At 61.3% G+C, this 57333-nt stretch carries 54 protein-coding genes and 3 pseudogenes (2 of these 57 cut by a window edge); 23 read left to right on the top strand and 34 right to left on the bottom strand.

Annotated features, from left to right (window positions below; all coding sequences use genetic code 11):
- Positions 1-520, top strand: partial view of an AraC family transcriptional regulator gene (locus V1289_RS29350; RefSeq protein WP_334401082.1) — the 3' portion only. 488 nt of this gene lie to the left of the window's left edge; the window shows 520 of its 1008 coding nt (coding positions 489-1008); its start codon lies off the left edge, out of view; the stop codon is at positions 518-520.
- Positions 521-682: 162 nt separating this feature from the next.
- On the opposite strand, the gene V1289_RS29345 is transcribed toward V1289_RS29350, so the two are convergent.
- From V1289_RS29345 to V1289_RS29330, 4 genes are all read right to left on the bottom strand, one after another.
- Positions 683-1872 (bottom strand): IS3 family transposase gene (locus V1289_RS29345; RefSeq protein WP_442895964.1). Its coding sequence is split into 2 segments (ribosomal slippage): positions 683-1626 and positions 1626-1872, totalling 1191 coding nucleotides; the frame shifts between segments, so codons are not numbered across the junction.
- Positions 1873-2020: 148 nt separating this feature from the next.
- The gene (locus tag V1289_RS29340; RefSeq protein ID WP_334401080.1) at positions 2021-4852 is read right to left on the bottom strand and encodes an ATP-binding protein; all 2832 of its coding nucleotides are present in this window, start codon (positions 4850-4852) and stop codon (positions 2021-2023) included.
- Between the two features lie 473 nt (positions 4853-5325).
- The gene (locus tag V1289_RS29335; RefSeq protein WP_334401078.1) at positions 5326-6006 is read right to left on the bottom strand and encodes a winged helix-turn-helix domain-containing protein; all 681 of its coding nucleotides are present in this window, start codon (positions 6004-6006) and stop codon (positions 5326-5328) included.
- A 158-nt stretch (positions 6007-6164) separates the two neighbouring features.
- Positions 6165-6818 (bottom strand): response regulator transcription factor, encoded by a 654-nt coding sequence (locus V1289_RS29330; protein ID WP_334401076.1) that lies wholly within the window; start codon positions 6816-6818, stop codon positions 6165-6167.
- Between the two features lie 282 nt (positions 6819-7100).
- Here V1289_RS29330 and V1289_RS29325 point away from each other — a divergent pair, with 282 nt between their 5' ends.
- Complete coding sequence (locus V1289_RS29325) at positions 7101-7460, top strand: response regulator transcription factor (RefSeq protein ID WP_334401074.1); 360 nt, start codon at positions 7101-7103, stop codon at positions 7458-7460.
- Between the two features lie 15 nt (positions 7461-7475).
- On the opposite strand, the gene V1289_RS29320 is transcribed toward V1289_RS29325, so the two are convergent.
- The 3 genes from V1289_RS29320 to V1289_RS29310 all read right to left on the bottom strand — a co-directional run bounded on the left by V1289_RS29320 (position 7476) and on the right by V1289_RS29310 (position 11430).
- Positions 7476-9800, bottom strand: coding sequence for a PAS domain-containing protein (locus tag V1289_RS29320; protein ID WP_334401072.1), 2325 nt, complete (start codon positions 9798-9800; stop codon positions 7476-7478).
- Between the two features lie 299 nt (positions 9801-10099).
- Positions 10100-10426 (bottom strand): antibiotic biosynthesis monooxygenase family protein, encoded by a 327-nt coding sequence (locus tag V1289_RS29315; RefSeq protein ID WP_074278398.1) that lies wholly within the window; start codon positions 10424-10426, stop codon positions 10100-10102.
- 470 nt (positions 10427-10896) lie between these two features.
- Positions 10897-11430, bottom strand: coding sequence for a CAP domain-containing protein (locus tag V1289_RS29310; RefSeq protein WP_334401067.1), 534 nt, complete (start codon positions 11428-11430; stop codon positions 10897-10899).
- A 604-nt stretch (positions 11431-12034) separates the two neighbouring features.
- Between V1289_RS29310 and V1289_RS29305 the strand changes: the two genes are divergently transcribed.
- Together V1289_RS29305 and hflX are read left to right on the top strand one after the other, a co-directional pair.
- Positions 12035-12433, top strand: coding sequence for a hypothetical protein (locus V1289_RS29305; protein ID WP_334401065.1), 399 nt, complete (start codon positions 12035-12037; stop codon positions 12431-12433).
- Between the two features lie 167 nt (positions 12434-12600).
- Complete coding sequence (gene hflX / locus V1289_RS29300; RefSeq protein WP_334401063.1) at positions 12601-13971, top strand: GTPase HflX; 1371 nt, start codon at positions 12601-12603, stop codon at positions 13969-13971.
- 55 nt (positions 13972-14026) lie between these two features.
- Here the strand turns inward: hflX and V1289_RS29295 are convergent, their stop codons facing one another.
- Positions 14027-14950 (bottom strand): class I SAM-dependent methyltransferase, encoded by a 924-nt coding sequence (locus tag V1289_RS29295; RefSeq protein ID WP_334401061.1) that lies wholly within the window; start codon positions 14948-14950, stop codon positions 14027-14029.
- 368 nt (positions 14951-15318) lie between these two features.
- A complete protein-coding gene (locus tag V1289_RS29290; protein ID WP_334401059.1) occupies positions 15319-16038 on the bottom strand; it encodes a superoxide dismutase in 720 nt (239 codons plus the stop codon).
- Between the two features lie 515 nt (positions 16039-16553).
- Here V1289_RS29290 and V1289_RS29285 point away from each other — a divergent pair.
- A complete protein-coding gene (locus tag V1289_RS29285) occupies positions 16554-16889 on the top strand; it encodes a hypothetical protein (RefSeq protein WP_334401057.1) in 336 nt (111 codons plus the stop codon).
- A 310-nt stretch (positions 16890-17199) separates the two neighbouring features.
- On the opposite strand, the gene V1289_RS29280 is transcribed toward V1289_RS29285, so the two are convergent.
- Entirely contained in the window at positions 17200-18408 is a 1209-nt protein-coding gene (locus tag V1289_RS29280; protein WP_334401055.1) for an efflux RND transporter periplasmic adaptor subunit, read from the bottom strand.
- A gap of 70 nt (positions 18409-18478) precedes the next feature.
- Entirely contained in the window at positions 18479-21691 is a 3213-nt protein-coding gene (locus V1289_RS29275; protein WP_334401053.1) for an efflux RND transporter permease subunit, read from the bottom strand.
- Positions 21692-22171: 480 nt separating this feature from the next.
- Here V1289_RS29275 and V1289_RS29270 point away from each other — a divergent pair.
- A pseudogene (locus tag V1289_RS29270) lies at positions 22172-22270 on the top strand (LysR family transcriptional regulator); the annotation flags it as partial.
- A gap of 488 nt (positions 22271-22758) precedes the next feature.
- Here the strand turns inward: V1289_RS29270 and V1289_RS29265 are convergent.
- Positions 22759-23013, bottom strand: a complete 255-nt coding sequence (locus V1289_RS29265) for a hypothetical protein (protein WP_334401051.1) — start codon at positions 23011-23013, stop codon at positions 22759-22761.
- A gap of 452 nt (positions 23014-23465) precedes the next feature.
- Positions 23466-23621: a hypothetical protein gene (locus tag V1289_RS29260; RefSeq protein WP_309179802.1), complete on the bottom strand. Its 156-nt coding sequence runs from the start codon at positions 23619-23621 to the stop codon at positions 23466-23468.
- Positions 23622-24175: 554 nt separating this feature from the next.
- Between V1289_RS29260 and V1289_RS49870 the strand changes: the two genes are divergently transcribed.
- The 9 genes from V1289_RS49870 to V1289_RS29220 all read left to right on the top strand — a co-directional run bounded on the left by V1289_RS49870 (position 24176) and on the right by V1289_RS29220 (position 32292).
- Positions 24176-24388 (top strand): ABC transporter substrate binding protein, encoded by a 213-nt coding sequence (locus V1289_RS49870; RefSeq protein ID WP_442896085.1) that lies wholly within the window; start codon positions 24176-24178, stop codon positions 24386-24388.
- A gap of 302 nt (positions 24389-24690) precedes the next feature.
- A complete protein-coding gene (locus tag V1289_RS29255) occupies positions 24691-25038 on the top strand; it encodes an ArsR/SmtB family transcription factor (RefSeq protein ID WP_334401048.1) in 348 nt (115 codons plus the stop codon).
- A gap of 48 nt (positions 25039-25086) precedes the next feature.
- The gene (locus tag V1289_RS29250; protein ID WP_334401046.1) at positions 25087-25566 is read left to right on the top strand and encodes an SRPBCC domain-containing protein; all 480 of its coding nucleotides are present in this window, start codon (positions 25087-25089) and stop codon (positions 25564-25566) included.
- A gap of 58 nt (positions 25567-25624) precedes the next feature.
- The gene (locus V1289_RS29245; RefSeq protein WP_334401044.1) at positions 25625-26044 is read left to right on the top strand and encodes a DoxX family protein; all 420 of its coding nucleotides are present in this window, start codon (positions 25625-25627) and stop codon (positions 26042-26044) included.
- An 80-nt stretch (positions 26045-26124) separates the two neighbouring features.
- A complete protein-coding gene (locus tag V1289_RS29240) occupies positions 26125-26850 on the top strand; it encodes an alpha/beta fold hydrolase (protein ID WP_334401042.1) in 726 nt (241 codons plus the stop codon).
- Between the two features lie 1075 nt (positions 26851-27925).
- Entirely contained in the window at positions 27926-29311 is a 1386-nt protein-coding gene (locus tag V1289_RS29235; RefSeq protein ID WP_334401040.1) for an ABC transporter substrate-binding protein, read from the top strand.
- 198 nt (positions 29312-29509) lie between these two features.
- Complete coding sequence (locus tag V1289_RS29230; protein WP_334401038.1) at positions 29510-30379, top strand: carbohydrate ABC transporter permease; 870 nt, start codon at positions 29510-29512, stop codon at positions 30377-30379.
- Entirely contained in the window at positions 30376-31227 is an 852-nt protein-coding gene (locus tag V1289_RS29225) for a carbohydrate ABC transporter permease (RefSeq protein ID WP_334401036.1), read from the top strand. Before V1289_RS29230 ends, V1289_RS29225 begins: the two co-directional genes overlap by 4 nt.
- A gap of 78 nt (positions 31228-31305) precedes the next feature.
- Positions 31306-32292: a hypothetical protein gene (locus V1289_RS29220; protein ID WP_334401034.1), complete on the top strand. Its 987-nt coding sequence runs from the start codon at positions 31306-31308 to the stop codon at positions 32290-32292.
- Between the two features lie 87 nt (positions 32293-32379).
- Here V1289_RS29220 and V1289_RS29215 read toward each other — a convergent pair whose 3' ends face one another.
- The 6 genes and pseudogenes from V1289_RS29215 to V1289_RS29190 form a co-directional block, all read right to left on the bottom strand.
- Positions 32380-33195, bottom strand: a complete 816-nt coding sequence (locus tag V1289_RS29215) for an ABC transporter permease (RefSeq protein ID WP_334401032.1) — start codon at positions 33193-33195, stop codon at positions 32380-32382.
- The gene (locus V1289_RS29210) at positions 33195-34109 is read right to left on the bottom strand and encodes an ABC transporter permease (RefSeq protein ID WP_334401030.1); all 915 of its coding nucleotides are present in this window, start codon (positions 34107-34109) and stop codon (positions 33195-33197) included. The genes V1289_RS29215 and V1289_RS29210 overlap by 1 nt, the downstream gene beginning before the upstream one ends.
- The gene (locus tag V1289_RS29205; RefSeq protein ID WP_334401028.1) at positions 34106-35281 is read right to left on the bottom strand and encodes an ABC transporter ATP-binding protein; all 1176 of its coding nucleotides are present in this window, start codon (positions 35279-35281) and stop codon (positions 34106-34108) included. The genes V1289_RS29210 and V1289_RS29205 overlap by 4 nt, the downstream gene beginning before the upstream one ends.
- A gap of 51 nt (positions 35282-35332) precedes the next feature.
- On the bottom strand, positions 35333-36802 hold the full coding sequence (locus tag V1289_RS29200) for a glycerol-3-phosphate dehydrogenase (RefSeq protein WP_334401026.1): 1470 nt from the start codon (positions 36800-36802) through the stop codon (positions 35333-35335).
- Positions 36803-36869: 67 nt separating this feature from the next.
- Positions 36870-37802, bottom strand: a pseudogene (locus V1289_RS29195) (IS630 family transposase).
- Between the two features lie 98 nt (positions 37803-37900).
- On the bottom strand, positions 37901-40606 hold the full coding sequence (locus V1289_RS29190) for a sensor domain-containing protein (protein WP_334401024.1): 2706 nt from the start codon (positions 40604-40606) through the stop codon (positions 37901-37903).
- A gap of 272 nt (positions 40607-40878) precedes the next feature.
- Between V1289_RS29190 and V1289_RS29185 the strand changes: the two genes are divergently transcribed.
- Entirely contained in the window at positions 40879-41982 is a 1104-nt protein-coding gene (locus V1289_RS29185; RefSeq protein ID WP_334401022.1) for an NAD(P)/FAD-dependent oxidoreductase, read from the top strand.
- A gap of 81 nt (positions 41983-42063) precedes the next feature.
- On the opposite strand, the gene V1289_RS29180 is transcribed toward V1289_RS29185, so the two are convergent.
- Positions 42064-42249: a YdcH family protein gene (locus V1289_RS29180; RefSeq protein ID WP_309179813.1), complete on the bottom strand. Its 186-nt coding sequence runs from the start codon at positions 42247-42249 to the stop codon at positions 42064-42066.
- Between the two features lie 240 nt (positions 42250-42489).
- Between V1289_RS29180 and V1289_RS29175 the strand changes: the two genes are divergently transcribed.
- Positions 42490-42696 (top strand): YdcH family protein, encoded by a 207-nt coding sequence (locus V1289_RS29175; RefSeq protein ID WP_074273228.1) that lies wholly within the window; start codon positions 42490-42492, stop codon positions 42694-42696.
- A gap of 81 nt (positions 42697-42777) precedes the next feature.
- Here the strand turns inward: V1289_RS29175 and V1289_RS29170 are convergent, their stop codons facing one another.
- Positions 42778-43158 (bottom strand): response regulator, encoded by a 381-nt coding sequence (locus V1289_RS29170; RefSeq protein ID WP_309185196.1) that lies wholly within the window; start codon positions 43156-43158, stop codon positions 42778-42780.
- Positions 43159-43431: 273 nt separating this feature from the next.
- Between V1289_RS29170 and V1289_RS29165 the strand changes: the two are divergent.
- Together V1289_RS29165 and V1289_RS29160 are read left to right on the top strand one after the other, a co-directional pair.
- A pseudogene (locus V1289_RS29165) lies at positions 43432-43623 on the top strand (hypothetical protein); the annotation flags it as partial.
- Between the two features lie 108 nt (positions 43624-43731).
- Positions 43732-43983, top strand: a complete 252-nt coding sequence (locus tag V1289_RS29160; RefSeq protein ID WP_309179814.1) for a hypothetical protein — start codon at positions 43732-43734, stop codon at positions 43981-43983.
- 58 nt (positions 43984-44041) lie between these two features.
- On the opposite strand, the gene V1289_RS29155 is transcribed toward V1289_RS29160, so the two are convergent.
- Entirely contained in the window at positions 44042-44842 is an 801-nt protein-coding gene (locus V1289_RS29155) for a GGDEF domain-containing protein (RefSeq protein ID WP_334401014.1), read from the bottom strand.
- 152 nt (positions 44843-44994) lie between these two features.
- Here V1289_RS29155 and purE point away from each other — a divergent pair, with 152 nt between their 5' ends.
- Both purE and V1289_RS29145 read left to right on the top strand, forming a co-directional pair.
- On the top strand, positions 44995-45483 hold the full coding sequence (gene purE / locus V1289_RS29150; RefSeq protein ID WP_334401013.1) for a 5-(carboxyamino)imidazole ribonucleotide mutase: 489 nt from the start codon (positions 44995-44997) through the stop codon (positions 45481-45483).
- Positions 45480-46580, top strand: a complete 1101-nt coding sequence (locus tag V1289_RS29145) for a 5-(carboxyamino)imidazole ribonucleotide synthase (RefSeq protein WP_334401011.1) — start codon at positions 45480-45482, stop codon at positions 46578-46580. Before purE ends, V1289_RS29145 begins: the two co-directional genes overlap by 4 nt.
- A 12-nt stretch (positions 46581-46592) precedes the next feature.
- Here V1289_RS29145 and aqpZ read toward each other — a convergent pair whose 3' ends face one another.
- Positions 46593-47306: an aquaporin Z gene (gene aqpZ / locus V1289_RS29140; protein ID WP_334401009.1), complete on the bottom strand. Its 714-nt coding sequence runs from the start codon at positions 47304-47306 to the stop codon at positions 46593-46595.
- A 237-nt stretch (positions 47307-47543) separates the two neighbouring features.
- Here aqpZ and rpsU point away from each other — a divergent pair, with 237 nt between their 5' ends.
- Together rpsU and V1289_RS29130 are read left to right on the top strand one after the other, a co-directional pair.
- Positions 47544-47849, top strand: a complete 306-nt coding sequence (gene rpsU / locus V1289_RS29135; RefSeq protein ID WP_074273221.1) for a 30S ribosomal protein S21 — start codon at positions 47544-47546, stop codon at positions 47847-47849.
- A gap of 115 nt (positions 47850-47964) precedes the next feature.
- Complete coding sequence (locus V1289_RS29130; RefSeq protein ID WP_334401007.1) at positions 47965-48618, top strand: tetratricopeptide repeat protein; 654 nt, start codon at positions 47965-47967, stop codon at positions 48616-48618.
- Between the two features lie 100 nt (positions 48619-48718).
- Here V1289_RS29130 and V1289_RS29125 read toward each other — a convergent pair whose 3' ends face one another.
- The 11 genes from V1289_RS29125 to V1289_RS29075 form a co-directional block, all read right to left on the bottom strand.
- Positions 48719-49708: a hypothetical protein gene (locus tag V1289_RS29125; protein WP_334401005.1), complete on the bottom strand. Its 990-nt coding sequence runs from the start codon at positions 49706-49708 to the stop codon at positions 48719-48721.
- Between the two features lie 269 nt (positions 49709-49977).
- Positions 49978-50262 (bottom strand): cupin domain-containing protein, encoded by a 285-nt coding sequence (locus V1289_RS29120; protein WP_074273218.1) that lies wholly within the window; start codon positions 50260-50262, stop codon positions 49978-49980.
- A 47-nt stretch (positions 50263-50309) separates the two neighbouring features.
- A complete protein-coding gene (locus V1289_RS29115) occupies positions 50310-51407 on the bottom strand; it encodes a calcium:proton antiporter (protein ID WP_334401003.1) in 1098 nt (365 codons plus the stop codon).
- Between the two features lie 55 nt (positions 51408-51462).
- Positions 51463-52269, bottom strand: coding sequence for an alpha/beta hydrolase (locus V1289_RS29110; protein ID WP_334401001.1), 807 nt, complete (start codon positions 52267-52269; stop codon positions 51463-51465).
- 17 nt (positions 52270-52286) lie between these two features.
- Positions 52287-53684, bottom strand: a complete 1398-nt coding sequence (locus tag V1289_RS29105) for an NAD(P)(+) transhydrogenase (Re/Si-specific) subunit beta (RefSeq protein WP_334400999.1) — start codon at positions 53682-53684, stop codon at positions 52287-52289.
- A 43-nt stretch (positions 53685-53727) separates the two neighbouring features.
- Entirely contained in the window at positions 53728-54045 is a 318-nt protein-coding gene (locus V1289_RS29100; protein ID WP_309179824.1) for a proton-translocating transhydrogenase family protein, read from the bottom strand.
- Between the two features lie 11 nt (positions 54046-54056).
- Positions 54057-55184, bottom strand: coding sequence for a Re/Si-specific NAD(P)(+) transhydrogenase subunit alpha (locus V1289_RS29095; protein WP_334400997.1), 1128 nt, complete (start codon positions 55182-55184; stop codon positions 54057-54059).
- 137 nt (positions 55185-55321) lie between these two features.
- Positions 55322-55474: an aa3-type cytochrome c oxidase subunit IV gene (locus V1289_RS29090; RefSeq protein WP_074273212.1), complete on the bottom strand. Its 153-nt coding sequence runs from the start codon at positions 55472-55474 to the stop codon at positions 55322-55324.
- A gap of 96 nt (positions 55475-55570) precedes the next feature.
- Positions 55571-55957 (bottom strand): type II toxin-antitoxin system death-on-curing family toxin, encoded by a 387-nt coding sequence (locus V1289_RS29085; RefSeq protein WP_334400994.1) that lies wholly within the window; start codon positions 55955-55957, stop codon positions 55571-55573.
- Positions 55954-56226, bottom strand: a complete 273-nt coding sequence (locus V1289_RS29080; RefSeq protein ID WP_334400992.1) for an AbrB family transcriptional regulator — start codon at positions 56224-56226, stop codon at positions 55954-55956. The genes V1289_RS29085 and V1289_RS29080 overlap by 4 nt, the downstream gene beginning before the upstream one ends.
- Before the next feature lie 74 nt (positions 56227-56300).
- Positions 56301-57333 carry the 3' portion of a M3 family oligoendopeptidase gene (locus V1289_RS29075; protein ID WP_334400990.1) on the bottom strand. 857 nt of this gene lie beyond the right edge of the window, so only the last 1033 of its 1890 coding nucleotides appear in the window; its start codon lies off the right edge, out of view; its stop codon occupies positions 56301-56303.

Here is a 57333-nt window from a genome sequence, read left to right as displayed (position 1 = left end):
TCCGGATCAGATCAGCGTGGCCTATCCGGAAGCCCATGACTTTGGCCTGCCCGCGGACCAGATCGGATGTCGTCTAGGCTTCGCGAGCAGCACCAACCAGATCATTTTTCGGTCGGCATGGCTGGACCAAGCTGCAAATCTCGGCAACAAGACGACGTACCCAGCGATCGAGGCCCTCTGCGACGACCTGCTCAACGAGCTGAAATCGCGAATTGGAGTAGCCGGAGAGATTCGCGCACTCCTGCTCAGAGATATCACCAACCCTCCGACCGTCGCCGCCGTAGCGAAGCTCCTTGAAGTGAGCGATCGCTCGTTGCGACGTCAGCTACGGGAACAAGGGATTTCCTTCCGCGGCTTGCTGGATGAACTGCGAATGCAAATCGCGCTGAAATACCTGCGCACAACAAGGCTGGCGAACGAGGATATCGCGCTGGCGCTCGGATTCAGCGATGCCGCAAATTTCCGCCGCGCATTTCGCCGCTGGACGAACAAGTCACCTAGCGAGATCAGAGGCGAGTAACCACCCATTCTGCGAATTGGCGACAGTCGCCAACGGCCGCTCTGCGCCATGAGCGGTCCTTCATTGACAATCATCATCTACGTTCGAAATATTTTCGGACTTGCGACCAAGGAAGCGAGCCACCCCTCGATGATGGAAACGAGTTGACCTTGCCCCCAAGTTTTATCCAATCCCGAGTTCGCTCGTGGCGTTTGGGTTGCCCGGTTGGACGGTGGTAGCGACGGGAGCTGGCGCGGAGCCATCGGCATAGCGCAGCGCCAGATCCCGGCGCGGATTGCAGGTGAAGGCGTACTCGGAAGGTGTCTTCCATCCGAGCTGAGAATGGGGGCGTGAGCCGTTGTAGTCGGCGCGCCAGCATCCAAGGGCAACGCGAGCCTGCGCCAGCGAAGAGAACAGCGTTTCGTTTAACAATTCATCCCGTAGCCGGCCGTTAAAGCTCTCGATGAAGGCGTTCTGCATGGGTTTGCCCGGCGCGATGTAATGCCATTCGACGCGGGCTTGGTCCGCCCATGTGAGGACGGCGTTACTGGTAAGCTCGCTGCCATTGTCGCTGACGATCATCTTCGGCTTGCCGCGCTCGATCATCAGCTGATCCAGTTCCCGCGCCACGCGGACCCCGGAGAGCGAGGTGTCGGCCACCAGCGCCAGGCTTTCTCGGGTGCAGTCATCAACGATGGTCAGGATGCGGAAGCGGCGGCAGTCGGTGAGTTGATCCGACACGAAGTCGAGCGACCAGCGTTCGTTGGGCGCCATCGGAACCAGCATCGGCGCCCTGGTTCCGATGGCCCGCTTGCGGCCGCCACGGCGGCGCACCGCCAGCTTCTCCTCCCGATAGAGCCGGAACAGCCTCTTGTGGTTGATCACGTAGCCCTCCCGCTTGAGCAGAATATGCAGGCGTCGGTAGCCGAAACGGCGGCGTTCCTGGGCGATCGCCTTCATGCGCTGACGAATGCCGGCATCATCCGCCCGGGTCGTCTGATATCTCATGGTCATGCGGCAGCAGCCGATGGCTTTACACGCCCGCCGTTCGCTCATCCCGTGGGCTTCCACCAGATGAGCGACAGCTTTCCGCTTCCCCGCGGGCGTCACCATTTCTTTCCCAAGAGATCCTTCAGCGCCACATTATCCAGCATGGCGTCAGCCAGAAGCCGCTTCAGCTTCGCGTTCTCGTCCTCCAGCGACCGCAGCCGCTTGGCCTCAGAGACGTCCATCCCTCCGAATTTGGCCTTCCATTTGTAGATGCTGGCGTCGCTGACGCCATGCTTGCGGCAGAGATCGGCGACCGGGACCCCGGCCTCGTGCTCCTTCAAAATCCCGATGATCTGTTCTTCTGTAAATCGATTGCGCTTCATGCTCTGGTCCTCGTCTTGGGCCAGAGCGAACTTCAAACTGGATTAAGCCCGAGGGGCAAGGTCAGAGTCGAGCGACGACTTCCGCTGTATCCCCGACAGCGGACATCGTCCGCCATCGCGGCCATGTCCGAAAAGTGCCATTAGCGGACTAAGCAGACGATCTTAGATCGCCCAGGAGACGCTGAGCTTTCGACAAATTTGCCGTTTCGATCCCTTCAGTGAACTGGCCGCAAATGCCGGGCAGCAGAGTCAGCGCCTCTTTCCTCCGACCTCGGCTTGCCCAAAGTTCACTCAAAGCCAGCGTTGTCCTGAGCTCCCAGGCAAGAGCTCCCTGCTTCTGCGCGAGGGCCATCGATTGCAGAAATAGGCTTTCTGCTTTAGCAACATCTTTATCCACACCCAGCGCAAGTGCACCCCTCGCGCGAAGGATTTCAGGAGTCCACCAATGCTCGGGGCCCTGGTCTTCCGCATCGATCTTCGCCATCCAGGTTAAAGCGTCGTCGTATCGGTCCGCATCGATTGCGGCCAGGATGAGTTCGGTACGGAACACCGGATGGAAGATTCCATACTGGCCGCCCGCAAGCAGTTTGAGACCTTCGCTGACGAGCATCGGCGCGTCGTCATATTGCCCCCGTTGGGCCTGGCATAACCCCAATATGCAAAGACCAATCCCTTGATAGCCGCCGGCAGAATGGGATCTCCCATGCTCCGTAAGTTCAAGTGCGTCATTTTCGATTGCATCGATATCGATTCCCGATAGATATCTGTTAAGGCTGGTCCACGCCTTCGCCACGCTGATGGGAACCGGGAAACCCAGTGTCGTTGCGGTCTCCATCGCACGCGCACCCATTTTCTCTGCCTGCCTAGGCAGTCCCTGAAGCCAAAGCAGATTGGAAAGCGTAGCAAGGGTGTCGGTACGGCGGTCATAGCCGACTTGCCTGAGCTGCGCGTACCGGGATGTTTCGGTATCGGTATAGAGTGAACGTTGAAGATGCGGGCGGGCCTCCCTATGACGTCCCAGGCGATGCTCGGTTGTGCCGAGCATCCACTCCGCCATCGACCTCAGTCCAGGATCGGCAATATTCTTGGCCGTGTCGGTACACCTTTCTGCAAGGTCGAATGCCTCTCGATAGTAAGGCGTCCGCACCGCTTGTCCCCAAAGGACCAAATATGCGTATACTTCCCCCTTTACATCGTTGAGGCTGATAGCCAGCTCCAGGGCCTTGGCCCCGAACACTTTGACCTGATCCGATGCACCGTGCGTAAATAGCACGGTACTTGCGAGCGCCATCTGTATGGACAGTTGTTTTTGCGTTGAAGGAGTGCCCGTATCCGCCGCGGCCGCGGCGAGATTTGCCCAATGGCGATACTCGGTCAAAAGCGCTTTGCCATACCATAGAGATGCCGAATAGGCCGCCAGGTCGACGCCGATCGACGGATCGCCGCCTGGGCCGAACGCCCAATTCAGTGCGGCCCGGACGTTGTCGACGTCTGGGGCGGCTGTGCCGGCTTGGTCTTGATAGACCGTCTCCCGATCCGCCGCGTTCTCGAGAATGTCGCGATAGCAAAGGGCATGTCGCCGCCTCAACAGCTCGCTTTCGCCAGTATCCCTCAGTTTTGCGGAGGCATAGGTACGTGTGGTATCAAGCAGTCGATAGCGCGGGACCGGTCCGGACATATCTGTCGAGGCAAGCGATTTTGCGATCAATTCCGTGATCGCGTTATGAATGTTGGCCTCTTCGATGTCGGCTGTTCCAACAACGTTCTGTGCGACGTCGAGGGCGAAGCCGCCGACGAATACGGACAATCGTCGCAGCACCAGGCGCTCGAGATCGGAAAGCAGATTATAGCTCCAATTCAGCGTTGCGTTCAGGGTCTGTTGTCTGGGCGGCGCAGTCCGGCGTCCTGGCCAAAGCAGAGAAAATTGGCTGTCGAGCAGCTCCGCAGTGCGCCGTATGCCATATGCTTCAACCCGACCGGCCGTGAGCTCGATGGCCAGCGCCACGCCACCGAGTTTACGGCAAATGCTTCCGACAATCGGAGCATCTTCGTCGGTCAACTGTATCGGCATTCCGCTGGCCGCTACGCGTTCAAGGAATACTTGCACGGCCGGAAACGCGAGCGCTTCGTCTGCCGTAATGTCTTGCCGATCCGGCGGGCTATCGAGCGGCGACAGTCGATAAACGTGTTCCCCATGGGCGCGCAGCGTTTCACGGCTCGTTGCCAAAATGTGCAGGCCAGGAGTCCCCTCAAAAAGCCTCTGCGCCATTGCGGCGACCTCGGTGATGAGATGTTCGGAACTATCGAGTAGAAGAAGGGTCCGCTTTCCCCTCATATGAGCAACGAGAGCAGGGATGGGATCTTCCGATTGTACGGGAAGGCCAAACGCTGACGCCACGGTGCCCGCAAGCAGGCGCGGATCACTGATCGTCCCAAGGTCCACAAAACACACAGCACCGCTAAATTCGGTCAACAGCGCATGTGCAACGGACAGCGCGACGGTTGTCTTGCCCATGCCGCCGTGCCCAACGATGGTGACGAAACGCTCGGTCACGAGCTTTTCACTGATGACCCGGACGGTATCGTCGCGCCCTCGCATGTGTGTCAAACGTTGTGGAAGACAATAGATCGGTGTGTCGAGCGATGATTTGACATCCGGCGTGGAGCGTTCGTACGAAACAGGGGCGCTAAAACAATAACCGCGGCCAGTCACGTTGGTAATGTAATGCTCGCCGGATTGTCCTCCGTCGAGCGCCTTGCGCAGGAAAGCAATGTGCACGCGGAGACTGATTTCTTCCACAGTGACGTTCGGCCAAACCTTGGCAATGAGATCCTTGTGAGCGACCACTTCTCCGGCGCGTTCGACCAACGCCAATAGAATATCGAAAGCCCTGGCGCCCAGCTTGACGGGGTCGTCCCCTTTTTTGAGAAGACGTTGCGCTGAATACAGTCGGAATGGCCCAAAGGATACGGCGTCCATAGATGATAGCGTCCCTCAAGCAACGATCGCGTCGATGGCCTAGTCTTGGTCGAGCGCAGCGCCGGCCATCTTGATTAATTTTGATAACGCGATGCGAACTACCGCGGAGACATCCTCGGCAAGGAAAAGAACTTGGCGCACCGTAAGAGAAAGCGACATCGTGTTTCAACCCCCACAATGTATTGCAGGACGCTTAGCACGATTGTCATACAGAATCGCACGGTCCCGACCGTGCGGTCCTCACTTTGAGGAAGCATTGCGGCTCGTCTAATGTCCAGTTAGGGTCAAAAGCTGCCCTGACGACCCCGAAGTCCAACTTCCGGTTTATACCAGTCAAGGGACATCGTCGGAAGACCCGCTAGGTCCGTTTCGTGCCAAAAAACGGAAATGCCCTTTATTTCATCCAATCAATTCGTTGGCACGGGCAAGTAGTGTCGGGAGACGTCGAGTCCACGGGGATAGTGTCCGAGGGGTCAACACCGGGCCTTCAGAGCTTGAACCAAGGCTGCAATCAGTCTCACATCCGCGTCCTGCGCGGCAGCCACGTCGACCGTCGTCTTGTCGATGCCCCCTGGACCCAGCAGCGTGACGAACCGTCCCTGTCGAATCCAGTTGCGAACCTCGAACACCGCCGCCTCGTTACTAACCAGCATGACAGGTTGCGCAGCGAGCTTTCCTCCGAAATTGGGACTATTGCTCCCGCCGCCCTCGCCATCTTCAAGTCGGGCGACGGTGCCGACGAACGAATAGCCCCGTCCCTTGATGTTCGCGATGTATCGATTGCCAAATTGGCCGTCACCAAGCGCCTTGCGGATTGCGGCCACATGGACCCGGAGGTTCCCTTCCCCAACGGTTACGTCCGACCAGACGTGATCCATCAGCTCCTGCTTTGCGATGACCTCACCTGGGCGGTTGGCAAGATAGGTCAAAATATCAAACGCCCGATCCCCGAGGGAAAGCGCCCGACCGTCGCGCAGGAGCATCCTCTCGCCAATCGAAAGCTCGAAACGGCCGAACCTCAGCTTCTGCCCGTTCGCCAATACTCCCAGCCTGGAGCGGTTAGGGTCCGAGCGGCGTTTAATTTCCGACTGCAGAATGGATGACACCGTGACTGGTGACGCCTTTGCTGCCTCATGATCGCTGTCGAAACTCATGTTCCGCTCCGTCAGGCTGACACCATGGGCTCCCGCGTCAGACGGAGTGCGACCGACTTCGCCTCCGCGTTTCGCCGCCCAACGCCCATTCTGGCGGTGTCGCGTGCCGCAATAAATTGCTCGCAGGTAGTTCGGTCGTAGTTCTTTAGCTTCTTGTCCTAAGCCAAGGTTTGGGGACTCGAGCGTTGCGGCTTCTCAGGCATCAGGTTGAGCTTGGCCGCCATCTGACCAAACTCGGGAAGCGAACGAGCATTCATTTTCTGCATCGCCCTGCTGCGGTGGACCTTCACTGTAGCCTGAGCGATACCGATATCGCCGGCAATTTGCTTGCTAAGGCGCCCCTGCGCGACGTGAATCATGATTTCTCGCTCCCTGGGACTTAAGGTCGCGAAACGCTTTCTGAGATCGGCCCGCGCGCTTTCATTCTCTCGACGGATGCGATCACGCATCAGGCCCAACTGAATGGCGTCGAGAAATTCCTGATCGCGTACAGGCTTGGTGAGGAACTCGATCGCGCCGCCTTTCATGGCTTGCACCGACATCGGAATATCGCCGTGCCCGGTGATAAAGATGATGGGGAACTCTCGGCCTGCCGCTGCGAGCTCACGCTGGAATTCAAGGCCGCTTTGCCCCGGCAACCTCACGTCCAGTACCAGGCAGTTGGGTCCATCCGTCGGTTCGGATTTGAGAAAGTCGGAAACGGACGCAAAAAGTTTGCTGTTCAAGCCCACGGAACGCAACAGGCGCCCGATCGAGTGACGAAGCTCGACGTCGTCGTCGATGACGAGGATGGTGGCCGTGTCGTCGGGCATAGCTGCCGCTCAGCGTTAGATGACTGCAAAATCGAGCCCCAGTCTTCATTCGCAAGACTAGCCAAGCAAATACGACCTTAGTCCCAAACCGAGAACCTGAACAGGCCGATTCTGAACGGGACCCGCGGGGCCGCATAAGCCAAGGTTTACTGTGGTCGCGATTGCCCGGTGGCGTGCTTTGGCGCAAGATTCACGTCTAGGCTCAGCATGCGACCGCGCCGTCGGGAACGCTTGTATGACGTCTTCGAACGAACTGCGGGAGGCCGTATGCCAAAACGGTCATTGGTCTCGGTCGTTGAAGACGATCAGTTCTTTCGTGAGTCAATGAGAAGGTTCATGAGGTCGCTGGGCTATCGAGTTGAGGCGTTCGCATCGGCAGCCGATTTCCTCGCATCCCCCCATCTCGCCGAAACGGCCTGCCTGATCGCCGACGTCAATATGCCGGCGATGACCGGACTGGAACTCTGCCGGCATCTTAGCAATGCAGGGCGGACGATTCCGACAATCCTCGTGACTGCCTATCCCAATGATGTTGACCGAAACCGCGCCTTCACCGATGGAGTCGTTTGCTACCTTCGCAAGCCTGTCAACGAACAGCAGCTGAAGCGATGCCTTCACGCAGCTCTCACATTCGGTGAATGAACGCCTGAAGAAAACTCAAGGTCCCACCTGCACGGCGGGCAAGGTGAACTGAAATATGGCGCCGCGGGGCTCATTCGCCTCTGCCCATAACCGGCCCCCATGGGCGTCGATGATAGACCGGCAAATCGATAGCCCCATCCCCACACCGTGGGCCTTCGTGGTGTAAAACGCCTCAAAAGCGCGTTCCAGATGTGCCGGATCTATACCAGGCCCGGAATCGCGCACTGCCACGAGAACGCCCGCGTGGTGTTGCGCCGTGCTGATCAATAGCTCGCGTGGCTCTGCCTCAACCGAGCCCATGGCTTCAGCCGCGTTCAGGATCAGGTTCAGCACCACCTGCTGCAACTGAACGCGATCGCAGTGAACCGGAAGTAACCCTTCAGAAAGCCGGGTCTGGACCGAGACGGCGTTTTTGCTGATTGTGCTTCGCCCCAACACGATTACCTCGTTGATCGCATCATTAAGATCGAAGTGCTCCTTTCGCGGAGGCGTCTTGTTGATGTGATCACGGATGCGGTCGACGATGTCTCCGGCGCGATCGGTATCGCCCACAACGCAGCTGAGTGCCTCCCTGACCTCGCTCAACTCCGGTGGCTGCATGTCCAGAAAATTCTGTGCCGCGCGGGCGTTGTTGCGGGCGCTGGCGATCGGTTGTGTGATTTCGTGAGACAGCGAGGCGGCCAATTCCCCCATCATGCTCACGCGGTTCATGTGCGCGAAATCCGATTGCATCTGCTCCAGTTGCGCCAGCGCTCGTGTGCGATCCTCAATATCCGTCAGTAGATCGTACCACCGCACAATGCGCCCGGTGTCATCGCGAAACGGGACGCCGCGGGTTTCAAACCATCGATATTCACCGTCGAAGCGGCGCAGGCGTTGTTCGATGTTAAAGGGAATCCCGGAGGCTATCGCTCTCTTAAAAACTTCAACAACACGACGAAGATCTTCAGGATGCACCATATCGTTTGTTCCCCAGTTCTTTATCCATTCCGGCGGTTGGCCAAAATACTCCAAGAGCTGGCGATTGACGGTTTCGACTTCACCGTTCGGGGCCAAGACCCCAACGAGACCGGGTATCCCGTCAATTGCTAAACGTAAACTTCGTTCGCTTTCACGCAATGCCTCCTGCGCGTGCATGATCTCTGTCACATCTGTACAGGTGCCGCGATAGCCGTGAAATTCTCCATTGGGGTCAAACAAGGGCTTGCCGCTCGCCCTCACGTACATCGGAGAGCCGTCGTTGCTCATCCCGCGATATACAAAGTCCCGGAACGGTTTAAATGAAAAAACAGTTTCCTGGAGAAGCCGCCACTTCTCGGGTTCCGTTTCAAGGTCCAGAGCGTGATCCCAGTACGCCGTGCCGATTCGGTCGGCCGCGCTGAAACCAAAGGCATTCTCGCTCAGCATCGTGAATGTGTAATCCGGACCCATTTCGCAGAACCAGTCGGAGCCCGTCTCCGCGTAGTCGCGGAACTTCGCCTCGCTCTCCCGCAGCGCATCCTCGGCGCGCCGGCGCTCCGTCACGTCGACGAACGTCCCCACAACCTCGAGAAGCTCGCCGCCCGCGGAGAACAGGTGACGAGCATTTGATTCCAGGCACTTGATTGTTCCATCGGGCAACAAAATTCTGAACGCGGCCACGTAGTCTCTCTTCTCACGCAGTGCCGCGTCGGCTTCTTCGCGCAGCCGGCTCCGATCGTCCGGATGGATCTGTTGCCAAACCCAATCGCGGGTCGGCATACCTTGCAGCGGATCACGCCCAAAAATGCGGTAACTTTCCTCAGACCAATAGACGATCGTCCTTTCACCCTTCCGGTTCACCGCCCAGCCGCCGGTGTGGCTCAGCCTCTCAGCTTCCGCAAGATAGGCTTCGCTGCGACGTAGCTGATCTTCGACTTTCTTCCTTTCATCGATGTCAACACACAGGCCATACCACTGAATTATGCGTCCTTCCCGATCGCGCAAAGGCTCACACCGAGCATCGTGCCAACGAAACTCGCCGTCCGCCCGGCGTAAACGCATGACACCCTGGTACGAAGTTTCGGTCTGGATTGCGTGCCAGAAAGCCTCCGCAGTCTCTGGATAGTCGGCCGGGTGCACGAACGCCTCCCAACCGCGATGCCGGAATTCCTCAAACGGCATGCCGCTGTAGTCCAACATGCGCTGATTGATATGGGTCGGCTCGCCATCGGGCCCGTTCGACCAGACGAGGCCCGGTACTGTTTCGACAATTTGGCGGAGCTTATATTCGCTTTCCCGCAGCGCTCGCTCAGCGCACTTGAGCGCCGCGAATCCGGACTGTTCTCCGTTCTTCTTGCTTTCATCGTTGTCGGCCGTCATCTTCAGCCCGCAGGTTTTGTGCATCGAACAAGCGTCATAGCGGCCTCAATGGCTAACTCTTTCGCTCTGGATAAATTGCCTCAGGAAATGCTATCGCAAAAACTCCTTGAGAGCCACGGTCCGAGTACGCGCCGTTCGTCGAGCCGGAGGCAATGACAGCTACGGGCGCCCAACTAATGTCCGGGTTGGGTCAAACCCGGAAAAGCTCAATACGAGCATATGTTTTCCGCTGTTCAACTGAGAACGGACATTGACGGGTTCTCGCGCGCTTGCGATGGATAGCAAAATGTCCGTGCGTATTACGCGACCTTGCCGCGTCCTACTGTCTGGCGAACCTCAAAACCCTCGAATTGGGGGTGATCCAGATACAGCGGCTTGTTATCCCCTGCCCGACTATGCGCAGCACGGAACGCCTCTGATTTGGTCCACGCTTCAAACACGGCACGGTTTTCCCAGACGGTGTGAGAAGCATAAAGCGTGTGATCCTCAGCCTCGGGACCTTTGAGAAGGTGAAACTCTACGAAGCCCGGGACTTTTTCGAGATGACTGTCGCGCGACATCCAGACCTGCTCGAAGGCTGCTTCAGACCCTTTGGCAACGCGGAAACGGTTCATTGCGATAAACATCATGATCTCCTACTCTCGATTGCTGCAATGGAAACATAGCACGAGCAAGCGCGAGATTGCGATCCGCTAGGAGTCCGCGCAGCGTTGACGTGAAAAGGTAGAACCCTCTCCCCGAGCGAAGCTTGGATTTGTCCACTTAGAAAATTGTAAACGGGGACAAAGTTGGGAGGCCAGTTTGTACCCTGCTCAATCATGGGCCAGAGCTCAAGGGCGCCTCGTGACCCGCGTTTGGCAGCGATCGTTTTGCCCTCAGCAGCGGATCCAAGGATCGCTCCCCGAACGGCCGCTTCGCGCCAAGAGCGGTCGTTACTGATTTGAACCGCTGTAGTGCAGTGCAGCGCTTCGACGAACAGAGCGAAGGCTGGTAGAGGTGATGGCCTGAAAAACGGCGAGCCACCGATTGAGAACGCGGACAACACGACCCTTTCGCGAATGAGCCAAGCCGGAAGGTGGACTCGAAAGGCTCCGCATCACAGGCAGATACTCAGAATCTTCAAGCGGCAGGTTTCCTTTGTGCGAGCTTTGGGCTTTGCAACAGCTGCTTGCTTCGTACCGGTCGTCAACTTGGGACGTTCATAGTCCCCTGCAATCTCCATCGCCCAATACGTACGCCCTGTTGTCGCGCTTTTCACGCTGGCTACACCCACTCGCGAGGCGCCGTGCAAGAGAAGGTTTCTTCGGTGCCCCGCTGAATCAATCCACTGGCTAAGCGTCTTTGGGAAGCTGTCGTAGCCATAGGCGATGTTCTCTGCGGCTCGGCCCGCGCCGGCCGAATGGACCCGCGAGGTGAAGCCGCCGAGCACATCGTGGTCGAGCTTGTCCTTTGCCGCCATCGCCTCGGCTTGCTGGTGCGCAATACGCGTGAGCGTCGAATCCATGACGACCCGCCCCTCCCCATGCTGAACGCGATAGCTCGAGATCATGTCCGCGGGGGATTCTGCTTGGGCGAACGTAGGACAGCCGCAAACAGCAAGTGAGACGTAGAGGAAGAGTGACGGCTTCATTGTTTCCGATTATCCCCATGCCAAACGCGCTTAAGCAAATCTTCCATCCTGATCTGCTCGTTTCCATTTTTCCACGCGCGATCAGGAATCCAGGGCGCGGCTGCCTACGCGTACCAACTTGCCGTCCCGGGACTGAACACAGCGGACCAAGATGTAAAAGCCCCAGAAGACAACAAGAAATCGCTCACGGTTGCCGCCGGGACCTATTTCTATGAAATCTAACAGGCGCCGGTATTGCCTGTCCATGAAGCCATCGCGGTTTCGGCTGCTCGGCCAGGCCGCAGAACCCGCAAACGTGCGCCCCTCCAACCGGTAATGCATCTTAGCGGCCGGTCATGCGATCACTATATCGCGGCCTTTTCGTCCATCTCGATTCTTTATGGCGATTTTCGTATGTTGCAAACACTATCATCCATGTCTGCTTCTCAAAAGTGAGCAGGCCTTGCGACAGCGATTACTCAACGTCCGACAAACAGGCTCGGCTCGCGCGACTCCTGGCCGACGCCAGCCGCCTAATCCCACGCAGCTCCAGTAACTAGATCAATATGGTGACGTCATGGCTCCCTCTCGTGCCACTCCCGTAGGCGACCGCATCGTTGAACCGATGATTGCGTTTGCAGGCTGCTCCAAGCAGCATCGAATCCTCGTAGCCGGGTCCAGGGCCGTCGAGCTGATGTTGGAGCTGCATCGCCGCGGCTATGCTCGCGCGGCCGCCACGGCAAACTGCGGCCATCCGGCCGGCCAATACGGCGTAGCGTTGGTTGACTGGCGGCGGCGCACGTTCAAAACCCTGGAGGTCGCGCTTGATTGGCTGGTGGAGTTCTTGAGCCCCACCGGTGTGCTGGTGGTCTGGGTTGATCCTCAAAAGGCCTCGGCTAACGAAACCCTTCGCCTTTCGCTGGAAGGGCGCGGATTTGTCGTTGAGGACGGTACGGTCCATGAATGCGGCTGCGCCGTTTTGGCGCGCCGACGCGAAATGAACCCGATCCGCAAAGCCGCATAACCTGCCGTTATCCTCCTGTGGCTAGACGGGCGGCCCGGCCGCCTGTGCCATCGCGAAAACGTGTTAGGCATGGGCCGGCCGTAAGAAGAGGCGGCCCCGTCGTACTCGAAATCGTGGGTTCCATGAGGCTGCTGTCGCGGCGGCTGTCATGCACAGGAGAATGCCAAATGGCGATCATGGAAACTAAACCGCCCATTCCGCGTGCGATTCTCGTCGGCGTCCAGATCCCGGGTGTCGATGACGTCGCGCATGCCGCGAGCATCGAAGAGTTGGGCCGCCTGGTGATGACGCTCGGCTACGAGGTCGCCGGAACATTATCGCAGAAGCGAGACGCGATCGACGGCGGGACGGTGCTCGGCAAGGGGCGGCTTGAGGAACTCGCGGCGATTACCGGCGGGACGGGCGTCGTCGGCTCGATGGCATTACCCCGGAAGTCAAAGGCGCGCGAGCGCTTCGAAGTCGCCGACGGGAAGAAGTCGAACGCCGCGCAGATCGAGCCTGATCTGAAGGCGCCGCCGAATCCGGAGTTCGTGATCGTCGATCATGACATCTCGCCGAGCCAAGCACGCAACCTCGAGCGTGCGACCGGCGCGCAAGTACTTGATCGAACCGGAGTGATCGTGGAGATTTTCCATCGTCATGCGCATAGCCGCGAGGCGAAGTTGCAGGTTGAGATGGCGCGGTTGAAGTACATCGCGCCACGCCTGCGGGAATCGTCGGCGGGCGGCGAGCGGCAGCAGGGCTACGGCGCGGGCGAGTCCGATCTCGAACTGGATCGACGCAAGATCCGCGATCGCCTCGCGGAGCTGAAGGAGCAGTTGGGGGATATCCAGCGAGACAATGACGAGCGCCGTTCGGCTCGTCGCGATCAGCTCCGGGTCGCACTGGTCGGGTACACGAACGCAGGCAAGTCATCGCTCATGCGAGCGCTGACGGGTAGCGAGGTACTGGTCGCGGACAAGCTCTTCGCGACGCTTGACACGACAGTGCGCGCTCTGCAGCCCGCGGCAAAGCCGCGCGTTCTCATTTCCGACACGGTCGGGTTCATCAAGAAACTGCCGCACGATCTCGTTGCGTCATTTCGATCCACGCTCGCCGAAGCGCTGGAAGCATCGCTGCTGCTGTTCGTCGTCGACGCGTCCGATCCCACGCACGAATCGCAGCTAGAGGTGAGCCGGAACGTGCTGCGCGAGATCGGCGCGGACGTCGTCCCGTCGCGCCTGCTCCTCAACAAGATCGATCACGTGAGCCAGGCGGATCGTGCCGCCCTCCGCGCAAAGCACCCCGACGCAATCCTCCTCTCCGCGAAGTCATCCGAGGACGTGGCCGTGCTTCGCGAGACGATTGTCGCGTTTTTTGAAGCTGCGATGGTGGAGGACCAATTAGTGTTGCCGTACGCGAAACAAGGGTTGCTCAGCGATGTGTATGAGAACATGCGCGTGCTCTCCGAGGAGTACGACATCACGGGCCGGATCATGAAGGTGCGCGGTTTGCCCGGCGCGATCGCCCGCCTGCAAAGAACCCTCGCCGCGTCGTGAGTTCGAGGCCGATCGGTTGGCTACAAATACGGGTTTTGGACAAAAGTCGCCGGTGCTAAGTCGACACAACGACACGGGCGGCAGGCGCAGCGGCTCGCCGGCTGCGCGCCACGAGCAGGAGATGGGTGGCGCGATCCATGAACTCCTGGCGTGAGGCATGCGCCTCCTCAAGCCGCTCTAGTTCATCGGCAAGCTGACCATCGTCTGGCGGCGAGACGGGATTCCACCGGGAATCCGGCATGAAACGACTGTGAAAGAGGTCGAGGCCGCGCAAATCTTCGATGTCGAAACAGCCGGCAAAATGGTCTTGCAATTCGGCCGCAGTAAACAGGTGAAAGCCGAATGCCATATGTCGGCCATCGCTGAGGTCGATTTCACACCGATCCCTGACGTGATCTTGTTTCAATCGGCGGACTTTCTCGATCGAGTCTACAAAGGCCGTTGGAGTGCTGCCAATCGGACGGACCGTCGTTATGCAATATCCCGACGTGACGCGTGCCATCTCTTTTGAGATTTCCGGCAAGCGCGTAACAGGCAGATGGCTGAGCGCGCTGTACAGGCAAAGAGTCAGATCGACGGAGGCATCGGGTTCCGGAAACCGGTCCGCAAGGTCTGCGACGTCGAATGTGAGATTCACTCCGGGAAGGCTGGAAGGATTTCGGGCCGCCAACCGCGCCTGTTGTATTTGCGTTTGTGCGATGTCGAATCCACGCGCGGTAATGCCGCTGAATCCGAGCGCATGTGCGCGTATGACCAGTCGGCGCAGCCATGTACCGGGTCCGCAACCCGCATCGAGGAGCCTGACCGAGCTTGCACCGGAAGCCCGCAGGTCGGTTAGTTTCTTCTCCAATACGGCCCAGACGCAGCGATCCGCGTAAGCGTGCATTCCGTCAAAGGCAAATGGCTGCGAAGGGTCGCCATCGGCATAGGAGACATAATCGTCACCAGCTTGGTTGTAGATTTCCGCAACATCATTCACTGCCTCATTATCAACTGCCAGGACAGAATGCCCAACTGGATGTGAGACGGGCAAATTTGACGCCCATTTCCGCGTAGGGATTGAATCGTGGTCAAACATGTGAGGCCTGCCAGACACGAGGTATCTTAAGTTTCCATTCTTGCGGCTCATAGGGCTGAAGAGCCGGCCGACACGCAGAAGATGCGCCGGGGGCTATATGAAGTCGAGACTGATTGCCGTTGCCATTCATAAGCGCGTCATATGCGGCAATGACGGTTCGCGCCGCCGGACCACGGTCTCGAACAGCTTTCACAACAGATCGCAGTCACGGAAGCGGCCATGCCTATTCTTGGCGGCACGCATGATCTGGCAGAGCTACCGCCTGCGCTCTAAGTTTCCCGGCTATATTGCTCGTACAGTTTGGCGGCGTTGTCCCAGCGAATAGCTTCCATGTAGACGTCGACGTAGCGCGCGGCCGCCGCACCGTAGTCCATGTGATAGGCGTGCTCGTACATATCGAGCACCAGGACCGGACGACCGCCTGCAAGCGTCGTGGTGTGATCGGCAGCCCATTGGTTGACAAGCCGCTTGTCGCGAGGTGAGTACGCGAGGATCACCCAACCCGAACCACCGCCTTCGGCCTTGCCCATCGCTGCGAACTCGGATCGCCAGCGCTCCATACTGCCGAAATCACGCGCGATGGCGTCAGCAAGGGGTCCACTGGCTCTTGCGCCACCACCAAGCCCATCAAAATAGATTTCGTGGAGGATCATCGAATTTGAGGCGACTAGTTCCTCACGCTTCAATCCGTTGATGACGAAATTCGGAGCCTTGGCGAAATCAAGCTCTGCCAGTTGGGTGCCAATCGCATTAAGGCGCTTCACCGCGCCGACATAGTTGTTCTCATAGTGGCTAACGAGCACCTTTTCCGAGATGCCCGTGATGGCTTTCGGATCGAAGGGCATCGGTTTGGCTTGATAAGGCATCGCTTTAGCTGCGGCCTGCGGGTTGCCCTGAGCAAGCGCCCGTGTTCCGGCAAGCACAGCCGTCGATGCTGCGGCAGCACTTACGGCCTTGAGAAAGTTTCGGCGTTCGGTGGTCATGGTCATCGGACTCTCCACGTGTTGATTGCCCCCGCATGGTAGAAGCCGCCCGCGCAGTTCATGGCACGACGGCTCGGCTCTCCGCAGGCGCGGAGAACCGGATGCTGGCGGAAAAACGCACAGCGGTAGTGAAAAGTGGCAAAAGCGGTCGATCGCGAATTTCCATTTAAGCCAGATCCAGATCGCTTCGGGGCAAGACCTGCATTCACGAGAGATGACCTCAGCGCCCTCTCGCGCCAAGGCCATCTCGCGGCCAGATACTCAATCTGTCAGCTGACCGTTCCAGATCGCGATCAACATCGATCTACGACCGTCCATCAACCGCACACCTGATGGGGTTGGAGGTGCCAGCCATGCTTGGTGTGCACGCGTCGCCGGACCACGTAGCAACTGCCGTCGTCGGCGTATGAATCGCTGGAGGCATACGGATAATAGCCATACGGATAGTCGTAAGCGTAGTCGTCATAGTAGCCGTACGGGTAGAAGCCGAAGCCGAAACGTCGTCGCCCGAAGTCGCGATCATGAAATCCACGGCCGCGGAATTCACCGCCACGAAATCCACCTCCGTGGAAACCGCCGCCATCATGGAATCCGCCGGCCATGCCGCCACCATGGAAGCCGCCAGCTATGCCGCCGCCATGGAAACCGCCTCCTCCGAAGCCGCCACCACCAAAGCCGCCACCATGGAAACCGCCACCGCCCATGCCGCCGCCGTGAAAACCGCCACCGCCGCCGCCAAAGCCACCGCCGCCCATGCCGCCCCCGTGGCCGCCTCCACCGCCGCCACCGCCACCGCCACCACCACGAGCCAACGCCATCGTTGGCGACACCAGGCCAACGGACGCAACTGCCAATAACGCGATCATTGTCTTACGCAACATAACCATTCTCCGTCACAGATTTATCGTTCCCAACCAGGACCGGGCTTTGCAGGTAGGAATCGTTTTGGAAAATCGCTACCAGCTTCGACGACTCCGTTACTCAACTCTCCGCGAGCCACGCCTGATTAAATTTAAATTCATTGAACGAGTTGTTCGCGGGGCGCGCGCGCGGCGCGGCGGAAGCGCGCCCGCACTGTTGCAGATGTAGCTTGATTTGGAATCTCGTAGCCAACATCTGCTGAAATTGAACGACAGCGATTTCGCCTTCAGTCTCCATGCCGTGATTCTAGGAGTTCTCTCGGACCATCTGGGGCTGGACCGCCGTTGTCAGTGGTGGGACGCCCTTGGTGCTTGCCACCACCGGTGTCTCCTCCGAAAGGCCGGCGGTCACCTCGATGCGACCGTTATCGATGAGACCCGTCTTGACGGTGAGGCGTGTGATCCGATTGTCGGCGATTGTGTACACGAAGTTGCCGTCGCCATCCGTACCTACAGCAGCGCCAGGCAGAGTAAGCGCATCGGGATGCCGGTTCATTTCCAGGGAGACCTCCGCATACGTACCCGGATAAAGCTGTTCCTTGGGGTTGGGCAGATCGATCTCGGTACGCATGTTGCGGGTCTCGGGATCAAGACGCAGGGAAAAGCGGGTTACCTTGCCGATGAACGGCTTACCGTCGAAGCCGGACGGCTTGACGATGGCCGGATCGCCGACGTGAAGGTGGGGTACGTCGTTCTCCGGAACGTCGCAAAACACCCGGATCGTGTCGATTCGCTGCACCGTGAAAAGTGAACCTGCCGACGGCGTCGTTCGCGTGGCCGTGGCGGCCTGGACCAGATCACCCCGGTTCACCTGGCGCCGGGCCACTACGCCATCGAAGGGCGCCACGATCTGCGTATAGGTGAGCAGCGTCTTGATCTTCTCAACCGTCGCGGCGGCGACGTCGACCTGGTTGGCGGCGAGGTCGCGGTTCGCTTCCGCAACGCCGAGATCCGCCTTGGCGATCTCCGCATTGGCGTGCACCTGATCGAGCGTCCGGTCGCTGATGAAGCCCCGTCCCTCGCCCAACTGGTCCCGGTCCTTCGCCAAGGCGTTCTGAAGCGCAAAGTCCGCCTTGTTGTGGTCCAGTTGGCGGCGCGCGCTCTCCAGCGAACTTTTCTTGGATTCGAGTTGGGCCTTGGCTTCGGCAAGCTCCTGCTTCATTTCGGGAACATCGATCACCGCGAGCACTTGACCTGCCTTGACGTGATCGCCGATATCGACGCGAACATCGGACAGGTATCCGGAGACCTTGGCGAAGAGATCTGTTTCCTCAAAAGCTTCGAGGGTGGCGTTGGTCTGGAGACGCTGGGCCACCGTGGCGCGGCGCGGACGAACAACTTCGACCCGCGGCAGGTTATCCGGCTTCCACGGACTCACAAGCGATGGCGATGGCGATGCTGCCAAATGCCAATTGGCAACAATGCCAGCCGCGCCGACGCCGATGATGCCTGCCAAGACCTTGATGCCCGTTAGACTCATGAAATTCATGGTGTTGCGCCTTTAGATTCCGTTTTTGGCTGCTCGTTTATTCCGCCGCCCGGTCATAGTATTCGGTGGGTCTGTCGCCACGATCCGACACCGAGGCGGGCCGCGGCTCCGGCTCGAAATATCGGCTATGGGGGTCGTCAGGATCGAGCGACGCGGAAATCGGGGCATGCCGCGACTGCAGCGTGGCCAGGATCGCCGGCAGGATGATGAGCGTGGCGCAAGTCGCGCCGAGAAGACCGCCGATCACCGCCCGCCCAAGCGGCGCGCTTTGCTCTCCGCCTTCGCCCAGGCCCAGTGCCATTGGCATCATCCCGGCCAGCATCGCAAAACTTGTCATCAGGATCGGACGCAGACGGCTTCGTGCGCCTTCTATTGCAGCCTCCCATGGCTCGCGGCCCTCGATCCGGCTGCGCTCGGCGAAAGTCACGAGCAGGATGGCGTTTGCCACCGCCACGCCGATCGCCATGATCGCGCCCATGAAGGATTGAATGTTGAGCGTGGTCCGGGTGAGCCACAGCATAAGCACGACCCCGGCGATGACGGCGGGAACCGTCGACCCCACCGCCAGGGAAAGCCGGAACGATTGGAAATTGGCGGTCAGCAGCAGGAGGATGACACCCACCGCCATCAAGAGCCCCAGCCGCAGGCCTCCGAACATCTCTGCCATCGGCTGGACTTGCCCGCGCACGGTCACGTTCACCCGATCGGGCGGCTTTCCCGTATCTTTGATAGCCTGCTGCACGCGGGCTGCCGCGCGTCCGAGATCCTCGCCCGAGATGTTTGCGCTCAGCGTCAGCATGCGCTGCATGTTGTAGCGGTCATATTCGCCGAGCGCTGTGCTGTCGGTAACGCCGGCAACATTGCGGAGGTCGATCTGTCCGCCCGACCGGCGAGCGATGGGCAGGTTCTTCACCTCCTCCAGGGAATTCATCTGGTGCTCGGGGATCTCGACCTGCACCTGATAACCAATGCCGCTCTTGGGATCGGCCCAATAGTTCGCCGAGGTGTAGCGACTGGATGATGTGCCCGCGACGACCGATTTCGCCACGTCATCCGCCGTCACCCCCAATACGCCCGCTCGCTCGCGGTCTACATTGACCTTCACGGTCGGGTAATCGAGTTCCTGCTCAAATCCGAGGTCGCGCAGCGTCGGCACCTGTGCCAATTTCGCTCGCAACTTATCGGCATATTGGCGGCTATCGGCGAGGTTCGGCCCGCTCACGGCCACTTCGATCGGTGTCGGCGCGCCGAAGCTCATCACTCGGCTGACGATGTCGCTTGGCTCGAATGAGAAGCGCACACCCGGCAGTTCCTGGGGCAATTTCCGCCGCAGCCGCTCCTTCAAATCCTCGATGCCGATCCCGGCGCCGCGCTTGAGCTGCACCTGCAGCACCGCCTCCTCGGAGCCGGAACTCCAGAGATAAATGGTATTGATGGGGTAATTGGGCGGCTGCGTTCCGACAAAACCGAGGCTGATTTCCACGTTATCCGGCCCGACCTCGCGCTTGATCGCGTCGAGTGTCTTCAGCGCGATCTGCTCGGTCCGCTCGATGCGCGTCCCGGCGGGAGCCCGGAGATGCAATTGGAGCTGGCCGGTATCCACGCTCGGAAAAATCTCGGTGCCGAGCGAACTGCCGACCACGAAAATGATTGCGCCGCTGATGATGAGATAGGAAAGCACGACGATGCGCCGTCGTTTCATGACGGCGCGCGCGAACCGATCGTACCTGGCACGCAGTCGATCGAAAAACGTTTCTTGCGGCTGGTGCGTGCTTGAATTGCGCAGCATCCAGACGGACAGCACCGGCACAAAGGTACTGGAAAGCAGATACGATCCCACCATCGAGAAGCCAACTGCCAAGGCCAGCGGCACGAACAAATTGTGTGCGGCGCCAGTCATGAAGAAGGCGGGAATGAACACCGCCAGAATGCAGAGCATGGCCACGAACCGGGGCAGCGTCGTCTCGGCCGTGGCCTCGCTCGCGGCACGGGCAAGGCTGCGGCCATCAGCAAGACGCGTGTGGATATTCTCGATGGTGACTGTCGCCTCGTCGACCAGGATGCCGACAGCCAACGCCAACCCGCCCAGGGTCATGATGTTGATGGTCTGACCCGATACCCAGAGCGCTGTCACCGACCCGAGGATCGCGAGCGGAATGTTCAAGACCACGACGAGCGAACTGCGCCAATCCCGCAGAAACAGCAGCACCATAAGGCCCGTGAGCACGGCGCCGAGAGCGCCTTCGACGAACAGGCCCTGGATGGCGCGCGTCACGTAGGGGGACTGGTCGAACTGGTAACTGACCTCAACATCGTCCGGCAGCACGGATTGGAAGCGTGGCAAGCTGGCTTTGACGGCTTGGACGACCGCGAGCGTCGAGGCGTCCGCCCGTTTGGTTACGGGGATGTAGACCGTGCGATGTCCATCTACCAGCGCGTAGCCGGTCTGGATGTCGGCGCCGTCTTCGACCGATCCGACGTCGCGTATGAAGATCGTCTGCGTTCCGTGCGAGCGGATGGGAATGTTGTTCAGGCCCTTGAAATCCCCGACAACGGAGTTGATCGGCACCATTGGCATGAGGTCGCCGATGCGGACATTACCTGATGGGCTGACCGTATTACCGGCACCCAACGCCTGGACCACCTCGTCCGGCGACATGTTGTAGGAACGCAGCTTGTCGGGATCCAGGCGAACGAGGATGGTGCGCTGGCTGGAGCCGAAGGGCGGCGGTGCCGAGACGCCTGGCAAGGTGGCGAACAATGGGCGCACCTTGAAGAGCGCCGCGTCCTGGAGCTCGGCGACTGTTTTTGTCTTGCTGGAGAAGACGAGATCGCCGACCGGGACGCTGCCACCGTCGAACCGCATCACGAAAGGCGGCACGGTTCCGGTGGGCATGAAGGCGCGGGCACGATCGACGTAGCCGACCGTCTCCGCCGTGGCCTGCGCCATGTTGGTGCCGGGATGGAATTGGAGCTTGATCAGCCCTACGCCCTGGATCGATTTGCTTTCGACATGCTCGATGCCGGTGATGTAGAGGAAGTGGTACTCGTAATAGTTGACGATGAACCCTTCCATCTGCGCGGGGTCCATGCCGCCGTACGGCTGGGCCACATACAGGACGGGCACCCCGAGATCTGGGAAGATGTCCCGAGACATCCGATCGACCGCCAGAAAACCCGCCAATGCAACGGCTATCACCATCGTCAAAAGCGAGATCGGGCGTCGCAGTGCGAACGAAACCAGGTTCATCGTGACGCCTCAGCCGGTTTCGCCGGGCCGAGCGCGTCCCGACGGCACCATCGGAAACTGACGAAACATTTCAGAGAAATGCGGCTCATATGTCCGTCCCAACGCTCAGCCCCCGAGGTCCAACGACCTCGTCGGTGAGCAGAACTTGGACGGCGAACCGTCTTAGAAGGCCGGGGGTCTGCAGGCCCCGACGGTAGATGACGATCCAACATCGCAATCAAATGCGGTCGCCTCAAGTAAATTAACTTTCAGTTTTGGCAAGCCTTATCCGCACGAATTTGTGATGTCGTCAAAGTATGGGCCTCCGTTCCGTAGAATGCTGTATTCCGACGGAATGCTGGAAAGGTAGAGGCCCCAACGCCTTCGCAAAGCATCCTTTCTCGGCCATTCATCAATAAATCTCATGATCCAAGTCGTGTTTGACTTGGAACGATAGGGTTTCGTTTTCCGACTATGATGCGGTTTCCTATGGAAAGTGAGCTGATGCGCCGCTTGCCACCGCTGAACGCGCTGAAAGCCTTCGAAGCCGCGGCTCGGAGTGAGAGCTTCACGCGCGCGGCCGAGGAATTGATCGTCACCCCCCAAAAGGAGACCCAATTTGGACGCGGGCCCGCCGGTGCCTGTGGGCCGATGCCGCTACTTCCCTCAAGATTTCGGTAAGCGATTTAGTGGAATGGTCAAACAGAAGCTCCATCTGTTGTTTTGCAAACAACGACGGAGAAAACATGAAACTCACGACAATAGCATTAGCCTCTGCGTTCGCGCTCTCCGGTACGTTCGCGCTTGCAAAAACGGTTCGTCATAAGCCGAGCGTCAGGACCTATGACTTGCACAGGGGTATACCGCTCGGCAGATCAGGTTTTTTGAATCCGAACTACGGCAATCCAGACGGTGCAACCAGCGTGTCCGCGGGCGGATTGATGTGGAACGGAAGGAGCGCGTCCGAGTGGGGCGGCGGCTAGGGGACCCGGGCAATTCAGCGCGTGAGCTGACCCTGCAAAACCGGCCCTTGAGCCTCGCCCTTGGTTCGGGTGCGGAGGTCAGGCCGGCAACACTAACCGCAAAGGCTATTCGCGCCGCGTGGTATCAGGATCTTCAGTCAACGTGATTGCTAACCCCGTCAGGGTCGCTCCGATACCGAAGGTTATCGCGCATGTGCCCACGAACATTAGCATAACGGCATCTGGAGCTGGGCTGTAACTGATCAAGGTCGCGATGCCCAACGCGGTGACGTGAGTGACGAGAAACGCGAAGGTGAGACCGACGGCAACGCCCATCGCCGTGTGGCTGGTAGCCTCCATGAGTAGCGAAGGCTTGATCAATGCAGACCGCTTCTTGGGGCGCACAAGCCTGACCTCCGGCATGTCGTGTTTGTTTGCTGGCAACTGCAGTCGAAGCGTGAATTGTCTGGCTAGATCAATTCGACCGCTGCGCTATTATTGAGCGCCTGGACCTGATCGCAGCGAGGATTCTCGTTTCAGTGAAAACATGCCCCAGTGCGAATAGCTGATCCATTCATCATGATCGTTCATGTCATCGGCTCCTTGTGTATCATTCATGATCTGCACAACGGTCAGACAATGTTTAGATAATGGCCAACCGCACCGTTCCCATTAAAACTTTCTTTAGTTCAGCCTTGGACACCAGCAGCGCTCAGCCGACCATCGAAGCTGTCGAGCGCGAACCGGCTTGGTCCACCAAGGTTCGCTTGGGTCCGAGCGCTGGCACAGCACGCTTGACCTGCACGAGTGCTGCCCCATTCCCTTCTTCACCGTCAGTCGCGTTCGAGGATCTTGGCGCCCGGGTAGACTCCGCGGGCGTACGCAACGACCAGCGCGCGGTCCTGTGCCTCCAAGAACGGAGTCCGGATCTGACACGATCCGACGATGAGGTGCCACAAACCGTTAAGCTTCTGGATGGTGACGTTCATGATAGTGCTTCACATTCGCGAGCATCTGACCGAGCCGATGCCTTAGCCGCATCAGCGTGTGCGGCTTTCTCAGCTCGCCGCTCATAGTCCTCAGCAAGCGCCTTAAGCTGACCCGCAACGTGTTGGTCGGTCATTGTTTGGGCCGCCCGAAGTATGGTCCGCGCCGTGTCCAAATATGCTTTGCTCAGCATTTCGCCTCCGCAATCCCGGTTCGAACGGCATAACGCCGTCGAACTACAACCAATCACAGAGAGACGGATCGGACCATTGCACAGACGTTCATCAGTGCCTTACAAATGTTTGAGACGATGATACTTAGGTTTACGATTGACCACCTGCACGCCTCGCACCTTCGTTCAAAGTGCAGCTGATACCGGTCGGCGTGCGCGATGCTGCAGAAATCGAAGCGAGTATCACTTCATTCGCACGCGAACCGAATGGCGGGCTCCTTGTGCTCCCCGGTCCCGTAGCCACACTGCATCGCAACTCGGTTATTGCCATGGCAGCGCAGCACCGTCTGCCGGCCGTTTATCCGTATCGCTTTTTCGTGACGAATGGTGGTCTCATATCGTACGGCGTTGATCTGCCATCAATACAGACAAGCGGCATCGTATGTTGATCGAGTTTTGAAGGGAGCCAGGCCAGGCGATCTGCCGGTCCAGCTTCCGACAACATTCCAGTTGGTGATCAATCTCAAAACCGCAAAGACGCTTGGCTTTGCTCTGTCAGCGACGCTCGTGGCCCGCGCCGATGAGGTGATCGAGTGATCGGCGATGTCCGTTTATGGCTGCCGGGGAATCACGGTGACAGTCCACCGAAATTGCCGGTCTCACTTACGGGGTGCAGCCGGAAGGGTGGATTAGCGTCGGCGTAATCCGCCGCCAGGGACGCAGGGTTGTCGGCTTACGCCGGAGCCTGTCATCGGGCGCGCATCGCGCGGATCCGTTGGGTTCAATCGGCCGCACGGCTCTTCAGGGTCGGACCAAGCGAGTTTTTCCTATTTTGCGCTTGCAACGGATACAAGTCCGCTGTATTTAACCAATAGGTTTTCAACTAGTGAGTTGAATATATGCCCTCAGACCCGCTTAGCTCGACGTTATTTGCTCTCTCCGATCCAACGCGCCGAGGACTCCTTGCCCGTTTGGCGACCGGCGACGCAAACGTGACTGACCTCGCCGAGCCCTATGACATGAGCCTTGCGGCGATCTCAAAGCATCTCAAGGTGCTCGAAACGGCAGGCCTGATTTCGCGTGGTCGAGATGCTCAGTGGCGCCCGTGCCACCTTGAAGCCGGTCCACTTCGCGGCGTCGTCGAATGGCTCGAAAGCTACCGACGTTTCTGGGACCGAAGCCTCGACAGCTTGGGTGAATATTTGACGTCAATGCAACGGCAAGGCTCCGAAGACGAAGGAAGCTAGCGCTGACAATTGCAAGCCTGCAGATAGAAATCAAAAAGGAATATCTCCGTGACATCCATAATTGACGCCAGTTCGCTCGATGAGCCCGTTGTCATCGTCACCCGCATGTTCAATGCATCACGCGCCCTCGTTTGGGATGCGATCACGGATCCCAGGCACGTTGCGCATTGGTATGGCGGCCCGGGGTTCACAAATCCGGTATGCGAGATGGACCTGCGGCCAGGCGGCATCTGGCGACACGTCATGCAGGCTCCCAACGGAGCACAGTTCTCGATCAACAGCGTATTTCTGGAAGTAGTCAAACCGGAACGGCTCGTATGGAAGACGATCAAGGATGAGAACCGCAAGCCGGCTCCGCCGACGGCGATCAGCACGGTCACGCTTGAAGAGCACGGCAATCAGACAAAGTGGACCCTCGTCGCGCGCTTCGATTCGATCGCCGAGCGGGACATCTCCGCCGGCATGGGCTTCGGCAAGATGATCGGCATGGGCGCGGACCGTATCGCAGAATATCTCAAAGCGATGTGACGTCGCGGAAACCAGGATCTTTTCATCACGCACGATTAATCAACCCAAAGGCAATTGCATGACAACGAAATCTGAAACTGCGACGGGTACAAGATCGATGATCTGGATTGGCTGGATCATGAGCGGCATCGTGGTGGTGTTTCTCCTGTTCGATGGCACCACGAAGCTGATGATGATCACTCCAGTGGTGGATGCGACCACCGGAATTGGCTATCCGGTGGGCGTCATACGACCCCTTGGGATCGTCTGCCTCGCCTGCGCTATTCTGTACGCGATACCCCGAACCTCCATTTTTGGCGCGATCCTTCTGACGGGTTTTCTAGGCGGCGCGGTCGCAAGCAAAGTACGGCTGGAGGATCCGCTCTTTAGCCAGGTCCTCTTCGGAGTCTATGTCGGCATTCTCGCTTGGGGCGGCCTCTATTTGCGCGATGGCAGGCTGCGTGCCCTGATTCCCTTGCGTCGCGGTCCGGCATCATGAGCCTTGGTTCCGAAGGCGTGCGAAGGGTAATCTCCAGGGACGGCACGGCCATCGCCTTCGAAAGGTCGGGGGCAGGGCCCGTGATCATCCTCGTAGATGGCGCCCTGTGTAGCCGATCTTTCGGGCCCACCCCGAAATTAGCGCCACTCCTTGCAAGGCACTTCACGGTATTCACCTACGACCGTCGCGGCCGCGGTGAGAGCGCCGATACTGCGCCCTACGAGAAAGAGCGTGAGGTCGAAGATATCGATGCCCTCATAAGGGAGGCTGGTGGATCGGCGTTCGTACTGGGCCTGTCCTCTGGAGCGGCTCTTGCCCTCCTGGCGGCCGCAAGCGGTCTCAACATCACGAAGCTTGCGCTCTACGAACCGCCGTTTATGGTTGACAAGGAAGCCCATAAGCCACCGGTGGATCACGAGGCGCGCCTTAAGCAGTTGATCTGCGCGGATCGCCGAAGCGACGCGGTTAAGTTCTTCATGAGAGATGTTGTAGGCATGCCTGCAGTATTCGCCGCTGCAATGCCCTTGATGTTTCCCGTTTGGTCAAAACTGAAGGCCGTCGCGCATACACTTCCCTACGATGCGGCTGTCATGGGCGACTATGCCTTGCCGGCGGAGCGGATCGCATCAGTAACGATTCCGACGCTGGTAATGGATGGCGAGAAGACTGATGTGAGGCTCCGCCGCGCGGTACAGGCCACGGCCGGTGTTCTTCGCAATGCGCAGCACCTTACCCTGAAAGGTCAGACTCACAACGTTTCCGCTACGTCCCTCGCGCCCGTATTGGTGAAGTTTCTCGGCGGCTGAACCGCTCGGCGCGCCGATTGCCGGGCCAACACGCAGTGTGCTTTAACCACAGAGGACCAAGCGGCATTTTCTCGCCACGGCGCGTTGCGCCAAACAGCTAATTTCGTGAACCGGATCAACGTGATTTGCCCTGTCCAGACCCATCGCAAAAAATAAATCCCTTCGCGTTTCCCCCAAATCAGAACCATAACTCCCGCCGTCTCATCCCTCACGAGGGGGCGTTGGCCATCGTCACGAACGTTGGGATGGGATGCGGTGGACGCGGCAGCGTCGGGCGCGCTTGGGATCGCAGGGCGGTTCTTCCGTGAGCGATCGAGGCGCGCAGGACGAACGGCGCCAAAGCCCGTGGAGCCTTTTGGCGAAGACGGGCGGCTGCGTACGGCAAAACCGTGTGGTCCTGACACCCGTTGCTGGTGTCAAGTCGGCGGAGGTTTTGAAGGCCCAACCGGGTTCAGCAGAACCGCCAATTCGCCGACGACGGTGACAAGACGAATTCGTCGCCGGGGAGAGCGCGGCATAAGCCGTAAAACCATTGTGCAGGGAATGCCGGGATGCTCCGACTGTACCTGTATGCTCGTGTGCGTTTCTTCGCACAATTTTGCACACGAGACCGCGGGTGCAGCAAGCACCCGGTGTTCCCTGCGCCCTCTTCTTGATGGGCGAAGAATTTTCAACGGCTCGGGCGCATTGCGCCGCGAGGGCGCGGACTCATATTTATGCACCGTCATTGCGAGCGCAGCGAAGCAATCCATCTCGCCCAGCAAAGAAAGAATGGATTGCTTCGCGGAGCCTGTCATCGGGCGGCGCTTTGCGCCGACCCGGTGGCTCGCAATGACGTGGAGAGTCAGTACCACCCTCTGCCGTCCTCGCCGCGCGGAAAGAACCGAAAAGCCGCCGCGTACTGGATACCCCGCTTGCGCGGGGTATGAGAGCACCGCACGTGTGAAGGGCGACCTGGCCGGAGAACGGCCCTCCCCCTACACAAGTCTGCGATCCCCCATCTGGATCGGGCCGCTGCCATGGGCTAGTGTTTTATCCAACCGGTTAAAAAGCCGGCATATCGAGGGAGAACAACGTGAGATCCAAGGGATTAGGTGCGCTTTCAATCGCGATCGCCGCTGCCGGGCTGTTATATGCCGCAGCGCCCGCGTTCGCCCAGCAAAAGACGATCACCGTCTGGTTCGGCAAGGGCTTCTACAAGTCCGAGGACGACGCGCTGCTGGAGGCGATCAAGAAATTCGAGGCCAAGACCGGCATCAAGGTCGAATTGTCGCAATACGCGATTCAGGACATGATTCCGAAGACGGTGGCGGCGCTGGATTCGGGCACTGTACCCGATGTCGCCTATTCCGACAGCTACGACGTGCAGGCGCAAGGCAAATGGGCGTTCGAGGGCAGGCTCGAGGATCTCTCCGACATCCTGCTGCCGATGAAGTCGGCGTTTGCGCCGAACACGCTGGAGACCGCGCTGCTCTATAACGACGTCACCAAGAAGAAGGCCTATTACGGCTTCCCGCTGAAGCAGCAGAGCATGCACGTCCAGATCTGGCAGGACATGCTGGAGCAGGCCGGCTTCAAGCAAAGCGACATTCCGACCAAATGGGAAGACTACTGGTCGTTCTGGTGCGACAAGGTGCAGCCCGCGATCCGCAAGGCCACGGGTAGCCGCATCTATGCCGTCGGCCAGCCGATGGGCGTGGAATCGACCGATTCGTTCCAGTCGTTCTACACGTTCATGGACGCCTACAACGTCAAGCTCGTCGACGATGACGGCAAGCTTTTGGTTGACGACCCCAAGGTGCGGGACAATTTGATCCACGCGCTGAAGGACTACACCGACACCTATGTCCGCGGCTGCACGCCGCCCTCCTCCACCACCTGGAAGGACCCGGACAACAACGTCGCGTTCCACAACAGAACCATCGTGATGACGCACAACTTCACGATCTCGATCGCGGCGAAATGGCTCGACGACGCCAACAATCCGGCGCTGACCCCCGAACAGCGCGCCGCCGGCAAGAAGGCGTATGAGGAAACCATCATCACCGCCTCGTTCCCCAACAAGCCGGACGGCACGCCGATCAAATACCGCTCCGACGTCAAGACCGGGCTGATCTTCGCCAACGCCAAGAACAAGGCGGAGGGCAAGGAATTCGTCAAATACCTGCTGCAGGAAGAGAACGTCCGGCCCTATATCGAGGGCGCGCTCGGCCGCTGGTTCCCGGTGACGACCGCAAGCCAGCAGAGCCCGTTCTGGCAGGCTGACCGGCATCGCAAGGCGGTCTATACTCAGTTCACGGGCGGCACCACACCGTTCGACTTCACCAAGAACTGGAAGTTCACGATCCTGAACAACGAGAACGTCTGGGCCAAGGCGATGAACCGGGTGGTGAGCGAGAAGGTGCCGGTCGACAAGGCCGTCGACGAGCTGATCGCCCGCATCAAGCAGGTCGCGGGGTAGGAGCAAACCATGCCGACCGCCGGTCGCGTATTTTCTCGTCGTCCCTGCGAACGCAGGGACCCATACGCCGCGGCGGTCGTTTTGAAAGATGCTGGTCGATGGCTTTCGCGCAGCAACAGCGGCCTGTGGTTATGGGTCCCTGCTTTCGCAGGGACGACAGCGTAGCCGCGGCCGGCATCTCGTTCTAAGAGTAGACCCATGGCGATCACGCTCTCAGCATCCGACCTCCCAAGCCCGCCGCTGTCGGCGCGGCTGACCACGCCGCAGGTCTGGGGCATCGTGCTGCTCGCGCCCTATATCCTCGTGTTCCTGGCGTTCGTGGTCTATCCCGTCGGCTATGGCCTGTGGCTGGCGCGGCACCCCGAGAGCTATGTCGCGCTCTATCATGATCCGATTTTTGCGCGCGCCGCGGTCAATACGCTGATCTTCCTCGTCATCGGCATCAATTTCAAAATGCTGGTGGCGCTGTTCCTGTCCGGCTTCTTCGTGCAGTCGCGTTCCTGGATCAAATGGCTGTCGGTGCTGTTCATCCTGCCCTGGGCGGTGCCGTCGATCCCGACCATCCTGTCGGTGCGCTTCATGCTCAATCCCGAATGGGGCGTGATCAACCAGCTGATCTTCAAATTCACCGGCGAGGATGGCCCGAACTGGCTGAACGACCCGACGGTGGCGCTGACGATGGCGATCGGCATGCACATCTGGAAGTCGCTGCCGTTCTGGACCCTGATCCTGATGACCGGACGGCTTGCGATCTCCCACGATCTGTTCGAGGCGGCCGATGTCGACGGCGCCAGCTGGTGGCAGAAATTCCGCTTCATCACCTGGCCGTCGATGCAGATGCTCTACATCACCTGCACGCTGCTTTCGATGATCTGGACGCTGGGTGATTTCAACAGCGTCTATCTGCTCACCGGCGGCGGACCGGCCGATCTCACGCACGTGCTGTCGACGCTCGGCATCCGCTACCTCCGGCTCGACCAGCTCAGTCTGGCGATGGCGTCGATCGTCTGCGCACTGCCGTTCGTGCTGCCGCTGGTCTATTTCATGATGAAACGGCTTTCGCGATGAAGTTGCCCACGCTCAGAGAAGTCGGCACCGAAGCAAAGCTGCTCTTGATCGGCATCCCCGTGTTCATCTGGACCATGGTGCCGATCTACCACATGTTCCTGTTCGCGATCTCGCCGAAGGAGGATGCATTCTCCGGCAAACTCTGGCCGGCGCATCCGACGCTGCATAATTTCCACATCGTGTTTTACCAGGAACATTATTTCCTGCGCGATTTCTGGATCCAGTTCTGGAATTCGGTGGTGATCGCAGTCGCCACCGGGGCGCTGACGCTATTCATCGCAACCGCGGCGGCGTTTTCGATCTCGCGACTGAAAGTGCCCGGCGGCCGGGCCGTTATGAATCTGGCGCTGTTCACCTACTTCATTCCCGCCGCCTTCCTCGCGGTGCCGATGTACCGGACCATGGGCAATTACGGCCTGTTGAACAATCACTGGTCGCTGATTCTGGCGATGGTGACGATCGCTTCGCCCTACGCGATCTGGGTGTTGAAGCAGGCCTCGGACAAGCTGCCGGTGGAACTGGACGAGGCCGCGACCATGGACGGCGCCACCACGCTGCAACTGTTCCGGCTGGTCTATGTGCCCTTGATGATGCCGTCGCTGGTCGCGGTCGGCACCTACGCAATCCTGCTCGCCTGGAACGAATATCTCTACGCGTTCCTGCTGCTGTCGAAAGATACCGACATCACGCTCCCGGTCGCGCTCGGCAATTTCCTCGCCGCCGACGATTCGCCGTGGGAACTGCTGATGACCACGGGCTTCATCTACGCGCTGCCGCCGGCCGCGATCTACTACGCGTTCAAGCGCTATATGGTGGGCGGCTTGACCGCGGGCGCGGTGAAATCCTGAGCAATGGACCTGGGTTGAACCCGTCATCCGCGCACAACGACCCATATGTGCTTGCGCGATCTCGGGGAACGTTCGGCCATGCGGACCAACGACGCGATCCATCTGGGCCTGATGCTGTTGGCGTTCGCCGCCGCCTATCTGGTGCCGTTCGAACTCTTGCTGCTGGCCTATGTCGTGCTCGGCCCGGCGCACTATTTCACCGAAATCTCGTGGCTGCACGATCGCAGCTATTTCCTGCCCCATCGCGGCATCGCCGTGGCGCTCGCCGTGGTCGCCGCCGGCGCGACGCTGATCGACGACGCCTCATGGTTCGGTTTTGCGATGTGGGCGGCGCTGGTGGTCTGCGCGATGCTCGCGGCCGCGACCTCCGCCGCCGAGGGCACGTTGATTTTCATGGCGGCGATCGCGTTATCGGCAATCATGGTTTCGAGCGGATCGTCGCTCGCCGTCCTCGGCATCCTGATTCCGACGCTGATCCATGTATCGCTGTTCACGCTGGTGTTCATGACGCTCGGCGCCTGGCGCTCCCGGAGCCGGACGCAAGTAGCACTGGTCGTTGTCTATCTGATCGCGATTGCGGTGATCCTGCTGGCGCCGCCAACAGCGGAGATCCGGATCGCGAGCTTTGCGCAGGCCGCCAGGGATTATTTCGGCAATGTCGGCCCGGCGTTGAGCCGGCTGTTCGGCATTCCCGGCGTGAGGCTCGATACTCGGCTCACGAGCCTGCTCGCCTTCGTCTACACCTATCACTACCTCAACTGGTTCATCAAAGCCGACGTGATCCGCTGGGCCGATATTTCCCGGGCGCGGCTGGCGTTGGTGATCGCGGCGAGCGCCGGTTCGACCGCGCTGTATTTCTACGACTACGCGTTCGGCTTCACCTTCCTGCTGGCGCTGAGCCTGGTCCATATTCTGCTGGAGTTTCCGCTCGACAGTCTGGCCTTGCGGCAACTCGGCGCGGCCGCATGGAGCGGACTGCACGGCAGCGGCGCCGCCGCCGCGCCGGTAAAGACCCGTTCCAGCGCTGCGCGCACCAAAGCTTCACAGCGAACCGGGAGATCGTAAGTGCGCAGCAACAAGCAGCGCGAACACCCGGGGCGGCGTATGGGTCAAAATGCCGAAAGCAAACTGCATCGAAGTTCCGTCAATCGTTCACAGCGGCGCCGCGCTCTCGCCCTGCCCGCTCGACAATTTCGAGGCAAAGGACGCCACCACGATCACCACCGCGATCAGGGCAATCACCATGGTGCATATGGCGTTGATCTCCGGCTTCACCCCGAGCCGCACCTCGGAATAGATCCGGATCGGCAGCGTCGCCGAGCCAGGGCCGGTGGTGAAGCTTGCGATCACGACGTCGTCGAGCGACAGCGTGAACGCCAGCATCCAGCCGGCCGCGATCGCCGGGATGATCAGCGGCAAGGTCACGAACAGAAACGCGCGCACCGGATCGCAGCCGAGATCCATCGCGGCTTCCTCCAGGCTGCGATCGAGCGAGGTGAGCCGCGACTGCACCACTACGGTGACGAAGCACATGGTCAGCGTGGTATGCGCAGTCGTCACGGTCCAGAACCCGCGCTCGGCGTCGAGCGCGACGAACAGCAGCAGCAGCGACAGCCCGGAAATCACTTCGGGCATCACCAGCGGCGAATACAGCATGCCGGAGAACAGCGCCCTGCCCTTGAAGCGCTCGCCGCGCGCCAGCCCGACGGCCGCGAGCGTGCCGAGCAACGTCGCCAGCGTGGCCGACACCGCGGCGACCCGGAGGCTCATCCAGGCCGCGTCCAGCATGGCGCGGTCGTTGAAGAATTCATGATACCAGCGCAGCGACCAGCCGCCCCACACCGTGACCAGCCGGGAAGCGTTGAACGAATAGATCACGAGGATGACGATCGGCAGGTACAGAAACGCCAGCCCCAGCGCCAGCGAGGTAATGTTGAACCGCGATATCCTGTTCACCTTGCCCGCCATCAGCCCGCGCCTTCCAGTTGGCGGCGCTGCAGCCGGTCATATAGCAGAAGCGGCGGCACCAACAGCGCCAGCAGCGCAATCGCTGTGGCCGCAGCCACCGGCCAGTCCCGGTTGGTGAAGAATTCCAGCCACAGCGTCTGGCCGATCATCATCGAATTGGAGCCGGCCAAAAGATCAGGGATCACGAATTCGCCGACGATCGGAATGAAACACAACAGCGCGCCGGCACCGACGCCCGGCAGCGACAGCGGAAACGTCACCAACCAGAACGCCTGCCGCGGCGGGGCGCCGAGATCGCTGGCCGCTTCCAGCAACGCAGCATCCATCTTGGCGAGCGTGGCATAGAGCGGCAGGATCATGAACGGCAGATAGGAATAGACGATGCCGAGATACATTGCGCTGTCGGTCGACAGCCACACTATTGGCGTGGAGACGATATGCAGCGCCAGCAGGATTTTGTTGAGCAGGCCGTCATGCTGCAAAATGTTGATCCAGGCATAGATCCTGATCAGGAACGAGGTCCAGAACGGCACGATCACCAGCATCATCGCCACGCTCTGCCAGCGCTGCGGCAACCGCGCCATGCCATAGGCGATGGGATAGCCGATTGCGAGCAGGATCACCGTCGACGTCACAGCGACGACGAGGCTGCGCAAATAAGACAGGATGTAGAGATTGTCGGAAATCAAAAGCTTGAAATTATCCGGCGACAACTCGCCGAAGGCGGCCTTGATCGCAGCCAATCCCTCGGTGAGATCGAACACCGGCGTGTAAGGCGGCTGCGCGATCGCGGTCTGCGACAGGCTGATTTTCAGGACGAAGCCGAATGGCACCAGGAAGAACAGCACCATCCAGACACAGGGCGCGATCGCGGCAAAGCGCGCCGGACGGGCAAAGATGCGGCGCGCGCTCATTGCTCCAGCACCACGCAATCGTCGGGCGTGAACCAGGCCACCACCCGCTGGCTCGCGCTATAGGCATCGATGTCGAGCCGCGCGGTGTTGGCCATCGACGAGCGCACCACCGCGCCGGTTTCGAGCCTGACCTTGTAGGTCGTGAGCCCACCGAGATAGCTGACCTCAATGACCACACCCTCCAGCCGGTTGATCGCATGCGATGTGCCCGCATCCGACACCGGGCCGCGGCGCGACAATTTTACTTTCTCGGGGCGGATCGCGACGCTGACGATGGTCTTGGTGACCGGCTGGCGTGGCTCGGCGACCGTGATCGTGCCGGCATCGCGCGTCGCAATCGTCAGGCGGTTATTGTCGCGCGAGGAGACCTCGCCGTCGAACAGATTGACGTCGCCGACGAACTCGGCGACCCAGCGCGAATGCGGCGCCTCATAGAGCTCGCGCGGAGTTGCGACCTGTTCGAGACGGCCGGCGTCCATCACGCCGATCCGGTTCGCCATCGTCATCGCCTCTTCCTGATCGTGGGTGACGATGATGAAGGTGGTGCCGAGGCGCCGCTGCAGGTCCATCAATTCGGCTTGCGTGCTTTCGCGCAGCTTCTTGTCGAGTGCCGCGAGCGGCTCGTCGAGCAGCAGCACCTGCGGGCGGCGCGCCAGCGACCGCGCCAGCGCCACGCGCTGTTTCTGGCCGCCGGAGAGCTGGTCCGGCTTGCGTTTCTCGAGCCCGTCGAGCTTGACGAGGGAAACCATTTCCGCGACGCGGGTCGCGATATCGGCGCCCGCCATACGAGCGCGCTTGAGGCCGAACGCGATATTGTCCCGCACCGAAAGATGCGGAAACAGCGCGTAGTTCTGGAACATCATGTTGACCGGGCGCTCGTGCGGCAGCACCTGCGCGATGTCCTTGCCGTCGAGCAGGATGTGGCCCTCATCCGGCGTCTCGAACCCGGCGAGCATGCGCAAGAGCGTGGTCTTGCCGCAACCGCTCGGGCCGAGCAGTGCGAAAAACTCTCCGGCGCGGATATCGAGCGACAGCCGGTCCACCGCGCGGAAGGAGCCGAACTTTTTCCCGACCCCCTCGATGCGCAGCAGCGGAATGTCGACGGCAGCCGGCGACGGCGCGGGCCCGACCGGCTCCGCGGCCGTTTCGATTTTCGCTACTTCCTCAGCCATACCCTACTAGTACACGGCGGGCGGGCTCGGGCGCAACGCGTCGCCGCCGCTCTACCCCATCGCCGCCATGAACGCCGCCAACGCCTCGCGATCGGCGGCCGGCATGGTCAGGCCGAGCTTGGAGCGCCGCCACAAGATGTCGTCCGGAAAGCGCGCCCACTCCTTGGACATGAGATAGCGCACTTCGGCGCCGGTCAATTCCGGTCCGAAGGCCGGACCGAGATCGGCCTTCCGCCTGGCATCGCCAAGGATGTCCTTGACGTTGGTGCCATAGGCTCCGACCAGGCGGCGGGCCTGGTCCTCGCCGAGGAACCGCCAACGCTGGCACGCGGCATCGACCTCGGCCTCGAACCGCTCGCAGGCGAAATCGCCGCCCAGCAGCGGCGCTTTGGCGGTCCAGCGCGGCGACATCGGATAGAACGGCGTCAGCCGGGAGACGGCCTTTTCCGCGCGCAGACGCGAGGTCGTGACGTCGCCGCCGAAAATCGTGATCAGCGGCGCGTTGCGGCGTCCGTAATCGAACGTCATCGACCCGTCGCGCGCCGGGCGCTTGCCCGCGGGGTCGATCACCGTGTTGGCGCCGGACACCGTCCGCACCACGTCGACGGCCTCGATCCTTTCGCGGAAATAGCGGTTCGCCGCCTCGCACAAATAAGCCACGTCGCCGGCCCCCATCGCGACAATGGCAGGGTCGCCCTTGAACGCGTGGCCCACGGTGCCGATCAGCGTGAAATCGCGTTCATAGGGGCTGGCGAAAATCAGCCGCCGGTCGGAATTCTGGAACACATAGACGTTGTCGCTGTCGAACAATCGGCGGACCACGATCTGGCTCATCTGCATGAGGCCGTGGTTCAGCGGCGGCTGGCGCAACACGGTTTCGGTGACGGAAGCGGTCCAGGCCCCGGTCGCATTGGCGAGCGCGCGCGCCGTGATCACCTGGCGATGGCCGCGATCGATCGTCACCAGCCGCCAAAACTCTCCCCGTTCGGCGCGGGTGCAGCGCGCGCCGGTGCGGATCATCGCGCCGCGCGCCGCGGCATCGACGGCGTTCAGCACCACCAGCCGGGAATCGTCGACGACGCAGTCGGAATATTCGAACGCGGTGCCGAACGGCCGCTTCAGCGCGTTGCCGACCGGATGATGGGTGACGTCGATGGTCGCGGACGCCGGCAGACCGCTGCGCGAGGCCAGCCGGTCGTACAGCAACAGCCACGACCGCAACTGCCACGCCGGGCGTTCATCGGCGTGGGCGGGGATCGCAAAGCGCATCGGACGCACCAGATGCGGCGCGATCCTGAGCCAGACGTCGCGCTCCGCCAGCGCGGCATGGACGCGAAAGAAGGCCCGGCGCTCCAGCCCCGCCAGGTCGCCGTGGATCAGCCGTGGCGACGCCTGGGATGCGCCAGAGCCGAGATCGCCTTGCTCCAGCAGGATCACGCGCAGGCCGCGGCCGGCGGCGTCGCGCGCGATGCTGACACCGTTCAACCCGCCGCCGATGATCGCGAGATCGTAATCCGCCATGCGCAACGCTTAACGCAGAGAACCGAAGTTCACCACACCTAGAGCGCTTTCCACTTGATATGGGTCACTACGCGTATCCGGCATGTCGAAAGTAGTTCGCGCACTGCTCGGGTGCAAATGTCTTGATGAGCCTGCCGATCAGCTTCATCAGCGTTGTCACGGTGCGAGCGGCCCCCTTGCGCAGCGCTGTCTTTAGCTTCGAGAATGCCATTTCGATCGGATTGAGGTCGGGCGAGTAGGCCGGCAAATAGCGCACCTTGGCGCCGACCGCTTCGACCGCCTGGCGAACGCCGTCGATCTTGTGGGTGCGCAGGTTATCCATGAATACGATATCGCCTTTGCGCAGCGTCGGCGCGAGGATCTGCTCAACATAAGCGAGGAACGATGGCCCATCCATCGCGCCGTCAATGACATAAGGCGCCGTCAGGCCATTGATGCGCAGCGCGGCAACGAGCGTCAGCGTCTTCCAGTGGCCGTGCGGCACGCTCGCAACGAGACGCTCGCCACGCGGTGAGCGGCCGCGATGCCGGACCATCTTGGTCGTAACCGCCGTCTCGTCGATGAAGACGAGGCGCGGCGCATCAAGCTTGGATTGCTCGACCCTCAGCGCGGCACGCGCTGCAGCGACATCAGGACGATCCTGTTCGGCGGCGTGCAGAGTTTTTTTTGAACGTGATGTCGTGGCGTTCGTAGAAGCGCCAGACCGAGGTCGTACCGGTTTTCAGCCGCTTCTCGGACTTGAGCCGCGCGCGAATCTCTTCGAGCGTCAAGTCCGGCTCCGCTGCGACCAGATCAAGCAGCCATTGGCGATGCGCCTCGAGCGGCTGTGGCCCGTGCCGGGCAATGCCGCTACACTGCCCGTTGTCGCCCAGCGCTCGATCCAGCGGATTGCGGTCGAGGCGCCGAGACCGAGCACCCGCGCCGCTTCCCGTCTGCTCTCGCCGTCTTCGACAAGCGCGACCGCCCGCGCCCTGAGGTCTTTCGAGTATCCCTTCGCCATCGCGCGACCTCGCCGTTGCTGTCAAAGCAACTCGAATCTGATTTGCGCGCCTCTGGGAACCCCCTTACTGTTCCGATTCACATCAACCGAAAACCGCTCTAGCCCGTCTTGCGCACGGTCTCCATGACATCGCCGCCGCTGCGGCCGACCAGGGCTGCGTATTGGCCGATCGGGAAAGGCTTGCCGATGAAATAGCCCTGCACCGCGTCGCAACCCTCTTCCGACAGGAAGCCGAGCTGCTCCTGGGTCTCCACGCCCTCGGCGACGATCGACATTTCGAGGCCGTGGCCGAGGTCGATGACGGCGCGCACGATCGCCGCCGATTGCGGATTGCGCCCGAGATTCATGACAAAGGCGCGGTCGATCTTGATCTTGTCGAACGGGAACGCCTGCAGATAGCTCAGCGAGGAATAGCCCGAGCCAAAATCGTCCATCGAAATCCTCACGCCGAGCGCCTTCAGCCGCCGCAACAGCGCAACGCCGCGATCGAAATCCTCGATCAGCACGCCCTCGGTGATTTCCAGCTCGAGCCGGTCGGGCGCCAGCCCGGTTTCGAGCAGGATCGAATGCACCAGGCTGACCACGTCGCCGTGCATGAATTGCGCCGGCGACAGGTTGATCGCGACCTGCAGCGGCACCGGCCAGGAGGCCGCCTCGCGGCAGGCTTCGCGCAGGATCCACTCGCCCATTTCGACGATCAGGCCGCTTTCTTCCGCCAGCGGAATGAACTCGCCGGGCGGGACGAAACCGCGCACCGGATGCAGCCAGCGCGCCAGCGCCTCGAAGCCGATCACTTCGCTCGTCGCAACTGTCGCACCCGACGTGGCCTGCGGCTGGTAGTGCAGCGACAATTCGCCGTTCCTGATCGCGACCGAGAGATCCTGGTGCAGCACGCGGCGGTCGCGGATCTGCTGGTCCATCTCGGGCTCGAAAATGCTGATCGAGCCGCGCGATTTCGCCTTGGCGCGGAACAGGGCCGCGCCTGCATTGGCGAGCAGCGAGGCGGCGTCCGAACCGTTGTGCGGGAACACCGAGATGCCGGTGGTGCAGCCGGTGCGGACCGATTTGCCGTCGATCAGGAACTCGTTCGCCAACGCTTCGCCAAGCTGTTCGGCCAGCAACTTGCCGGAGGCCGGCTGCTTGCCGTCGATGATCAATCCGAACTCGTCGCCCGAGAGCCGGGCCACCACGCCGCCGCGGGCGGAGTCCTGAAGACGGCTCGCCACTTCGATCAGCAATTTGTCGCCCATCGCATGGCCGAACACATCGTTGATTTCCTTCAACCCGTCGAGGTCGACGCACAGCACCGCGAACTCCTCATCGGTGCCGGCGCAGGCCTCGATCATCTGGGCGAGCGCCTGCAGGAAGGCGGCGCGGTTCGGCAGGTCGGTCAGGCCGTCATGATAGGCCATGTGCGCCATCCGCGACTCGGTCTGGCGCCGATCGGTGACGTCCTCATGGGTCTTGATCAGATATTGCGGCTCGCCGGTATCGTCCAGCACGGTCATGCGGCGGGTCAGGAACAGCCGCAACCCGTCCTTGGTGGAGATCGGATGTTCTTCGGTCAGCAGGCCGCGTTTTTTGATCGCCGCCTCGTCGCGCGCGATGATCAGCTTGGCTTCGCGCGGATTGAAGATGTCGGCCGCCGTCAAGCCGGTGGCGTCCTCGCGGCGGCGGTTGAGAATGGTCTCGGCGCTCCGGTTGGCCAGCAAATAGCGTCCGTCGCTGACGCGCTCGACGATCAGCGAAACCGGAATGTTGTCGACCACGAGTTCGAGGAACTTCTTGTTGTTTTCCAGCTCGCGGGAAAGCGACCGGCGTTCGGTGACGTCGTCGAACAGTGCGATCAGGAATTCCGGCTCGTTGTTTTCGTTGCGCGCGACCACCCGATTGGAGGCGAGAATGCGTTTCTCCGAACCGCGCTCGACGAAGAGCTCGCTGCGGAAGTAACCTTCGGGCGCATCGAGCGCGGACCGGTCCGCCTTGTCGATGCTTGCCGCGGTTCCGGGGCTGAAAATCTCGTCGGCGCGCTTGCCGACGATGTGATCGCGGGAGAAGCGCGAGAAACGTTCGAACGCGCGGTTGGCGAAAATATAGCGGCCGTCCTCGATGTTCTTGGCGGCGACGCAGACCGGAACGTTATCGAGCACCGATTCCAGGAACTGGGTGGTCGACGCCAGCTTTCGCGACAGTTTGCGCTGCTCGGTGCAGTCATCATGGGTTGCGACCGAGCCGCCGTTCGGCAGCATAAAATGCTTGACCAGAACCGATCTGCCGTCGGGCAGTTCGGTGATCAGGCCGTCCGGGCGGCTGGACCGGGCATAGAATTCTTCGACGCTGATATCCAGCACGCCACGCCTGCGCCGTAACTCCAGCAATTCCGGACCGGTCATGTTGCGGGGGACGTCCGAGCGCGCCAGGCCGTAGATTTCGAGATAGCGGTCGTTGCAGAAGATGATCCGGCGCTCCGCATCGGTCATCACAACGCCCTGATTGAGATTGTTCAGGGCCGAACTGATAAATGCATTGCGCCGCAGTTGCGACCGCTTGACCTTGCGCAAGGCCGAAAGCACCCACAGCCCGATCGCCATCAGAAATGATGCGATGACTAGGCCGCCGAGCAGAATGATCCATATCGTATTCGGATCGGCGGAGCCGACATAGTTCGGGGGCGCAAAGTCATCGGATGCCGCCCATGCGTCCGCGCACGGCGCCAGGATAACGATAAGAGGGGCGACCATGCGCAGCACGGCCCGCGCCGGAATCGAATCCTTCCCGCCTGCCTGCCAATTCTTGTCAGCCATCATTCACCCGCGGATTTCCGCGGCGGAGTGTCTGGCTTCACGGGTTTGGATCGGGTAAACGCCTGCTCTTGCAACCCACAAATGTGGCTCAAATTGCGGCAATTGCCCTGACATGATTAATGCTTCACTAACGGGGGCGGCGTTCGAGGTGTATTTCGAGACAATCCAAGGGGTTGCCAAGGGGTTGCTCGACCGCTTTGCTGAACGAAAAGATAATAACTGAGCGCGGCTGCAGCCTAACTTCGCGCCAAATTTCCGGACCGGAAGCGTACATGGACAAGGTTGATTGCGTCGTCATCGGAGCCGGTGTGATCGGGCTTGCGGTGGCGCGGCAGCTCGCCCAGGCGGGCCGCGAAGTGATCGTGCTGGAGGCGGCCGAGGGCATCGGCACCGTGACTTCGTCGCGCAACAGCGAGGTGATCCATGCCGGCATCTATTATCGCGCCGGCAGCCTGATGGCGCAGATGTGCGTCAGCGGCAAGCACGCGCTCTACCGGTACTGCCGCGATCACGGAATCCCGCATCGCAATTGCGGCAAGCTGATCGTCGCAACGACGCCGAAAGAAACCGAAAAACTGCAATCGATCCGGGCCCATGCCGAAGCCAATGGCGTGCTCGATATGCAGCTTCTGGCGGGCGACGCCGCCCGCGCGCTGGAGCCGGCGCTGAATTGCGATGCGGCGCTGCTGTCGCCGTCCACCGGGATCATCGACAGCCACGCCTACATGCTGGCGCTGCGGGGCGATGCCGAAGCGGCAGGCGCAGCATACGCGTTTTACACGCCGCTCATGCGCGCCAAGGCCGCCGCAGGCAGGATCGAAATCGAGGCCGGCGGCGACGCGCCGATGACGCTGGAATGCAATCTGCTCGTCAATGCGGCCGGGCTCGGCGCGCCGGCCGTCGCGCGCAGCGTCGAAGGCATGCCGATCGAGCTGATACCGTCCGCCTATCTGGCGAAGGGGAACTATTTCAGTTGCAGCGCCCGGGCGCCGTTTTCACACCTGATCTATCCGGTGCCCGAGCCCGGCGGACTGGGCGTGCACCTCACGCTCGACATGGCCGGACAGGCGCGGTTCGGTCCCGACGTGGAATGGGTGGATGCGATCGACTACGCGGTCAATCCGGCGCGGGCGGACCGGTTCTATCCGGCAATCCGGAAATACTGGCCGACGCTGCCGGACGGCGCGCTGATGCCGAGCTATTCCGGAATCCGGCCGAAGATCGTTCCGCCGGCGGTCGCGACCCAGGATTTCCTGATCCAGGGACCGCGCGACCACGGCGTGAGCGGCCTGATCAACCTGTTCGGCATCGAATCGCCCGGATTGACGTCGTCACTGGCGATCGCGGACCATGTCGGCGAACTGGCCAAGGCGTAGCAACACCTCTGCGGCGGATGAGCACAAGGCGCGCTCATCCGGCGACAAAGGGTGCTTCCAACGCTACTTGGGGAGTTACGACTAGTGGAGAGTCTCGCTCGCGGTATGCTTCAACCGCTCGATCTCATCCTTGACCATCAACTTGCGGCGCTTCAACTCGAGGATTTGCAGGTCGTCTGTGGAAAGGTGCACGAGCGCTTCGTGCAATTCATTTTCGAGAATCTTGTGTTTACGTTCCAGTTCAACAAGATGCGCCTGTATTGCCATACGAAATCTCCTCGGTGGGTAAAACCTCAGATTCGATCCGGACGAATAAGTGTACACAAGCCACCGAATCTGTCGATGGGTATCGCGAATCGCCTGGCTCATATTTTCGGATTTATCTGTAACCAATCGTGAGTATGGAACCTGGTCAGCTTGCGGAGCGGGCTCACAGGGACGATATTCGCCCGGCGGCTTCCGAAAAACCGTTTACAACCTCATCGTGCTTATTAGCTAACGTACACCATGACCAACGAAGATGAGCGCGAACTCCATACTGAGCTGGCAAGGCTGCAGCAGGAGCACCGCGATCTCGACGCGGCGATCGATGCCCTGCATCAATCGCCGGCGCCTGACTTGCTGCGGCTGCAGCGCTTGAAGAAGCGCAAGCTGCAATTGCGCGACCGCATCGCCTTCATCGAAGACCAGATCACGCCTGATATCATTGCCTGATTGCCGTTGTTGACTGCCACTCCGGCATCGCGCAGACGGGTCCGCGTGATGCGCGGCCCGATGTCAGGCTCCGGACCGGACTCAGGTGCCGCCCGTCAACTCCAGCAGCACGCCGGCGAGCGCTTCGGCCTCGTAGGGTTTCTGCAAAAACCGCCCGCCCTCCGGCAGATCCTTTTCCCCGACATCCACAAGGCCTGAGGTCGCGACGATCTTGATCGGGGGCCAGCGGCCCCTGACCGCGCGAGCGAGTTTCAACCCGTCCATCGAACCCGGCATCTGGATATCGGTAAACACGACACTGATGTCGCGGCGGGCCTCCAGGATTTCGATCGCGTCATCGGCATTGGCAGCTTCGACAACCTCGAAGCCTGCATCGGTGATCATGCCGACCGCGTCCATCCGCAACAGAAACTCGTCCTCGACGATCAACACCACAGGCCTTTTGCGGGCCGCAGGACGCATGCGCTTAAACTCCCCGCCAATCGGCGTTAAGTGCCGAATATCGTTTTCGTTCCGCGCCGCGCGATTTTCCCGAAACCCGCTTCCGAAAGCGCTCGCCGATGGCGGAACCAGCGACGTGACATCGTCGCCGCGACGCGGTTCACCTTCCGCACGCCGCTTGCGCGAGGCGGGCAGCAGTGCTGGGAAAGCGAATTTTGCGCGGCTGCTCCGGCTTGACTCTGCAAGAACAAAAGAAGAACATATCCCTGCCGCCAGCCAAAGAGGGAGCTTCCCATGTCCGCATCATCGTCCCTGTCCGACAACAGCCGTTACGAGCAGGCCTGCGACCAGGCGATCACGATGTGCGACGGCAATCTGCGCTCGACCATCAAGGCGCTGATCATGGCGAACGAATATCTGGAAACCGAACTGGAGGAATTGCAGGCGGCGATCGCGGCCGGCTGCGTGCCGGCCAGAGCGTATTCCAGCGAAGTGGCGACCGGTTCGCGTGACGAGAGCGCGTCGAAACAAAAGACGGGGTCGTCACGCGCAAGCAGTAGTGCCGCCTAATCGATCAAGACGGGAGTGATAAAGATGGCCGATGTCACGTACTACGTAGCACTGCCATTCCTGCAGGATGACGACGGCTCGCCGGTCGCGGGCGCGGCGGAGGAATGCCAGAGCCCGACCACCGCATTGCGGCGCGCCGAGATCCTGTCGCGGACCCCCGGCAGCATCGGCGCCGTTGCGTTCAGCCGTACCGGCGATCCCATGATCGGCGAATTCGGCGACGCGCAATTGCTGCGGAAATTCGGCAACGTGCCGGACGATCTGAGCGGGCTGTAGATTTTTTTCGTCATTGCAGCGAGCGAAGCAATCCGGTCCGTCTTGCTGGTTTGACCGCTTATGGATTGCTTCCGCCTTCGCTCGTTGAGCTACGGCGGACAAGTCGCGGAGCCGGTTGTCGGACGCGCGGTTCGCGCGACCCGCTGGCTCGAAGTGACGATGGCATGCTGTTCGCTTCACCCTCATGCCGCCGCTGCGCCTTGCGCACATACATCGCGCTGTCGGCCTCTTCCAGCGCGCGGCCGGCTTCGGCGTGAGGACCGAGGATCGCGACGCCGGCGGATGCGCCCGCGGCGACGGTTTGGCCGCTAAACACGAAAGTGAGACGATCGATCGCCGCCTCCAGCGCCGCCGCCTTGGCCTTGGCATCGGTCTCGCTGAGGTTCCACAACAGCAGCGCGAACTCGTCGCCGCCGAGCCGGCCGACCACATCCGAAGAGCGCACCTGGCTGCAGAGCGTGGCCGCAATGGCCTTGAGCACCTGATCGCCGGCGGCGTGCCCGAAGGCATCGTTGACCGGCTTTAAGCGATCGACGTCGAGTATGATCAAGGCGCCGCTGGCGTGATAGCGCTTGATGTAGGCGATCGAGCGGTGGAGTTCGCGCTCGAAACCGCGCCGGTTCAGGATATCCAGCAGGAAGTCGGTCTCGGCCGAGGCCTGCAACTCGTCGATCCGCGCCAGCGCCTGCGCCAACTGCGTCTTGAGCCGCCGAATCGTCGATTTGGCATCGCCGAGCGCGGCCGGCGGCGGCGGGGGGACGGGCGCAGGGGGGCGGCGCGGCGCGGCCTTGCGCCCTGCCGCGGCGGTTTTACGGCTTTTTGCAGCCCCTGAGGCTGCCGCCCTGGTTTTCTTCTTCATGGCCTTCCCTGTGCAGGCTTGCTTATGAAGGCTTGCCGGGATTCACCAAGACAGGATAGTCCATTCCGTACCCCTTGCCACGCCTTGGATGAAGCCCGGGCCGACCCTATAATCCGGCCTATGTTTCTGGATTCCCGAACAGAATTGACGACATGACCGCCCCCATCGCCATCATCATGGGAAGCCAGTCCGACTGGGAAACCATGCGCCATACCGCCGAAACACTGGCGGCGCTCGGTATTGCCTGCGAAAAGCGCATCGTCTCGGCCCATCGCACCCCGGACCGGCTGTACGCTTTCGCCAAGGGGGCCAAGTCCGAGGGCTTTCAGATCATTATCGCCGGCGCCGGAGGTGCGGCGCATCTGCCGGGTATGGCGGCGGCGCTGACGGAACTTCCGGTGTTCGGCGTTCCCGTCGAATCCAGGGCGCTGTCCGGCGTCGATTCGCTGTACTCGATCGTGCAGATGCCCGCAGGCATCCCGGTCGGGACGCTGGCGATCGGCAAAGCCGGCGCCATCAATGCCGCGCTGCTCGCGGCCAGCGTGCTCGCGCTGAACGATCCAGCGCTGGCGGCAAGGCTCGCCGCCTGGCGTCAACAGCAAACCGAGGCGGTCGCCGAGCGGCCGGAGGGAACGGCGTGACAGCTTCAAGTCAGGTGAAGCTGCAGCCGGGCGACACCATCGGAATTCTCGGCGGCGGACAATTGGGCCGGATGCTGGCCATGGCGGCGGCGCGCCTCGGGTTCAGGTGCCAGGTGTTTTCGCCGGACCCGGATTCGCCCGCCTTCGACGTCGTGCTGAACGCGACCTGCGCCGAATATGCCGATGTCGAGGCGCTGGAGCTGTTCGCCAACGACGTCGACGTCGTCACCTATGAATTCGAGAACGTACCAGCCGCGACCGCCATGGTGCTGGCTGCGCGCCGCCCGGTGCTCCCTGCGCAGAAGATCCTCGAGACCACGCAGGACCGGCTGATCGAAAAGGACTTTATCACCAGGCTCGGCATCGGCACCGCGGACTATGCCGATGTGTCTTCGGCGGCGACACTGCGCGCGGCAATCAACCGCATTGGCCTTCCCGCGGTGATAAAAACCCGCCGCTTCGGCTATGACGGCAAGGGCCAGGCCATCATCCGCGAGGGCGACGATCCCGATCAGATCTGGAACGATCTCGGCACCAAATCCGCGATCCTCGAGGCGTTCGTGCCGTTCGAGCGCGAAATCTCCGTGATCGCCGCGCGCAGCGCCAACGGCGATGTCGAATGCTACGACGTCACCGAAAACGAGCACCGCGACCATATCCTGAAACTCTCGCGCGCCCCGGCCGATATCCCGGACGAGCTCGCCGCGCAGGCGCGATCGATCGCCGAGAAGATCGCCAATGCGCTGGACTATGTCGGCGTGCTCGCGGTCGAGATGTTCGTGGTGATGGAGAATGGCGGGCCGCAGGTGCTGGTCAACGAGATCGCGCCGCGGGTGCACAATTCCGGCCACTGGACGCTCGACGGCGCCTCGATCTCGCAATTCGAGCAGCACATCCGCGCCATTGCCGGCTGGCCGCTCGGCAAGCCGGTCCGCCATGGCCCGGTGACTATGACGAACCTGATCGGCGACGACATCCTGGGCTATGAGCAATGGCTGACGGTCCCCGGTGCGACCGTGCACCTTTACGGCAAGGGCCCGCCGCGGCCGGGCCGCAAGATGGGACACGTCACCGAGGTGCTGCCGCGTGAGAAATAGCCGCCGCCCGCGTCAGGTACCTGCGACGACACCGCCCGGCTCATCGCTGAGCCAGCGATAGATCACGCCACCCAGCACCCCGCCGATCAGCGGCGCGACCCAGAACAGCCAGAGCTGCGCCAGCGCCCATCCGCCGACGAACAGCGCCGGACCGGTGCTGCGCGCCGGATTCACCGAAGTGTTGGTGACGGGAATGCTGACGAGATGGATCATCACCAGCGCCAATCCGATGGCGAGCGGCGCGAAGCCTGCGGGCGCCTTGCCGTGGGTCGCGCCCATGATGATGAACAGGAACATCATGGTCATCACCACTTCCATGATGAAGCACGCGACCAGGCTGTATTGGCCCGGCGAATGCGCCTCATAGCCGTTGGACGCAAAACCCTTGGCAAGGTCGAAGCCGGCAGCGCCGCTGGCAATGACATAAAGCAGCGCGGAGGCGGCGATGGCGCCGATCACCTGCGCGATGACATAGGGGGCGATCTGCCCGGCCGGAAAGCGCCCGCCTGCGGCGAGGCCCACCGTCACCGCGGGATTGAGATGGCAGCCGGAGATATGGCCGATCGCATAGGCCATGGTCACGACGCTAAGCCCGAACGTCAGCGCGACCCCCACCAATCCGATGCCGACTTGGGGAAATGCGGCCGCGATGACCGCGCTGCCGCAGCCCGCGAAAGTCAGCCAAAACGTCCCAATCGCCTCGGCTGCGTACTTTCTTGTGTTCATGATTTCCTCCCCTTTGCTGACCGAAACCTAGGCAAGCCTCGTTAAGGTGCACTGAAGGTCTGGAACCAAGCTTTATGCGAAGTGATTCGGGCCTTTTCCGGCACAAATCCCCGTCCCGCAGATGGACATGGCCGGTTTTGTCTGATACATCCGCGCCCTCAAGGTTAAGGGTCAGGCCTTTCGCCGACCCTTTGCTTTACCCGAATTCCTATCCGTTCAATTGAAAGAGGATGCCGCGTGCAGGTTCTCGTCCGCGATAACAACGTCGATCAAGCCCTCAAGGCGCTGAAGAAGAAGATGCAGCGCGAGGGCATTTTCCGCGAGATGAAGCTCCGCGGACACTATGAAAAGCCCTCCGAGAAGAAGGCCCGCGAAAAGGCCGAAGCCGTGCGCCGTGCGCGCAAACTGGCCCGCAAGAAGCTGCAGCGCGAAGGCCTGCTGCCGATGAAGCCGAAGCCGGTGTTTGGCGCCGGTCCGGGTGCCGAGCGCGGTGGCGCTGGCGGCGGCCGTGGTGGTCCGGGCGCAGGTCGCGGACCGCGCTGATCCCTGGTGCAGATTTGAGAATCCGATGACGCGGGCCTTGCGCCCGCGTTGTTGTTTTGCGGGGCGCATTTTCCGGGTTACCAATACAGGGTTCTCCGCGCGAGCATTTTCCACAATGGCTATTCCGGCTCCCCTGGCTGCCTCCGGAGTTTGGCGTTGCCGCCGCCGCGCCGCGGCGCCGCTGGTCCTGCTTGCGATCACCCTTGCGATCCCGCTTGCCGGCTGCTCGTTCGATCTGGGATCGTGGGGATCCGACAGTGAAAAGCCGACGCCGGTCGCGCAGAAACCGACCGATGATATCAGCGCCCGCAGCGTCAGCGATGCCCAGGGCTACACCACGCGCGGCCAGGTGCTGGCCAAATCCGGCAAGACCGAAGAGGCCCTTGCGGAATTCGATCGCGCGCTCGCGCTTGACCCCTACAACGCGCAAGCCCTGTACAGCCGCGGCCTGATTTATCAGGGCGAGAAGCAGCACCAGCAGGCGATCGAGGATTTCACCGCGGCCAATGGCCTGACACCGCAAAGGGCCGAGCCGCTGGTTGGTCGAGCGACCAGTTACCTCGCAATCGACAAGGCCAAGGAAGCCGCCGCCGATCTCGACGAGGCCGTGCAGGCCGACCCGAACAGCGCCCCGGCCTGGGCCGCGCGCGGCCTGACGTACGAGCGGCTCGGCGACAAGGCCAAGGCAGCCGCTTCCTATAGCCGCGCGATTGCGATCCGCCCCAAGGACGAAGCCTCGCGCAGCGGCCTCGCGCGCGTCGGCGGCTGAATTAGCTTTTGGTTCGACGCGTTTTCGTGGGCAGATAAGTCGACGCAACCCGCCTCGCTCTCCACGTGCGGGGCAGGCTTTCGCCAGAAAACGCTATTGGTTATTTCGGCAGGACGGCGTGGAACACCGACTTCGCCGCCGACAGCATGTCGTCGGCGACGCTGGTGTGCTCCTTGGCCATCGGCTCGGCCGCCTCGGCGCGCAGATCGAGCGGCGGCCGTACGAGCGGAATGTCGGCCGGCGGGGTCGGACGACTCGGGTCGCTGATTCCGGCATAAGGCGGCTTCGGCTGCGACCCCTGGTCGAGCGCGTCGCCTGCCGGGCTCGCTGGCGTCGAGACCATGATCGGCGGCGGCAGCGGGCGTAGCGCCGGCGCGGTCACGACACGGGGGGTGTCGGGAACGCCCGCTACCTCGGGCGCACGCGGTGCATCCGGCGTACGGGCGGCCTGCTGCGCACGGGGCGTATTGTCGCTGCTGCCGCGCAGGCGCTCGATCGCGGCCCGGGCGAGATCGTTGGCGTCGCGGTGCTCATCGGGTGCAACCGCGGCTTCAACCGGCGGCGCGGGATTTGGCGTCACCGCGACCGGGGCCGGGGCCACGGCAGGCGTAATGGGCTGCACGGGCGACGGAAGCACGACCCTGACGGCCGTCTTTTCGCGCGGCGCCGGCGCGTGACGGCGCGGTTCGGCAGGAATGCTGGCGGTCTCAGCCGGCGCGTCGGCCGGCTTTACATCGGCGGGTTTTGCTTCAGCTTTTTCTTGAGCTTTTTCTTGAGGCTTCTCGATTACCACGGCCTTTTCGGAAGCCGACCGCTCGAGCAGCGTACGTTCCGACATGCCCTTGGCTTTCACGCCGGCCTCGGGGAGGTTGCTGACCTCGGTGGGCTTTTCGACCGGCTTGCTGTCGGCGGTGGCCTTGAGATTGGCCTTGGAATCGTTTTTGGGATCGGCGGCCGACACGGCCGCGGCGACAGGGGCGTTGGCCCCCGGTTTGCTCACGATGTAATGGTTGACGATGTAGGCCCCGATAATCGTCGCTGCCACCGACGGCAGGATGTCCATCGTAAATTTCTTCAGGTAATTCAGCATTGCCGGCCACTCCCCGCCGCTATTTGATGCTGGAACTTTGAGGCACATTGAGGGATCAACTGCGACGGATCGATGGCAATTGCCCGGTCGCCGCAACGTTTCGTGTCACAGACGTTTCGATCAGCTTAAGATGGGCGGTTAGGATAGCCGGTCGGGCGCGGCCGTAACCGGCCTGATCCCCTGGAAGTCGGAACGGCTCGCCGGCCCGCCAAAGCCCAACCTGCCGTGTTCCGTACGGACAAGGCGCGGAACCGCGGATGCCCGATTGGTTACGGTTTCAGCTCGACCTCCAGGAACACGATTTCGCTTGCCGTTTCGTTGAGCACGTCGTGTTCCACGCCGGCTTTCCGGAAATAGGATTTACCGACGCCGAGCTGCGCTTTCGAGCGTTCGCCGTTGGGCGCCACGATGGTCATTTCACCCGATGTCACCGGCACGATCACGTAATCCATCCCATGGGTGTGATGGCCGGTGGCGCTGCCCGGCGCCAGCCGCCACTCGGTGACGCGAACCTCGGGGGTGTCGACCTGAACGTCGGATTTGGCGCTGAGCATGGTTTGGTTCACTCCAGGGAACTACGGCAAGCAATTACGGCAGGTAATTACGGCACGAATACCAGGAACACGAATACGGCAAACACCACCATATGCACCAGCCCAAACAGGATGTTGGTGCGCCCGGTGCCGAAGGTGAGCATGCTGATGATGAAGGTCAGTACCAGCAGCACCGTCTCCTGGGCGTCGAGTCCCAGCACCAGCTGCTTGTCCAGCGCATAGGCGGCCACCGCGACCGCCGGGACCGTCAGCCCGATGGTCGCCACCGACGAGCCGAGCGCGAGGTTGATGCTCTTCTGCAGGTCGTTCTTGCGGGCGGCGCCGACCGCCGCGACGCTCTCCGGCAGCAGGATCAACAGCGCCACCAGCACACCGGCGAAGGCCGGCGGCGCGCCGATCATCGCGGTGACGACATCGACCACGAGCGAAAATTTCTTCGCCAGCAGTACGACCGCCAGCAGTGAGACCAGCAGCAGCCCAATGCTCAGCGCCAGCATGCCGTTCGACAGCGGCGCTCCGTCATCCCCGGCACCGGCCTTCCCGCTGATGAAATAATCGCGATGGCGGATGGTCTGGGTGTAGAGGAACACGCCGTAGAGAAGAAGGGTGACGACGCTGACGAAGCCAAGCTGGGCCGCCGAATAGACCGGCCCCGGCGTCGTCAGCGTATGATTGGGCATGATCAGCGTGATGGTCGCCATCACGAACAGCACGCTGAGATAGACGTTGGCGCCGGAGACCTGAACGTCCTGCTCGCGGTAGCGCAAGCCCCCGATGAAGATGCAGATGCCGACCAGGCCGTTGCACACGATCATGACGACCGCGAACACCGTGTCGCGCGCCAAGGTCGGCACCGGCTTGTCGCCGAGCATGATGGTCGCGATCAGCGCGACTTCGATGCTGGTGACCGCCAGCGTCAGCAGCAGCGTGCCATAGGGCTCGCCGATCCGCTCGGCGATCATCTCGGCATGATGGACGGCCGCAAACACAGTGCCGAAAATGATCGCGAGCAGCACCGCCGCGAACGCCAGCCCGCCGGCCGACGGCGCGAACGTCAGTCCGAGCGCGCTGGCGACGACAAAAAGCAGCACCGCCAGTGCCGGAAAAATCCATGCCGATCGCGGCATCGGGCCGTGTGCGCTCATGCAACCAAATCCTCAAAATCCTGCGCGCGGACTATGCGCCAAACAATCGCGGCCGTCAGCTTTTCGCTGCATTGATGAATTGTCGCGCTACCTCACTCGCGCCAAAACTGTCCAGATCGTTGTGGCCGCCTTCGGGGAAGCGGACGAACTGCTTCGGTTCGTGCGCCAGCGCGAACAGCCGTTCGCCAAAGGCAATCGGAATCGTGGGATCGCGCGCGCCGTGCATGATCAGGAGCGGCGCTTTGACCCGCGCGATCCGCCGGTCGGAGCGAAAGGAATCCAGCATCACCAGCCGCACCGGAAAAATCCAGAACGCCGCGGCGGCGACGTCCACGATCGACGTATAGGGCGCCTCAAGGATCAGCCTGCCAACCGGTTGTTCGGCCGCCACCGCCACCGCGACACCGGTGCCGAGCGAAAAACCCCAGACCACAATCCGGTCCGCGCTATAGCGCGCCGTCGTGAAGGCATAAGCCGCCGCGGCATCCGCGAGCACGCCGCGTTCGCTCGGTTTTCCGCTCGAGCCGGCATAGCCGCGATACGACAGGGCAACGATGCCGGTCCCGTCCGAGACCAGATCGCGAAAGCGGCCAAAGAAACCGGCGAGATAATCGCCGTTGCCGTGGAAATAAAGCACCACCGGATGACCCGGCTTCGCCGGCACATGCCAGACGATGACCTTCTCGCCATCGGCCGTGGTCAGGATATGCTCTTCGGCTTCCGGAAAGCCGGCCGCTTCCGGCGAGGTGCGCGCCGTTTGCGGGACCGGAAACAGGAACGCCCGCTGCACCAGGAACAGCACGGCCAGACCGCAGGCATAGCCGACCGAAACGATGATCAGCAGCCATTTCAGGGCGGTCATGATTTCCCGTCGGTGGGTTACATCGCCTTGACGATGTTCTCGGTGACCTTCTTGGCGTCGCCGAGCAGCATCATGGTGTTGTCGCGATAGAACAGCGGGTTGTCGATGCCGGCATAGCCCGAGGCCAGCGAGCGTTTGATGAACATCACGGTGCCCGCCTTCCACACCTGCAGCACCGGCATGCCGTAGATCGGCGAGGATTTATCGTCCTCGGCGGCGGGGTTGGTGACGTCGTTGGCGCCGATCACGAAAGCAATGTCAGCCTGGGCGAATTCGGAGTTGATGTCCTCGAGCTCGAACACCTCGTCATAGGGCACGTTGGCCTCGGCGAGCAGCACGTTCATATGGCCGGGCATGCGGCCTGCGACCGGGTGAATCGCGTACTTCACCTCGACGCCTTCCTTCTTCAGCGTGTCGGCCATTTCACGCAGCGCGTGCTGGGCCTGCGCCACCGCCATGCCGTAACCGGGCACGATGATGACTTTGGAGGCGTTCTTCATGATGAAGGCGGCGTCGTCGGCCGAGCCGAGCTTGGCCGGCTTCTGATCGCCGCTGCCGCCACCTACTGCCGCCGTCTCGCCGCCAAAACCACCGAGGATAACCGAGATGAAGGAACGGTTCATCGCGTGGCACATGATGTAGGACAGGATCGCACCGGACGAGCCGACCAGCGCGCCGGTGATGATCAGCGCGGAATTGCCGAGCGTGAAGCCGATGCCGGCCGCGGCCCAGCCGGAATAGGAGTTCAGCATCGAGATCACGACCGGCATGTCGGCGCCGCCGATCGGGATGATCATGAGCACGCCGAGCGCCAGCGCGATGATCGTGATCAGCCAGAAGTCGAGCGCGCTGCCGGAGAGCACGAGGCCGACGATGAAGAACACCAGGGCCAGGGCCAGGGCGATGTTGATGATGTGGCGTCCGGGCAGGATGATCGGCGCGCCGCTCATGCGGGCCGACAGTTTCAGGAACGCGATCACCGAGCCGGTGAAGGTCAGCGCGCCGATGGCGACGCCGAGCGACATTTCGACCAGGCTCTGCGCATGAATGTTGCCGGGGGTGCCGATGTCGAAGGCTTCCGGAGCATAGAAGGCACCGGCGGCGACCAGCACCGCGGCCATGCCAACCAGCGAATGGAACGCGGCGACCAGTTCCGGCATCGAGGTCATCGGCACCCGCCGCGCGATCACAGCACCGATGCTGCCGCCGATCGCGATGCCGGCCACGACCAGGATCCAGGACATGGCGTCGGACGGCGGATGGCTGGCGAGCGTGGTCGCGATCGCGATCACCATGCCGATCATGCCGAAGAAATTGCCCTGCCGGGATGAGGCCGGACTGGACAGCCCGCGCAGCGACAGGATGAACAACACACCCGCCACGAGATACAAAACTGCAGCCAGATTGGCGTTCATCTCAGGTCCCCCTTTATCTTCGTCACCCCGAGGTGCACGCCGCTCACTTGGCCTTCTTCTTGTACATCGCCAGCATGCGCTGGGTGACAAGGAAGCCGCCGAAGATATTCACGCTGGCGAAGATCAGGGCGATGAAGCCAAAGCCGCGCGCCCAGCCGCTGCCGCCACTGACCATGCCGACACCGCCCGCGAGCAGCGCGCCGACCACGATCACCGAGGAGATCGCATTCGTCACCGACATCAGCGGGGTATGCAGCGCCGGCGTCACCGACCACACCACGAAATAGCCGACGAACACGGCGAGGACGAAAATCGACAGCCGGAACGTAAAGGGATCAACGACTTGGGCTACATGCTCCATGGCTTCTCTCCTCAGGCCTTCGGCTGGAAATTCGGATGGATGACGGCGCCGTCCTTGGTCAGCGCGGTGGCTTTCACCAGTTCGTCGTCCCAGTTCACCGCGAGCGACTTGTTGGGCTTGTCGATCAGGGTCTCGATGAATGAAAACAGGTTGCGGGCGTACAGGCTCGACGCCGATGCCGCGACGCGGCCGGCGACATTGGTGTAGCCGACGATCTTGACGCCGTCGGCGTCGACGATCTCGCCGGGCCTGGCGCCCTCGACATTGCCGCCGCGCTCGACCGCGAGATCGACCAGCACCGAACCCGGCTTCATCGACTTGACCATCTCGCCGCTGACGAGTTTCGGCGCCGGGCGCCCCGGGATCAGCGCCGTCGTGATCACGATGTCCTGCTTCTTGAGATGTTCGGCGGTGAGCGCGGCCTGCTTGGCCTGATACTCTTTCGACATTTCCTTGGCGTAGCCGCCGGCGGTCTGGGCGTTCTTGAATTCCTCGTCCTCGACCGCAAGGAATTTGGCGCCGAGACTTTCGACCTGCTCTTTGGTTGCGGGCCGCACGTCGGTCGCGGTGACGACGGCGCCGAGCCGCCGCGCGGTCGCGATCGCCTGCAGGCCGGCGACGCCGACGCCCATCACGAACACTTTGGCGGCAGGAATGGTGCCGGCCGCAGTCATCATCATCGGAAACGCACGGCCAAAGGCTTCGGCCGCTTCGATCACCGCGCGGTAGCCGGCGAGGTTCGCCTGCGACGACAGCACGTCCATCACCTGGGCGCGGGTGATGCGCGGCATCAATTCCATCGCAAACGCCGAGACGCCGGCATCCGCGATGGTTTTCAGCGCGGCCTCATTGCCGTAGGGATCCATGATGGCGATGACCAGCGCGCCGCGCTTGTACTGGGCAAGCTCGCTGGCCTCGGGCCGCTTCACCTTGATGATGATGTCGGCATCCTTCAACGCGTCCGCGCTGACGGTAGCGCCGGCCGCGGTGAATTCCGAATCCGGCAGGCCCGACTTGAGCCCAGCGCCCGGTTCGACCGCGATATCGACGCCCAACGCCTTGAACTTCTTGATGGTGTCGGGGGAAGCGGCGACCCGCGGCTCGGATGGATCGATTTCCTTGGCAACGGCAATCTTCATGGGGCCTCCGGCGGCGCGAGGGGCGCGCGCACAATCAAACTAGCGTTATTTTCGCCAGCTTGGATACCGGTTTCGCAACCGGATGAGATGCAATTTTTCGGATCGCCGCCGGATCCGGCGGCGCGGCCAGCGATGGATCAAGTGAGAAAGAAGCCCATCAGGGCGACGATGATGACGACGGCGGCAGTGCCGTATTTCACCAGCATGATGAAACCTTCATAGGTCTGCTCATGGGCCGGATAATCGTTGCCATCAGCGGTCGTGTAGGCCACTTCGTTATGCTCTGCCATCGGTATCCCCAGTCAAAGTTCGAAATCTGGCGTCGAAATACCGCAAAGTGGTTCGGAGGGCAACGCCGGGCGAGCCCGTATTGGCTACTTATCGGGTCATTCGGAAGGCCAATTATCCCTGATCCAGCGGGTCAGGCTCGCCTCGCTCACTTCGCCGGCGGCAAGGGAAAAGATCATGGCCGCCGCCTCCGCTTCAGGCACGATAAAATCAACGCCGTTCACGCCCAGGAAGGTGTACAGCGCCAGCAGCGAGGTGCGCTTATTGCCGTCTACAAACGGATGATTGCGCGCGATCCCAAAGTCATAGGCCGCCGCCAGTTCGGGCAGCTCAGCCTGCTCACAGGACCACCTGTTTTTCGGCCGATCGAGAGCAGATTCGAGCATGCCCTCGTCTCGCAAACCGCTTGCGCCACCGTGGATCGTGAGTTGCTCATCGTGGATCGCAACAATCATTTGGCGGGTGAGCCAAAACGGCTCGGTCATTTGGCAAGCTCGGCCAAGGCATTGTGGTAACGCTTCATGCCACGCCGCGCGACTTCCATCGCCTTCTCGAAATCCGGATCGTGGGGAGTTAGTCGAACTCCACCGTCGGGCGTAAGTGTCGCATAAAGCGTATCGCCAACGCTGACATTCATTCGAGCCATTACATCCTTCGAGAGGATAATCCCCGAAGAATTGCCAATCTTCTTGATCTCGACTGTTCCGATTAATCGGCCACGGGTATCAGGCGCAATTTTCGATCGTTCGCTCATGGCCAAATCTCCGTTATACGGAATGTATAACGGAATTTACCTCTCCGTTCAACAGATGTTTTACGCGGGAACCCTCAGCCCATCGCCTCCAGTTCGTCGATCATCCCCGAAATCACCGACAGCCCGCCGTCCCAGAATTTGGGGTCCTTGGCATCGAGCCCGAACGGCTTGAGCAGTTCGGAATAATGTTTGGTGCCGCCGGCGGCGAGCATGGCGAGGTAGCGCTCGGCAAAGCCGTCGGAGGCGTTCTCGTAGACCGCGTAGAGCGAATTCACCAGGCAATCGCCGAACGCATAGGCGTAGACGTAGAACGGCGAGTGGATGAAGTGCGGGATGTACATCCAGAAATTTTCGTAACCCGGGCGGATGTCGATCGCAGGGCCCAGGCTCTCGCCCTGCACGCTGAGCCAGATCTGGCCGATCCGCTCGGCGGTCAGTTCGCCGTTCTTCCGCTCGGTGTGAATCGCGCGCTCGAACGAATAGAACGCGACCTGCCGCACCACGGTGTTGATCATGTCCTCGACCTTGCCGGCGAGCAGCGCCTGGCGCTGCTTTGAGTTTTTGGTCTGCGCCAGGAGCCGCTTGAAGGTCAGCATTTCGCCGAACACGCTGGCGGTCTCGGCCAAGGTCAGCGGCGTCGGCGCCATCAGCGCTCCATTTTTGGCCGCCAGCACCTGATGCACGCCATGGCCGAGTTCATGCGCCAGCGTCATCACGTCGCGCGGCTTGCCCTGATAATTCATCAGCACATAGGGATGCGCCGAGGGCGTGGTGGGATGCGAGAAGGCGCCCGGTGCCTTGCCCGGCCGCACCGGCGCGTCGATCCAGCGATCGGTAAAGAACCGTTCGGCGATATCGGCCATCTCTGCGGAAAAGCCGCGGTACGCGGTGAGCACCATGTTGCGCGCCTCGGGCCAGGCGATGGTGCCGGTGGCCGCGAACGGCAGCGGCGCGTTGCGATCCCAATGCGCGAGCTTCTTCTTTTTGAACCAACCGGCCTTCAGCGCATAATAGCGATGCGACAGTTTTGGATAGGCCGCGCGAACCGAACCGACCAGCGCATCGACCACCTCGCGCTCGACGCGGTTGTTCAGATGCCGGGAATCG

Origin of the sequence: Bradyrhizobium sp. AZCC 2289, from assembly GCF_036924615.1 — a bacterium.
Classification (GTDB): Bacteria; Pseudomonadota; Alphaproteobacteria; order Rhizobiales; family Xanthobacteraceae; genus Bradyrhizobium.
Note: the sequence above shows the minus strand (reverse complement) of the source record. Positions and strands in the feature narration are given on the sequence as shown.

Coding starts and splice junctions, on each gene's coding strand:
- V1289_RS29340 (WP_334401080.1), bottom strand. CDS start 4,852: ATGGACGCCGTATCCTTTGGGCCATTCCGACTGTATTCAGCGCAACGT.
- V1289_RS29335 (WP_334401078.1), bottom strand. CDS start 6,006: ATGAGTTTCGACAGCGATCATGAGGCAGCAAAGGCGTCACCAGTCACG.
- V1289_RS29330 (WP_334401076.1), bottom strand. CDS start 6,818: ATGCCCGACGACACGGCCACCATCCTCGTCATCGACGACGACGTCGAG.
- V1289_RS29320 (WP_334401072.1), bottom strand. CDS start 9,800: ATGACGGCCGACAACGATGAAAGCAAGAAGAACGGAGAACAGTCCGGA.
- V1289_RS29315 (WP_074278398.1), bottom strand. CDS start 10,426: ATGTTTATCGCAATGAACCGTTTCCGCGTTGCCAAAGGGTCTGAAGCA.
- V1289_RS29310 (WP_334401067.1), bottom strand. CDS start 11,430: ATGAAGCCGTCACTCTTCCTCTACGTCTCACTTGCTGTTTGCGGCTGT.
- V1289_RS29305 (WP_334401065.1), top strand. CDS start 12,035: ATGATTGCGTTTGCAGGCTGCTCCAAGCAGCATCGAATCCTCGTAGCC.
- hflX (WP_334401063.1), top strand. CDS start 12,601: ATGGCGATCATGGAAACTAAACCGCCCATTCCGCGTGCGATTCTCGTC.
- V1289_RS29290 (WP_334401059.1), bottom strand. CDS start 16,038: ATGACCATGACCACCGAACGCCGAAACTTTCTCAAGGCCGTAAGTGCT.
- V1289_RS29285 (WP_334401057.1), top strand. CDS start 16,554: ATGAAATCCACGGCCGCGGAATTCACCGCCACGAAATCCACCTCCGTG.
- V1289_RS29275 (WP_334401053.1), bottom strand. CDS start 21,691: ATGAACCTGGTTTCGTTCGCACTGCGACGCCCGATCTCGCTTTTGACG.
- V1289_RS29260 (WP_309179802.1), bottom strand. CDS start 23,621: ATGAACGTCACCATCCAGAAGCTTAACGGTTTGTGGCACCTCATCGTC.
- V1289_RS49870 (WP_442896085.1), top strand. CDS start 24,176: ATGGTGGTCTCATATCGTACGGCGTTGATCTGCCATCAATACAGACAA.
- V1289_RS29255 (WP_334401048.1), top strand. CDS start 24,691: ATGCCCTCAGACCCGCTTAGCTCGACGTTATTTGCTCTCTCCGATCCA.
- V1289_RS29245 (WP_334401044.1), top strand. CDS start 25,625: ATGACAACGAAATCTGAAACTGCGACGGGTACAAGATCGATGATCTGG.
- V1289_RS29230 (WP_334401038.1), top strand. CDS start 29,510: ATGGCGATCACGCTCTCAGCATCCGACCTCCCAAGCCCGCCGCTGTCG.
- V1289_RS29225 (WP_334401036.1), top strand. CDS start 30,376: ATGAAGTTGCCCACGCTCAGAGAAGTCGGCACCGAAGCAAAGCTGCTC.
- V1289_RS29220 (WP_334401034.1), top strand. CDS start 31,306: ATGCGGACCAACGACGCGATCCATCTGGGCCTGATGCTGTTGGCGTTC.
- V1289_RS29215 (WP_334401032.1), bottom strand. CDS start 33,195: ATGGCGGGCAAGGTGAACAGGATATCGCGGTTCAACATTACCTCGCTG.
- V1289_RS29210 (WP_334401030.1), bottom strand. CDS start 34,109: ATGAGCGCGCGCCGCATCTTTGCCCGTCCGGCGCGCTTTGCCGCGATC.
- V1289_RS29205 (WP_334401028.1), bottom strand. CDS start 35,281: ATGGCTGAGGAAGTAGCGAAAATCGAAACGGCCGCGGAGCCGGTCGGG.
- V1289_RS29200 (WP_334401026.1), bottom strand. CDS start 36,802: ATGGCGGATTACGATCTCGCGATCATCGGCGGCGGGTTGAACGGTGTC.
- V1289_RS29190 (WP_334401024.1), bottom strand. CDS start 40,606: ATGGCTGACAAGAATTGGCAGGCAGGCGGGAAGGATTCGATTCCGGCG.
- V1289_RS29185 (WP_334401022.1), top strand. CDS start 40,879: ATGGACAAGGTTGATTGCGTCGTCATCGGAGCCGGTGTGATCGGGCTT.
- V1289_RS29180 (WP_309179813.1), bottom strand. CDS start 42,249: ATGGCAATACAGGCGCATCTTGTTGAACTGGAACGTAAACACAAGATT.
- V1289_RS29175 (WP_074273228.1), top strand. CDS start 42,490: ATGACCAACGAAGATGAGCGCGAACTCCATACTGAGCTGGCAAGGCTG.
- V1289_RS29170 (WP_309185196.1), bottom strand. CDS start 43,158: ATGCGTCCTGCGGCCCGCAAAAGGCCTGTGGTGTTGATCGTCGAGGAC.
- V1289_RS29160 (WP_309179814.1), top strand. CDS start 43,732: ATGGCCGATGTCACGTACTACGTAGCACTGCCATTCCTGCAGGATGAC.
- V1289_RS29155 (WP_334401014.1), bottom strand. CDS start 44,842: ATGAAGAAGAAAACCAGGGCGGCAGCCTCAGGGGCTGCAAAAAGCCGT.
- purE (WP_334401013.1), top strand. CDS start 44,995: ATGACCGCCCCCATCGCCATCATCATGGGAAGCCAGTCCGACTGGGAA.
- aqpZ (WP_334401009.1), bottom strand. CDS start 47,306: ATGAACACAAGAAAGTACGCAGCCGAGGCGATTGGGACGTTTTGGCTG.
- V1289_RS29130 (WP_334401007.1), top strand. CDS start 47,965: ATGGCTATTCCGGCTCCCCTGGCTGCCTCCGGAGTTTGGCGTTGCCGC.
- V1289_RS29125 (WP_334401005.1), bottom strand. CDS start 49,708: ATGCTGAATTACCTGAAGAAATTTACGATGGACATCCTGCCGTCGGTG.
- V1289_RS29120 (WP_074273218.1), bottom strand. CDS start 50,262: ATGCTCAGCGCCAAATCCGACGTTCAGGTCGACACCCCCGAGGTTCGC.
- V1289_RS29115 (WP_334401003.1), bottom strand. CDS start 51,407: ATGAGCGCACACGGCCCGATGCCGCGATCGGCATGGATTTTTCCGGCA.
- V1289_RS29110 (WP_334401001.1), bottom strand. CDS start 52,269: ATGACCGCCCTGAAATGGCTGCTGATCATCGTTTCGGTCGGCTATGCC.
- V1289_RS29105 (WP_334400999.1), bottom strand. CDS start 53,684: ATGAACGCCAATCTGGCTGCAGTTTTGTATCTCGTGGCGGGTGTGTTG.
- V1289_RS29100 (WP_309179824.1), bottom strand. CDS start 54,045: ATGGAGCATGTAGCCCAAGTCGTTGATCCCTTTACGTTCCGGCTGTCG.
- V1289_RS29095 (WP_334400997.1), bottom strand. CDS start 55,184: ATGAAGATTGCCGTTGCCAAGGAAATCGATCCATCCGAGCCGCGGGTC.
- V1289_RS29090 (WP_074273212.1), bottom strand. CDS start 55,474: ATGGCAGAGCATAACGAAGTGGCCTACACGACCGCTGATGGCAACGAT.
- V1289_RS29085 (WP_334400994.1), bottom strand. CDS start 55,957: ATGACCGAGCCGTTTTGGCTCACCCGCCAAATGATTGTTGCGATCCAC.
- V1289_RS29080 (WP_334400992.1), bottom strand. CDS start 56,226: ATGAGCGAACGATCGAAAATTGCGCCTGATACCCGTGGCCGATTAATC.